General features: G+C 61.9%; 57 protein-coding genes and 1 pseudogene (1 of these 58 only partly in view). 34 read left to right on the forward strand and 24 right to left on the reverse strand.

Translation table 11 applies throughout. The annotated features are described in order from the left end of the window. Nucleotides 1–112 precede the first annotated feature (112 nt). The 4 genes from OS035_RS00635 to OS035_RS00650 form a co-directional block, all read right to left on the reverse strand. Nucleotides 113–1,033, reverse strand: coding sequence for an alpha/beta hydrolase family protein (locus tag OS035_RS00635; RefSeq protein ID WP_097627558.1), 921 nt, complete (start codon nt 1,031–1,033; stop codon nt 113–115). 118 nt (nt 1,034–1,151) lie between these two features. Next, nucleotides 1,152–2,777, reverse strand: a complete 1,626-nt coding sequence (locus OS035_RS00640) for a cisplatin damage response ATP-dependent DNA ligase (RefSeq protein WP_183851994.1) — start codon at nt 2,775–2,777, stop codon at nt 1,152–1,154. A gap of 267 nt (nt 2,778–3,044) precedes the next feature. Then, the gene (locus tag OS035_RS00645) at nt 3,045–4,055 is read right to left on the reverse strand and encodes a ligase-associated DNA damage response exonuclease (RefSeq protein WP_331813223.1); all 1,011 of its coding nucleotides are present in this window, start codon (nt 4,053–4,055) and stop codon (nt 3,045–3,047) included. 45 nt (nt 4,056–4,100) lie between these two features. Continuing rightward, nucleotides 4,101–4,904 carry an alpha/beta fold hydrolase gene (locus OS035_RS00650; RefSeq protein WP_310803862.1) on the reverse strand — a complete coding sequence of 268 codons (804 nt, stop codon included), beginning with the start codon at nt 4,902–4,904 and terminating at the stop codon, nt 4,101–4,103. Between the two features lie 120 nt (nt 4,905–5,024). On the opposite strand from OS035_RS00650, the gene OS035_RS00655 reads away from it, so the two are divergent. Further along, nucleotides 5,025–5,996, forward strand: a complete 972-nt coding sequence (locus OS035_RS00655; protein WP_310803863.1) for a glycerophosphodiester phosphodiesterase family protein — start codon at nt 5,025–5,027, stop codon at nt 5,994–5,996. Between the two features lie 132 nt (nt 5,997–6,128). Here OS035_RS00655 and OS035_RS00660 read toward each other — a convergent pair whose 3' ends face one another. Then, nucleotides 6,129–8,426: a sensor domain-containing protein gene (locus OS035_RS00660; RefSeq protein ID WP_331813224.1), complete on the reverse strand. Its 2,298-nt coding sequence runs from the start codon at nt 8,424–8,426 to the stop codon at nt 6,129–6,131. A 244-nt stretch (nt 8,427–8,670) separates the two neighbouring features. Between OS035_RS00660 and OS035_RS00665 the strand changes: the two genes are divergently transcribed. Both OS035_RS00665 and OS035_RS00670 read left to right on the forward strand, forming a co-directional pair. Beyond that, nucleotides 8,671–10,038, forward strand: coding sequence for a TIGR03808 family TAT-translocated repetitive protein (locus OS035_RS00665; protein WP_310803865.1), 1,368 nt, complete (start codon nt 8,671–8,673; stop codon nt 10,036–10,038). 100 nt (nt 10,039–10,138) lie between these two features. Then, nucleotides 10,139–10,804, forward strand: coding sequence for a glutathione S-transferase family protein (locus OS035_RS00670; RefSeq protein WP_097627543.1), 666 nt, complete (start codon nt 10,139–10,141; stop codon nt 10,802–10,804). 106 nt (nt 10,805–10,910) lie between these two features. On the opposite strand, the gene OS035_RS00675 is transcribed toward OS035_RS00670, so the two are convergent. Beyond that, on the reverse strand, nt 10,911–11,807 hold the full coding sequence (locus OS035_RS00675) for a LysR substrate-binding domain-containing protein (protein ID WP_097627541.1): 897 nt from the start codon (nt 11,805–11,807) through the stop codon (nt 10,911–10,913). 113 nt (nt 11,808–11,920) lie between these two features. Between OS035_RS00675 and OS035_RS00680 the strand changes: the two genes are divergently transcribed. Continuing rightward, on the forward strand, nt 11,921–12,115 hold the full coding sequence (locus OS035_RS00680; protein WP_097627539.1) for a hypothetical protein: 195 nt from the start codon (nt 11,921–11,923) through the stop codon (nt 12,113–12,115). A 75-nt stretch (nt 12,116–12,190) separates the two neighbouring features. Here the strand turns inward: OS035_RS00680 and OS035_RS00685 are convergent, their stop codons facing one another. Next, the gene (locus OS035_RS00685) at nt 12,191–12,661 is read right to left on the reverse strand and encodes a GNAT family N-acetyltransferase (protein WP_239619797.1); all 471 of its coding nucleotides are present in this window, start codon (nt 12,659–12,661) and stop codon (nt 12,191–12,193) included. A gap of 299 nt (nt 12,662–12,960) precedes the next feature. Here OS035_RS00685 and OS035_RS00690 point away from each other — a divergent pair, with 299 nt between their 5' ends. From OS035_RS00690 to OS035_RS00710, 5 genes are all read left to right on the forward strand, one after another. Further along, complete coding sequence (locus OS035_RS00690) at nt 12,961–13,419, forward strand: hypothetical protein (protein WP_331813227.1); 459 nt, start codon at nt 12,961–12,963, stop codon at nt 13,417–13,419. Between the two features lie 9 nt (nt 13,420–13,428). After that, entirely contained in the window at nt 13,429–13,803 is a 375-nt protein-coding gene (locus tag OS035_RS00695) for a phosphodiester glycosidase family protein (protein WP_331813228.1), read from the forward strand. 347 nt (nt 13,804–14,150) lie between these two features. Then, nucleotides 14,151–14,801 carry a glutathione S-transferase family protein gene (locus OS035_RS00700; protein ID WP_097627763.1) on the forward strand — a complete coding sequence of 217 codons (651 nt, stop codon included), beginning with the start codon at nt 14,151–14,153 and terminating at the stop codon, nt 14,799–14,801. A 103-nt stretch (nt 14,802–14,904) separates the two neighbouring features. Beyond that, nucleotides 14,905–15,159, forward strand: a complete 255-nt coding sequence (locus tag OS035_RS00705; protein WP_097627535.1) for a type II toxin-antitoxin system Phd/YefM family antitoxin — start codon at nt 14,905–14,907, stop codon at nt 15,157–15,159. Then, complete coding sequence (locus OS035_RS00710) at nt 15,159–15,566, forward strand: type II toxin-antitoxin system VapC family toxin (protein WP_097627533.1); 408 nt, start codon at nt 15,159–15,161, stop codon at nt 15,564–15,566. The genes OS035_RS00705 and OS035_RS00710 overlap by 1 nt, the downstream gene beginning before the upstream one ends. A gap of 45 nt (nt 15,567–15,611) precedes the next feature. Here the strand turns inward: OS035_RS00710 and OS035_RS00715 are convergent, their stop codons facing one another. Together OS035_RS00715 and OS035_RS00720 are read right to left on the reverse strand one after the other, a co-directional pair. Continuing rightward, the gene (locus OS035_RS00715; RefSeq protein WP_097627531.1) at nt 15,612–16,232 is read right to left on the reverse strand and encodes a glutathione S-transferase family protein; all 621 of its coding nucleotides are present in this window, start codon (nt 16,230–16,232) and stop codon (nt 15,612–15,614) included. A gap of 286 nt (nt 16,233–16,518) precedes the next feature. After that, entirely contained in the window at nt 16,519–16,875 is a 357-nt protein-coding gene (locus tag OS035_RS00720; RefSeq protein ID WP_183777452.1) for a DUF4406 domain-containing protein, read from the reverse strand. Nucleotides 16,876–17,003: 128 nt separating this feature from the next. On the opposite strand from OS035_RS00720, the gene OS035_RS00725 reads away from it, so the two are divergent. Together OS035_RS00725 and OS035_RS00730 are read left to right on the forward strand one after the other, a co-directional pair. Next, entirely contained in the window at nt 17,004–17,759 is a 756-nt protein-coding gene (locus tag OS035_RS00725; protein ID WP_097627529.1) for a DeoR/GlpR family DNA-binding transcription regulator, read from the forward strand. A gap of 110 nt (nt 17,760–17,869) precedes the next feature. Next, nucleotides 17,870–18,658, forward strand: a complete 789-nt coding sequence (locus tag OS035_RS00730; RefSeq protein ID WP_331813230.1) for a carbon-nitrogen hydrolase family protein — start codon at nt 17,870–17,872, stop codon at nt 18,656–18,658. 79 nt (nt 18,659–18,737) lie between these two features. Here OS035_RS00730 and OS035_RS00735 read toward each other — a convergent pair whose 3' ends face one another. Beyond that, nucleotides 18,738–19,742 (reverse strand): asparaginase, encoded by a 1,005-nt coding sequence (locus tag OS035_RS00735; RefSeq protein ID WP_331813231.1) that lies wholly within the window; start codon nt 19,740–19,742, stop codon nt 18,738–18,740. A gap of 684 nt (nt 19,743–20,426) precedes the next feature. On the opposite strand from OS035_RS00735, the gene OS035_RS00740 reads away from it, so the two are divergent. Continuing rightward, entirely contained in the window at nt 20,427–21,638 is a 1,212-nt protein-coding gene (locus OS035_RS00740) for an MFS transporter (protein ID WP_097627524.1), read from the forward strand. A gap of 28 nt (nt 21,639–21,666) precedes the next feature. On the opposite strand, the gene OS035_RS00745 is transcribed toward OS035_RS00740, so the two are convergent. After that, nucleotides 21,667–22,263, reverse strand: coding sequence for a helix-turn-helix transcriptional regulator (locus OS035_RS00745; RefSeq protein WP_097627522.1), 597 nt, complete (start codon nt 22,261–22,263; stop codon nt 21,667–21,669). 3 nt (nt 22,264–22,266) lie between these two features. Between OS035_RS00745 and OS035_RS00750 the strand changes: the two genes are divergently transcribed. Next, nucleotides 22,267–23,688 (forward strand): MFS transporter, encoded by a 1,422-nt coding sequence (locus OS035_RS00750; RefSeq protein WP_331813232.1) that lies wholly within the window; start codon nt 22,267–22,269, stop codon nt 23,686–23,688. 99 nt (nt 23,689–23,787) lie between these two features. On the opposite strand, the gene OS035_RS00755 is transcribed toward OS035_RS00750, so the two are convergent. The 4 genes and pseudogenes from OS035_RS00755 to OS035_RS00770 form a co-directional block, all read right to left on the reverse strand. Then, nucleotides 23,788–24,786, reverse strand: coding sequence for an NAD(P)H-quinone oxidoreductase (locus OS035_RS00755; protein ID WP_331813233.1), 999 nt, complete (start codon nt 24,784–24,786; stop codon nt 23,788–23,790). Nucleotides 24,787–24,862: 76 nt separating this feature from the next. Then, a pseudogene (locus tag OS035_RS00760) lies at nt 24,863–26,724 on the reverse strand (GGDEF domain-containing protein). A gap of 114 nt (nt 26,725–26,838) precedes the next feature. Continuing rightward, nucleotides 26,839–27,081: a ribbon-helix-helix domain-containing protein gene (locus OS035_RS00765; RefSeq protein WP_003587881.1), complete on the reverse strand. Its 243-nt coding sequence runs from the start codon at nt 27,079–27,081 to the stop codon at nt 26,839–26,841. 162 nt (nt 27,082–27,243) lie between these two features. Next, entirely contained in the window at nt 27,244–27,792 is a 549-nt protein-coding gene (locus OS035_RS00770; RefSeq protein WP_097627514.1) for an HdeD family acid-resistance protein, read from the reverse strand. 157 nt (nt 27,793–27,949) lie between these two features. Between OS035_RS00770 and betI the strand changes: the two genes are divergently transcribed. The 4 genes from betI (at nt 27,950) to OS035_RS00790 (ending at nt 33,357) form a co-directional block, all read left to right on the forward strand. Continuing rightward, nucleotides 27,950–28,570: a transcriptional regulator BetI gene (gene betI, locus OS035_RS00775; protein WP_239620427.1), complete on the forward strand. Its 621-nt coding sequence runs from the start codon at nt 27,950–27,952 to the stop codon at nt 28,568–28,570. Further along, complete coding sequence (gene betB, locus OS035_RS00780; RefSeq protein ID WP_097627509.1) at nt 28,567–30,030, forward strand: betaine-aldehyde dehydrogenase; 1,464 nt, start codon at nt 28,567–28,569, stop codon at nt 30,028–30,030. Before betI ends, betB begins: the two co-directional genes overlap by 4 nt. Before the next feature lie 215 nt (nt 30,031–30,245). Next, nucleotides 30,246–31,895, forward strand: coding sequence for a choline dehydrogenase (gene betA, locus OS035_RS00785; RefSeq protein ID WP_097627507.1), 1,650 nt, complete (start codon nt 30,246–30,248; stop codon nt 31,893–31,895). Nucleotides 31,896–32,013: 118 nt separating this feature from the next. Continuing rightward, entirely contained in the window at nt 32,014–33,357 is a 1,344-nt protein-coding gene (locus tag OS035_RS00790; RefSeq protein WP_097627505.1) for a chloride channel protein, read from the forward strand. 43 nt (nt 33,358–33,400) lie between these two features. On the opposite strand, the gene OS035_RS00795 is transcribed toward OS035_RS00790, so the two are convergent. Further along, nucleotides 33,401–34,315, reverse strand: coding sequence for a LysR family transcriptional regulator (locus OS035_RS00795; protein WP_183852007.1), 915 nt, complete (start codon nt 34,313–34,315; stop codon nt 33,401–33,403). Between the two features lie 100 nt (nt 34,316–34,415). Here OS035_RS00795 and OS035_RS00800 point away from each other — a divergent pair, with 100 nt between their 5' ends. Next, the gene (locus OS035_RS00800) at nt 34,416–35,177 is read left to right on the forward strand and encodes an SDR family NAD(P)-dependent oxidoreductase (protein WP_310803878.1); all 762 of its coding nucleotides are present in this window, start codon (nt 34,416–34,418) and stop codon (nt 35,175–35,177) included. Between the two features lie 71 nt (nt 35,178–35,248). Here the strand turns inward: OS035_RS00800 and OS035_RS00805 are convergent, their stop codons facing one another. Further along, the gene (locus tag OS035_RS00805) at nt 35,249–35,695 is read right to left on the reverse strand and encodes an RrF2 family transcriptional regulator (RefSeq protein ID WP_003569590.1); all 447 of its coding nucleotides are present in this window, start codon (nt 35,693–35,695) and stop codon (nt 35,249–35,251) included. 419 nt (nt 35,696–36,114) lie between these two features. Here OS035_RS00805 and OS035_RS00810 point away from each other — a divergent pair, with 419 nt between their 5' ends. From OS035_RS00810 to cysN, 3 genes are all read left to right on the forward strand, one after another. Continuing rightward, nucleotides 36,115–36,873, forward strand: coding sequence for a phosphoadenylyl-sulfate reductase (locus tag OS035_RS00810; protein ID WP_097627499.1), 759 nt, complete (start codon nt 36,115–36,117; stop codon nt 36,871–36,873). A 113-nt stretch (nt 36,874–36,986) separates the two neighbouring features. Continuing rightward, complete coding sequence (cysD, locus tag OS035_RS00815; RefSeq protein ID WP_064837453.1) at nt 36,987–37,940, forward strand: sulfate adenylyltransferase subunit CysD; 954 nt, start codon at nt 36,987–36,989, stop codon at nt 37,938–37,940. Between the two features lies 1 nt (nt 37,941). Continuing rightward, complete coding sequence (gene cysN / locus OS035_RS00820) at nt 37,942–39,438, forward strand: sulfate adenylyltransferase subunit CysN (RefSeq protein WP_097627497.1); 1,497 nt, start codon at nt 37,942–37,944, stop codon at nt 39,436–39,438. 304 nt (nt 39,439–39,742) lie between these two features. Here cysN and OS035_RS00825 read toward each other — a convergent pair whose 3' ends face one another. After that, on the reverse strand, nt 39,743–40,315 hold the full coding sequence (locus tag OS035_RS00825) for a TetR/AcrR family transcriptional regulator (RefSeq protein ID WP_097627495.1): 573 nt from the start codon (nt 40,313–40,315) through the stop codon (nt 39,743–39,745). A gap of 130 nt (nt 40,316–40,445) precedes the next feature. Here OS035_RS00825 and OS035_RS00830 point away from each other — a divergent pair, with 130 nt between their 5' ends. From OS035_RS00830 to OS035_RS00850, 4 genes are all read left to right on the forward strand, one after another. Beyond that, entirely contained in the window at nt 40,446–40,793 is a 348-nt protein-coding gene (locus OS035_RS00830) for a DoxX family protein (protein ID WP_183852013.1), read from the forward strand. A gap of 412 nt (nt 40,794–41,205) precedes the next feature. Beyond that, nucleotides 41,206–41,646: a hypothetical protein gene (locus tag OS035_RS00835; RefSeq protein WP_097627491.1), complete on the forward strand. Its 441-nt coding sequence runs from the start codon at nt 41,206–41,208 to the stop codon at nt 41,644–41,646. A 453-nt stretch (nt 41,647–42,099) separates the two neighbouring features. Then, nucleotides 42,100–42,741: a peroxiredoxin-like family protein gene (locus OS035_RS00840; protein ID WP_310806716.1), complete on the forward strand. Its 642-nt coding sequence runs from the start codon at nt 42,100–42,102 to the stop codon at nt 42,739–42,741. A gap of 106 nt (nt 42,742–42,847) precedes the next feature. Continuing rightward, nucleotides 42,848–45,142, forward strand: a complete 2,295-nt coding sequence (locus OS035_RS00850; RefSeq protein ID WP_442967631.1) for a PBP1A family penicillin-binding protein — start codon at nt 42,848–42,850, stop codon at nt 45,140–45,142. Nucleotides 45,143–45,278: 136 nt separating this feature from the next. On the opposite strand, the gene OS035_RS00855 is transcribed toward OS035_RS00850, so the two are convergent. Further along, entirely contained in the window at nt 45,279–46,316 is a 1,038-nt protein-coding gene (locus tag OS035_RS00855) for a LacI family DNA-binding transcriptional regulator (RefSeq protein ID WP_331813237.1), read from the reverse strand. A gap of 554 nt (nt 46,317–46,870) precedes the next feature. Here OS035_RS00855 and OS035_RS00860 point away from each other — a divergent pair. Then, complete coding sequence (locus OS035_RS00860) at nt 46,871–48,373, forward strand: DegQ family serine endoprotease (RefSeq protein ID WP_183852017.1); 1,503 nt, start codon at nt 46,871–46,873, stop codon at nt 48,371–48,373. A gap of 158 nt (nt 48,374–48,531) precedes the next feature. Here OS035_RS00860 and OS035_RS00865 read toward each other — a convergent pair whose 3' ends face one another. After that, nucleotides 48,532–48,921, reverse strand: a complete 390-nt coding sequence (locus OS035_RS00865; protein ID WP_331813238.1) for a hypothetical protein — start codon at nt 48,919–48,921, stop codon at nt 48,532–48,534. A 171-nt stretch (nt 48,922–49,092) separates the two neighbouring features. Here OS035_RS00865 and OS035_RS00870 point away from each other — a divergent pair, with 171 nt between their 5' ends. From OS035_RS00870 to OS035_RS00905, 8 genes are all read left to right on the forward strand, one after another. Then, a complete protein-coding gene (locus OS035_RS00870; RefSeq protein ID WP_183777446.1) occupies nt 49,093–49,395 on the forward strand; it encodes a hypothetical protein in 303 nt (100 codons plus the stop codon). A gap of 153 nt (nt 49,396–49,548) precedes the next feature. Next, on the forward strand, nt 49,549–49,812 hold the full coding sequence (locus OS035_RS00875) for a DUF1488 domain-containing protein (RefSeq protein WP_097627477.1): 264 nt from the start codon (nt 49,549–49,551) through the stop codon (nt 49,810–49,812). A 126-nt stretch (nt 49,813–49,938) separates the two neighbouring features. After that, nucleotides 49,939–50,301 carry a hypothetical protein gene (locus OS035_RS00880; protein ID WP_183852019.1) on the forward strand — a complete coding sequence of 121 codons (363 nt, stop codon included), beginning with the start codon at nt 49,939–49,941 and terminating at the stop codon, nt 50,299–50,301. A 65-nt stretch (nt 50,302–50,366) separates the two neighbouring features. Beyond that, complete coding sequence (locus tag OS035_RS00885; RefSeq protein ID WP_165503970.1) at nt 50,367–50,513, forward strand: hypothetical protein; 147 nt, start codon at nt 50,367–50,369, stop codon at nt 50,511–50,513. 89 nt (nt 50,514–50,602) lie between these two features. Then, nucleotides 50,603–51,046 carry a pyridoxamine 5'-phosphate oxidase family protein gene (locus OS035_RS00890; protein ID WP_183852021.1) on the forward strand — a complete coding sequence of 148 codons (444 nt, stop codon included), beginning with the start codon at nt 50,603–50,605 and terminating at the stop codon, nt 51,044–51,046. Between the two features lie 201 nt (nt 51,047–51,247). Next, nucleotides 51,248–51,484 (forward strand): hypothetical protein, encoded by a 237-nt coding sequence (locus tag OS035_RS00895; protein WP_183852023.1) that lies wholly within the window; start codon nt 51,248–51,250, stop codon nt 51,482–51,484. A gap of 126 nt (nt 51,485–51,610) precedes the next feature. Next, the gene (locus OS035_RS00900; protein ID WP_097627471.1) at nt 51,611–51,778 is read left to right on the forward strand and encodes a DUF3606 domain-containing protein; all 168 of its coding nucleotides are present in this window, start codon (nt 51,611–51,613) and stop codon (nt 51,776–51,778) included. A 265-nt stretch (nt 51,779–52,043) separates the two neighbouring features. After that, nucleotides 52,044–52,244 (forward strand): hypothetical protein, encoded by a 201-nt coding sequence (locus OS035_RS00905; RefSeq protein WP_331813239.1) that lies wholly within the window; start codon nt 52,044–52,046, stop codon nt 52,242–52,244. A gap of 495 nt (nt 52,245–52,739) precedes the next feature. Here the strand turns inward: OS035_RS00905 and OS035_RS00910 are convergent, their stop codons facing one another. The 4 genes from OS035_RS00910 to OS035_RS00925 form a co-directional block, all read right to left on the reverse strand. Then, nucleotides 52,740–52,925 (reverse strand): hypothetical protein, encoded by a 186-nt coding sequence (locus OS035_RS00910; RefSeq protein WP_183777441.1) that lies wholly within the window; start codon nt 52,923–52,925, stop codon nt 52,740–52,742. Between the two features lie 133 nt (nt 52,926–53,058). Beyond that, nucleotides 53,059–53,487, reverse strand: coding sequence for a DUF1515 domain-containing protein (locus tag OS035_RS00915; RefSeq protein ID WP_183777440.1), 429 nt, complete (start codon nt 53,485–53,487; stop codon nt 53,059–53,061). Beyond that, nucleotides 53,484–55,109 carry a hypothetical protein gene (locus OS035_RS00920; protein ID WP_331813240.1) on the reverse strand — a complete coding sequence of 542 codons (1,626 nt, stop codon included), beginning with the start codon at nt 55,107–55,109 and terminating at the stop codon, nt 53,484–53,486. Before OS035_RS00920 ends, OS035_RS00915 begins: the two co-directional genes overlap by 4 nt. Further along, nucleotides 55,106–55,157: the end of a hypothetical protein gene (locus OS035_RS00925; RefSeq protein ID WP_097627461.1), read on the reverse strand. The gene runs 161 nt beyond the window's last position; 52 of the gene's 213 nt are visible here — the last part of the coding sequence; its start codon lies off the right edge, out of view; its stop codon occupies nt 55,106–55,108. The genes OS035_RS00920 and OS035_RS00925 overlap by 4 nt, the downstream gene beginning before the upstream one ends.

Genomic DNA, 55,157 nt, shown 5'->3' on the forward strand with positions numbered 1-55,157 from the left:
TGGCGAAGGCAGCAGCTCGGGGAAGTCGTTCGGCACGATCATGGTCTCTGCGTCCGTTGTCACACCGGGAACACAGGCCCAATAGGCCTGCGTTTGAAGCGGCGGCGAAAAATCAGGCCGCCACCCCATGGAAGAAGCGGATGCTCTGTTCGATCTCGGCCGGCAGCGCCGAAGTGTGGTTGCCGGCGACGGTTTCGGTTTCGATATGGATGCCGGCGGCGCGGGCGCGGCGGGAGAGAAGATCGGCCCGGTCGTTGAAATGAGCCTCTTCCGTGCCGTGAACGACACGGATAGGACATTTGAAGCTCTGGGCGTAACACAGCGCCGACCGCACCTCGAACTCATGCGCATTGCTGTCGTCGAAGCGGATATCCTGGGGATAGCGCTTGAAGAAGCGGAAGGCGTCGGGATTGCCCGATATCGGCGCGGCGGCCCGGAATTTCTGGGTGCTCATCGCCGTCAGCATGGTCAGCGTACCGCCGATGCTGTGGCCGGCGATGAACAGCCGCCCTGGATCGACCCCCGGCAGATGCGCCAGCCGCTCGGCGGCGGCAAGAACGTCGTCGACCTCGTCATAGAAGCCGGAGAAATTGCCCATCTGGCCGTTTTCGCCGCGCAGCGACGGCATCATCACAACGTAGCCGGCATCCATGTAGGGCTTCATCAGTTGCCAATGGCCGATGCCCATGGCATTGCCGCCGTGGAGGAAGAGCACCGCGGGCTTGGCGGCGCGCTCGCGCTTATATTTCGAGACCCAGGCGACCAACTCGAGTTCGCCGTAGCCGGAGCGATAAAAGATCTTGTCGGCGTCGGCCGGCGCGCTCAGCGGCTCGTATTTGTCGGGCGCCGGACCCTTCTGCAAAAGCTTGGTGCGGAATTGGTGGCGGACCTTGGCATAGTCATGCTTGGCAAGCCGCGGTTCATCCGGAACATCGAAGGCCGCCGCCACTTGCGGCAGGACGAGTGCGCCGGCAAGACCCGCCAGCACGGCACGGCGTTGGCGGAAAAAGGCATTTTGTTCATGCGAGCTCATAACGCAGCACCCAAATCACGTCCCCGGCACACAAGATTTGCACCGGAAGATCGTTGCCGCCAATACACATCCTGTTGAAATTTTGGGACTGCGGCATTGTTGCACAGGAGATTGGCCCTCACCCCGGCTTGGCGTCGATCATGGCGATAAGGGTGCGCAGCCGATCGGCCTCATAAGTGGGCTTGTCGGGGCGAAGACGGGCGATGCGGGGAAAGCGCATGGCGACGCCCGATTTGTGCCGGGTCGAGCGGTTGATGCCTTCAAAGGCCACCTCGACGACGAAGCCGAAATCCTTATCGGCGCGCACGGCGCGCACCGGCCCGAAGCGCTCGGTGGTATTGTTGCGCACGAATTTGTCGAGCACTTCGAGTTCCGCATCGGTGAAACCGAAATAGGCCTTGCCGACGGGCACCAGTTGTTCCCCGTCCTCGTCGTCGGCCCAGACGCCGAAGGTGAAATCGGAATAGTAGCTCGAGCGCTTGCCGTGGCCGCGCTGGGCATACATCAGCACCGCATCGACATTATAGGGATTGCGCTTCCACTTGAACCAGGGGCCCTTCATCCGGCCGGCCTGATAGATGCTGTCGCGCCGCTTGATCATCACGCCCTCGATGACCGGATCGGGCGGGGCCGCACGAAGACGGTCGAGCTCGTCCCAGGACGAGAAAGGCACGAGCGGGGAGAGGTCGAAACGGTCGTGGGGGGCACGGTCGATGATCTCGGCCAGCCGATCGCGGCGATCGGTAAAGCCATCGCCCCGCACATCCTCGTCGCCGTCGAAGAGCAGGTCGTAGGTGCGGATGAAGGCGGGGTAGTCGGAAAGCATCTTTGCCGTCACCGTCTTGCGGTTCAGGCGCTGCTGCAGATCGGAGAAAGTGCGGGTCGGGCTGTTGGAGCGGGCGGTGCCGCCGACCAGCAGCTCGCCGTCGACAACGCCGGAAAAGCTGATGGCGTCGAGAATATCGGGAAAGGCGCCCGAAATGTCGTCGCCGGAGCGCGAATAGATTTTGCGCCGGTCGCCGGAGCGGGAGAGCTGGACACGGATGCCGTCCCATTTCCATTCGGCGGCGTAATTGGCCGGATCGAGCCCGCTAAGGTCCCCCTCCTCCACCGCATTGGCGAGCATGACCGAATGAAAGATCGCCGGTGTCGCCAGCACCGGTTTTTCGCCGCCCGCAGCCAGCCATTCGAACAAAGTCTCGTAAGGCGGCTGCAGGCCGTGCCAGAGCGTTTCGATTTCGGTGACGTCCTTGTCGCCGAGATCAGCCAGCGCCTGTTTGGCAAGACGGGCTGAGACACCGATGCGCATGGCGCCGGTCGCCAGCTTGATGAAAGCGAACCGGCCGGAGGAATCCAGCCGGTCGAGCAGGTCGCGGACGAAGCCGCGCACTTCCGTGCGGCCGAGCGCATTCATATCGGTGACAACAGCGCCGAGACGCGGCTGGGAAAGGGCCGAGCGGTCGATATCCCGCTCATTGTCCCAGACGAGCGAGATAGTTTCGGCGAGATCGCCGACATAATCGTAGGAATAACGGAACAACACCTCGTCCATGCGCTCCAGCACCAGTTCGCGCAGCATGGCGGGCTTGACGTTACGCACCTCCAGCGTGCCGGCGATGGCGGCAAGGCCGTAGCCGCGGTCAGGGTCCGGCGTGTCGCGGAAATAATCGGTCAGCAGCTTCAGCTTGCCGTTGCGGCTGGGGGTGAGAACGAGGCGGTCGAGGAGGTCGGCGAAGGCTTTCATGTCGGCCTCCGCGTTTGAGGGGAAGGCTCAAAGGGTACGCCCTCATTCCTGTGCTCGTCACAGGAATCCAGTGCGCCCAAGTCCTTGAACGCGAGAAACTCTTCGGTGTCACATAAGTCATTCACCGCGCCGACGCGCGGTGGCTGGATTCCTGTGACGAGCACAGGAATGAGGGAGCGAGGGGCGTGCATAGCCGCCATTTCCAGCGCGCCGGCGATAGCGGCAAGGTCCGCTGGGGAGGGGTTCTGATCCAGCACAGAGCGCATCTCAATCCGCCTCATCTTCATAGCCCACCAGATGCAACGGCTTCGCCTTGATGCTCTGGAGCTGGCACCAACGCACCAGGGCCTCCTCGCGGCCGTGGGTTACCCAGACTTCGGCCGGGTGCAGTTCCCGGATGGTTTCCGTCAGCTCCGGCCAGTCGCAATGATCGGAGATGACGAGCGGCAGTTCGACGCCGTGCTGTTTGGCGCGCTGGCGTACCATCATCCAGCCGGAGGCGAAGGCCGGCAGCGGTTCGTTGAAGCGCCGCGCCCAGCGGTCGGCGAAGGCCGAGGACGGACCGACGACGACGGCGCCCTTGAAGGCGGATTTGTCGCGGCTCTCGATCGTCGCCGGCAGCAGCTCACCGAGATCGATGCCCTCGCCGACATAGTAGTCGCAGAGCTTTTCCATGGCGCCGTGGATATAGATCGGCTCGGTGTAGCCGGCATCGCGCAGCAGCCTGATGACACGCTGGGCCTTGCCCAGCGCATAGGCGCCGACGAGATGGGTGCGCTCGGGAAATTGGCGGAGCGAGGCGAGCAGCTTGCCGATCTCATCCATCGGATCGGGATGATGGAAGACCGGCAGGCCGAAGGTCGCCTCGGTGATGAAGACATCGCAGGCGACCGGCACATAGGCGGCGCAGGTCGGATCCGGGCGGCGTTTGTAATCGCCGGAGACGACGATGCGGGTGCCGTTTTTCTCGATGGCGATCTGCGCCGAGCCGAGCACGTGGCCAGCCGGATGAAAGCTCACCTTGACGCCGTTGATGAGCAGTTCCTCGCCGAAGGCGGCAGCCTGCTCGCTGACGCAAAAGCCCTCGCCGTAACGCAGGCGCATGATGTCGAGCGTCTGGCGCGTGGCAAGCACGTTCACATGGCCCGGCCGGGCGTGATCGGAATGGCCGTGGGTGACGAGCGCCCGCTCCACCGGCCGCACAGGATCGACATAGAAGCCGCCTTCGGGGCAATAGAGCCCTTCCGGGGCGGGATAGAACAGCGCATCAGGTCTCATGAAGCAAGAGATAGCCGGAAATCGGCGCGAGGCCAGAGGTCGTCATCAGGCTATCCTGTCGAGAAAGGACAGTACCGCGGCATTGAACTCCGCCGGCCGTTGCAGCGGCGCGAAATGGCTGACGGCTTTGAGATAAATCATCTCAGCGTCCGGAATGCTGCGGACAAGATATTCGGCATGCTCCGGCTTGATGAACTCGTCGTGCCGACCGAGCACGATTGCGACCGGCACACCGATCCGTGCGAGGTCTTCGGCGCTGTAATTCGGCTCCGTGCGCATCATCTGGCTGACCGCCTCGACGAAGGCATTGAAGTCATCCGGCGTGGCGGACAAGGCCGCATAATCCTTGGCATGGCGGCTGAAGCATCGGTCGATGACCGGGGTCGCAACAAATTCCAGCGTACCGCTCGGATCCATGTTGCAGGCGAAGAAGAAGACGCCGTCGACACGTGACGGCACCGTCGCGGCGAGGATCAGCGCGATACAGGCGCCGTCGCTCCAGCCGATGAACGCTGCCTTGTCCAGACGCAGTTCGTCCATGACATCAAGCACGTCTGATGCCATCAGTTCATAGGTGTAGGGACGGGCATCGCGGGTGCTGCGGCCATGGCCGCGGCTGTCGATCAGCACGACGCGGCGGCCACTGTCGAGCAGCGCCGGGAGCTGATAGCCCCAGTTGCCGCTATGGCCGAGACCGCCATGCAGCAGGATGACGGCAGGACCGGTCCCATAGCTCGCATACCAGATGCGGGCACCGTCGCGTCCGACATGGCCTTCGACAGATGCCGGCGGCAAGGCGGCCGCGCCGTGTTCTGCGAAACGGATGAGCTCGTCGTCCTGTGGTTCCATGGCGATACCGATCCTCTCCGGGGAATAAACTGCCAGCATAGAAAAGCCGGAAAAGAGCCCAAGAACAACCAGAATCGCTTTCTAGCTGTTGCCTCTTTCGATGCAATCATGGGGAGCATAATGGGCAGGAAGCTTTTCTATTGCGTGGGCGCGGTCGCACTTGTCGCGGCGGGCATCTATCTCAACAACACCAGCCTACTCGCCGAGCATCAGCCGGGAAAGCCGGTGCTGCTCGCCCATCGCGGCATCGCCCAGCGGTTCGACGAGACCGATCTGAAGAACGACACCTGCACGGCGAGCCGCATGCTGGCGCCGAAACATGATTATCTCGAAAATACCATCCGCTCGATGCAGGCAGGCTTTGCGGCGGGCGCCGATATTGTGGAGATCGACGTGCATCCGACGACAGATGGCGCATTCGCCGTCTTTCACGACTGGACCCTCGACTGCCGCACCGACGGGCACGGCGTCACCCGCGATCATTCGATGGCGGAGCTGCGGAAGCTCGACATCGGCTATGGCTATACCGCTGACGGCGGCAAGAGCTTTCCCTTCCGCGGCCGCGGCATCGGCATGATGCCGACGCTGGCCGAGGTGCTCTCGACCCTTGCGGATCGGCGCTTCCTGATCAACGTCAAGAGCCGCGATCCGTCCGAGGGCGAAAAGCTCGCCGCCGTGCTCAACGGACTTTCACCCGCGCGACGGGCAGACATCATCGTCTATGGCGGCGACGAGCCAATCGACGTCATCCGGCAGCGCGCGCCCGATATCAAGACCGCCTCGCGCCAGAGCCTGAAGGGCTGCCTTTTCGGCTACATCGGCTATGGCTGGACCGGCGTGCTGCCGGATGCCTGCAAACAGCGGATGATGCTGGTGCCGATCAATATTGCGCCTTGGCTCTGGGGCTGGCCGGACCGTTTTCTCAACCGCATGCAGGATGCAGGAACCGAGGTCTTCGTGCTCGGCCCCTATCGCGGCAGCGATTTCTCCACCGGCATCGACGACGCCGCGCTGTTGGCGCGACTTCCGGAGAACTATGCGGCGGGCATATGGACGAACGAGATCGAGGCGATCGGCAAGCTGGAAAAATAAGGCGTTCAAGCGCGTCGCGATCTTTCAGATTCACTCCTTGCGCTTTAGTTCCTTATTTTACGCATGTCGTTGCCGCAAAAGCGCTTCGCGCCTTGCCTGGGAAAAACGCTGCGCAGTTTTGCGCGACGGGCTTTAGAGGCTGCGTGCCCGCAGCAATGCCGGGATGTCCTCCGGAGAAACGGGCTTGGAGAAGCGGTAGCCTTGCGCCTCCTCGCAGTGTGCGTGACGCAGGAAATCCATCTGGGCGTCGGTTTCCACGCCTTCGGCGAGCACCGAAAGCTTCAGCGTCTGCGCCAGCGAAATCACCGCCGAGGCGATGGCAACGGCGGTCTTGTCGCCCGGCAGGGCCTCGACCAGCGAGCGATCCATCTTCAGCCGGTCGAAGGGGAAGGTCTTCAGCGCCGCCAGGCTGGAATAGCCGGAGCCGAAATCGTCGATCGACAGGCGCACACCGAGCGCGCGCAGCGATTCCATCATGGCAAGCGCGCGTTCGGCATCCTGCATTACCACGCTTTCGGTGACCTCGAGTTCCAGCCAGCGCGCTTGCAGGCGGTGGCGCTCCAGCGCTTCGGCGACGTGGCACGCAAAATCCGGATCGGCGAACTGCTTGGCCGAGACGTTGACGGCGACGGTCAGCGACGGCAGGCCCATATCCTGCCATTGGCGCGCCTGGCGGCAGGCCTCGTTCAACACCCAGAGACCGAGGGGAACGATGAGGCCGGTTTCTTCGGCGAGCGGAATGAAATTGACCGGCGGCACCCTGCCCTTGGCCGGATGGTTCCAGCGCACCAGCGCCTCGATGCCGGTGATGCGGCCGGTGGCGACATCGACCTGCGGCTGGTATTGCAGGAACAGCTGGTGGCCGGTAATCGCCTGGTGCAGCTCCTCCTGCTCGCCGAGCGGCATTCCCACGGGCGCGCCACCGCCATCGTGATGCTGCAAGGTGTTGCGGCCAAGCTCCTTGGCACGGTACATGGCGCGGTCGGCATTGGCGAGAAGCTCTTCCGAGGTCGCGCCGTCGAAGGGGAAGGCGGCAACGCCGATGCTCGAGGTGACGGTGATCTCGCCGCCGTCGCTGGGGATCGGCCGGTTGATCGCCTTCTGCAGCTCGCGCAGGCGGCGCGTGATGCCGGCATCGTGGCTCGACTGGTGAACGAGCACGACGAGGAATTCGTCGCCGCCGAGACGCACCACCATATCCGAGGCCCGGATGCTGTTGGCCATGCGGGCGGCGGTTTCCTTCAGCACCTCGTCGCCGGCGGCGTGGCCGCGGCCGTCGTTGATGTCCTTGAAATTATCGAGATCGATATAGGCGACGGTGACCTTGCGGGTGTGGCGCCGGGCCTGGTCGAGGATATTGGCGAGCCGCTCCTTGAGGAAGGCGCGGTTCGGCAGGCCGGTGAGATCGTCGTGATGGGCCATGAAATGGATGCGATCATCGACACGCTTGCGCTCGATGGCGATGCCGGCAATGTGCGTGGCGAGCGCCACCAGCTTTATTTCGTGCTCCGTCGGACGGCGGACTTCCCTGGAATAGAGGGCAAAGGTGCCGAGCACATTGTTCTGCGAGGTGGCGATCGGTGTCGACCAGCAGGAGCGGAAGCCGAACGGCGCGACCAGCGCGCGGAAATCCTCCCACAGCGGATCGCTCATCACGTCCTCGACGATCACAGTCTGGCCACGCCAGGCGGCGGTGCCGCAGGAGCCGACCTTGGGACCGATGGTGACGCCGTCGATCAGCCGGCTGTAGCCGCCGGGCAGATTGGGGGCGGCGCCGTGATAGAGCCTGGTGCCCTCGCCGTTCAGCAGCAGCACCGATCCGTCGATGCCGGTCAGTTGCGCCTCGATCATCAGCACCAGCGCCTCGAGGATCATCGGCAGCGGCTCGTTGCGGGCGATCATTTCGAGCAGGTTCGCCTGCTCACGATGGAGATCCTCCTGACGCTTGCGTTCGGTGATATCGCGGGAAACGCCGATCAGGCCGATGATCTCGCCGCGATCGTTGCGCAGCGGGATCTTCGAGGTCAGCCGGCATATCGGCCTTTTGCCGCCGGGCAGGACGTAGCTTTCCTCCATATCGATGCAGGCTTGCCCCGTCGCCATGATCTGCTGCTCGATATCGAAATGGCGGCGAGCCGTCTCGAAATCGAACAGGTCGAAATCACGCTTGCCGGTAAGCAGATCAGCGCTCTCCAGACCGAGGCTGCTGGCGGTGACGGCGTTGGCGAAGACGAAGCGGCTGTCGCGATCCTTGACATAGAGGAAATCCGGAAGCTCGTGGACGATCGTCTTCAGGCGCAGGTTCTCGATGCCGTCGGAGAGGTGATGGGCGGTCGAGGCCATCATCGCCTCCGTCGCGGCGACGATGCGCCGCGTTTCGGCCGACAGGGCATCGGTCGATTCCCATCGCCTGGCACTCGGTTCGTGCATGCCGTCATTCTCCCCGGAGGCCGAAGGCCTCATCCCGCATAATCACCCCGTAATATTCCCTTCAAAGTAGTCCTCATTCCCTTCGGCTTGCTTAAATGAAAGAGTGAACAAGACGACAAGATCGGCGGCGATATCCTGCCCTTGGCCAAGGCGACAACCGCAATTCCGGCCACCTGTGCCAGAAAGAGACAGGCGGGTCTGGCATGTTTCGTGCTACGGGCGCGTTATGACGAGAGAATCCGGAATGCCTTCACGCCGCGACATGCTTTTCCTACTCGCCGCCGCAGCGGTTGCGGGAGGTTCAGCGCCGCGCGCGCTTGCCGCACCGCTGGCAGCTGCCGGGCAATCCGATCTGCGCGGCGCGATCGACGCGGTGGAATATCGCGCCATTCCCGAAAGCGGCGACCGCAAGACCCGCAACCTGCAACAGATGATCGAACAGGCGGCGCGCGAGAACATGCCGGTCTTCCTGCCGCCCGGCACCTATCGAGTCTCCAATCTCAACCTGCCTGACAATACCCGCATAACAGGCGTGCCTGGCGCCTCACGGCTCGTCTATACCGGCGAAGGCCACCTACTGACGGCGACAAATGTGCGGCGCATCGAGCTTTCCAACCTCGTCATCGACGGCGGCAATCGCTGGCTCGGTGATTATGCCGGCGGGCTCGTCCAATTCACCGGCGTCGACGAGGTGCTGATGGACAATTGCGAGATCGGCGGCAGTCGCAAACACGGGTTGCAGCTGGAGCGCTGCGGCGGACGGATCGAGCGCAGCCGCGTATCCGGCGCGACCGAGGCCGGGCTCTACGCGGTCGATTCCGCCAATCTTTCGGTCACCGGAAATACGATCACCGATTGCGGCAATGGCGGCATTCTGGTGCATCGCTGGAAGAAGGCCGAGGACGGCACGGTGGTTTCCGGTAACCGCATCTCTAACATCCGCGCCAATGACGGCGGCACCGGCCAGAACGGCAACGGCATCAACATCTTCCGCGCCGATGGTGTGATGGTGGTGAACAACCATATTTCCGACTGCGCCTTCACCGCGATCCGCGCCAATTCGGCATCGGACATCCAGATCAGCAACAATCAATGCCGGCGTTCCGGCGAAACGGCGATCTATGTCGAATTCGCCTTCGAGGGCGCCGTCGTTTCCGCCAACATGATCGACGGGGCGGCGAACGGCATTTCGATTGCCAATTTCGACGAAGGCGGCAGGCTGGCGAGCGTCACCGGCAATGTCGTGCGCAACCTCACCCTGAAAGGCCCCTACAAACACGAGGTCGGCTTCGGCATCGGCATTGCGGCGGAGGCCGACACGCTGATTTCGGGCAATGTGATCGAGGGCGCGCCGAGATGGGGCATGCAGATCGGCTGGGGTCCTTATCTCCGTAACGTCGTCGTCAGCGGCAATGTGGTGCGCAAGGCACCTGTCGGATGCGCCGTCTCGGTCGCCGACGGCGCCGGCACCGCCGTCATCACCGACAACGTCTTCCAGGAGACCGCTGAAGGCGCGGTCCTCGGCTTCCAATGGGAGAAGAAAGTGTCGGACGAGATGGCGGGCGGCGCGCCGTACAAACAGCTGACCGTCGAGCGAAACCGGGTCTCCTGAAGAGCATCAAAAGCTTTCATCATCCCATCAGCGGCAAGGACTTTTCCGCAGCCGCTGCGGCCTCTACCCTCTCGGACAATTACATCGAGGGGACAAGATCATGCTGACAATCTACGGAGTCTATCGATCGCGGGCGTCGCGCGTCTACTGGATGGCGGAGGAGCTGGGGCTCGAATTCCAGTCGGTGCCGGTGCTGCAAGCCAGGCGATTGGCGGAGCCCCTGTCCGAGAGCGCGCCGCTCAATACGCACTCGCCCGATTTCGCCGCCGTCAACCCGATGGCGCAGATCCCCAGCATCAAGGACGGCGATCTCCTCATGCATGAGTCGCTGGCGATCAATCTCTACCTCGCCCGCAAACATGGCGGACCGCTTGCGGGACAAACCGTCGAAGAAGACGGATTGCTGACGATGTGGACCGTCTGGGCTGCCTCGCAGGTCGAGCCGCATTCGGTCAGGATCGTGCTGACCTATGACAACGGCCTCGAAAACAGCCAGGAGGGCAAGGAGACGATCGCAGCCGCCTGTCATGCCTTGCGCAGGCCACTTGCCACGCTCGAAGGCCAGCTTGCCGGCCGGCAGTGGATTGCCGGCGACCGCTTCACCGTCGCCGATCTCAACATCGCCGAGGTGCTGCGATACGCCCAGAGCGAGGAGGCGCTTTTCCAGGCACATCCGAATATCGAGGCCTGGATCGAGCGCTGCCAGTCGCGCCCGGCCTACAAGAAGATGCAGGAGACGCGCGGCAGGGAGCCGATCGAGGTCTGAGCCAAAGCGCGTCGCGCTTTAGCTTGTTGTTTTGCGCATGTCGTTGCGGCAAAAGCGCTTCGCGCCTTGCCTGGAAAAACCGCCGCACAGCTTTGCGCGACATGCTTTAGCGGAACAAGGCAAGCGTGCCGGCCATTTCCTCGCGGATCCAGGCCTTGAAGTCCCTGACCTTCTTCGGCTCGCGCGTGCCCTCGGCGGTGACGAAATAATGACCGAAACCGGTGCGCGCCCGAATGCCGAAGGGCGCCGCCAGCCGGCCTTCGGCAAGCGCGAAGGCGGCAAGGGTCTGCCAGGCAAGCATGACGCCCTGCCCGGCGATCGCCGCATCGAGGCACAGCGAGGCATCGTTGAAAACGTGGCGCGTCGCCGGTGTGGCGCCTGACAGTCCCGCCTCGCGCATCCAGACCTCCCAGCTGAACATGGCGCGACCGTCGATGACGGCGGGCAGTTCCAGGATATCGGCGGGCGCCTTCAGTTTCGCCGCCATCTCCGGCGAGCAAACGGGAAAAACCTCCTGCTCCAGGAGCAGTTCGGCCTTCACGTCAGGCCATTTGCCGGTGCCGACGCGGATGCCGATATCGACGTCGGAGAGGGCGGGGCTGACGAGATTGGTGGTTGCATCGAGCCGCAGCTTGATATCGGGATGGCGCTCAGCGAAACGATCGAGCCGGCAGACGAGCCAGCGGGCGGCAAAAACCGGCGCCACCGAGATCGTCAGGATCGTGTCGTCCTTGCGTTGCGCAATCGACACGGCCGCCGAAAGACGGGCAAAGCCTTCATCGAGCGCGGCCAGTACCGGCCGGGCGGCTTCGGTCGTCATCATTCCCCGGGCGGTGCGCTCGAAGATCACCAGGCCAAGCTGCGCCTCCGCCTTGATGACCTGCTGGCTGACGGCGCCGACCGAGACGCCGAGCTCATCGGCGGCCGCCTGCAGCGAGCCGAGCCGACCGACGGCTTCCAGCGCCTTAAGGCCGTTGAGATGCACAGTGTTGAGGTTCTTCATATAGTTTTTCTATAGCAGAGCCGCATTAATCTCAATTGAAAATCCGCTTGAGGGAGCAGAGATTACAGCCTGCGGCGACCATCCCCCGCCGCTTGGAGAAAGCGAGGCATGCCATGTCATTGCTGAAGTTTTTCTTGAGGCCCGCCCTTGCCTTGGGCAGCGCAGACGCTCTCCCAGCCTGGAAGAACGATCCGCTGCGGCATCCCGAGGTCGAGCGCATGTCGATGCGGGAAATTGCCGATCTGCCGATTGGAACAGAGACCAACCTTGCCGCCGAGGCCAAACCGACGCTGGCGAAATGCGCGTGACGATGCGCGCCCGTGTCAGCCGCTCTGAAACGCGCCGCATCACTCGCGTGACGCGACGCGCTTTAGCGACCTGCCTCAGTCCACCGATGCCTGCCAGCAAATCACACGACCGTCCTCCGGATCAATGCGCTCGCCGATGCGGATGAAGCCGTTGCGTTCGAGGACACGTTGCGAGGCGATGTTTTCCACGCCCGTATCGGCCGAAACGTGCGTCACGCGCGGGTCTTTCCGCGCCCATTCGAGCAGTTCGCCGATCGCACGCGTGACATAGCCACGCCGCTCGCGGCTCGGCGCAATGCCATAGCCGACGTGGATTTCGCCCCTCTCAGGCGCACTGATGATGGAACACAGCCCGACGATCTCGCCATCCTCGACGATCATCCAGGCCGACGGGGTAAAATCGGCGCCGATCTCCGCGGCGATCCTCGCCAGCATCTCCAGCACCTCAGGCGGCGCGATGGCGCTATCGGAAACCAGGCGCGTATCTGCGGGCGCGGCGCCGTTCAGCAACCCGGCGAAATCATAAGCAGTCAATTCGATGATCATATTATTCTCGACATTGGACCTGCGCCAGCTTTGGCGCGTCATAGCCGAGCAGCAAGACTAGCCCTCGATTGAATTCGAGCCGCGTCTCGTCCTTCCGCCTCGGCCGGTGCGTTCTGAATATTTTGCGACGGCATACAAAGGCGTTCTCCTCTTCGGGCCTGACCCCGGAATGAGCGGATGCGGATCGATATTGAAGCTCGCCGGCCTCTTTGTCCAGCCGTTACGGAGAACTGGCCCTGGCAGGCTGAAGGGCTGATTCGACAGAGCGGGCAGCGCTTCCGCCGTAGAAAAAACCCTACTTGTCGCCTGCATTCGCGCGACCACGCCAACCCGGCGTCGGAGCCCTATCTGTTTCAGCAAAGAGAATTTCAGTGCCAGCAATTCGAAAAATCCTGTTGGGACTCCTCGCAATTTTAACGGTCGCCATTGTCGTCAGCGCCGGCTGGCTCTGGCAGGTCGCGGGTGCTTACGGTTTCAACACCGTCTTGCGGCGCGGTGGAACCTATTGGATCGACATAAAACCTGACGACGAGCGCCTTTCCGCCTCCGTGCAGTTGGCGTTGCGCCCGGTCATCCCGGCCGTTTTGCCCGGGCCGCTGGTCTGGCAAGAGCCGGAGACGGGCTTCGAGGTGGCGGAACTACCGGTTCTTGCCGATGGCCGCGAAGTCGACCGGATCTTGCTCAGCCGAATTGACCCGGCCCGCTTTCGATTCGTCACCCGTAACGCGGCTGCTGGCGATACCGGCATCGACGAATGAGAGAAGGTTTTGCCTAACGCCGCGCTGATCGTGAACGGCAGCTATTTCGACAAACATGGCAGGCCCGATACGCCTTTCATCAGCGAAGGCATTGCGATGGGTCCTCAGCAATATGACGCGAGGGCCGGCGCCTTCATTGCCGGCAAAGACACTGCCGAGATCCGCGACCTGACGCATCAAGATTGGCAGACAGCCTTTGCCGGCGCGTCGAACGCCATGGTCTCCTATCCGCTCCTGATCGGCGACGACGGGCAGACGCATGTGAATGTGAAAAGCCGCTGGCTCGCCAACCGTACGTTTGTCGCCAAAGACGACTTGGGGCGTGTCGTCATCGGGACGACAAAGGAAGCGTTCTTTTCCCTCGACCGGTTGGAGAGTTTCTGAAGACCTCGCCGCTCAATCTCAAGGTCGCGCTTAATCTTGATGGCGGTCCCGTCGCCTGCCGGAGCGTTCGGCTGGATGGCTATCGGCAAAAATTCTACGCAAGATGGGAGTCTCAGGCGGACGATAACAAAGTAAGCCTGCTCCGCTGGCCGATTTCCGAGGCCAATTGGGCCATGCCGATGGTGCTGACGGTCGAGCGGAAGTAGGTCGGGATCTGGCGATCGTCGCAAGGCCAGCGAGGATTATCGCGAGCATCGGTGTCGGAATCTCATTTCGCCGGCCGTCTTCAAGCCATTGCACAACGCCTTACATCGCATCGATCTAAGGATAATCATATGGAGGAAGCGATGACGATTACCATTACCGCCTTTGAACGCTCGCCCGATCGCGGCCGGGGTCTGGCGCGCGACATGCGCGTTCGCTGGGCACTCGAAGAAGCGGGCCAGCCTTACGAGGTTCGTCTCGTTTCGTTCAAGACGATGAAGGAGCCCGCGCATCTGGCACTTCATCCTTTCGGGCAGATTCCGACCTATGAAGAAGGCGATCTTACTCTGTTCGAGTCCGGTGCGATCGTGTTCCATATCGCCGAGCGCCATGCGGGCCTGCTGCCTGCGGATACGAATGCCCGGGCGCGCGCGGTCACGTGGATGTTTGCTGCGCTGAACACGGTGGAGCCGCCGATCTTCGAGCGCAGCCTCGCCACCATCCTCGAGCGCGACGAACCCTGGTACGAGCAGCGCCTGCATGCGCTTGAGGACAGCATCCGCAAACGGCTGGGGAGCCTTTCCGCTCGCCTTGGCGATGCCGACTGGCTCGATGGCGCGTTCAGCGCCGGCGACTTGCTGATGGTGACGGTGCTGCTCAGGGCGCAAGCATCAGGTCTCTTGGAGGAATATCCAAACCTTGCCGCCTATGTCGCCCGCGGCGAAGCCCGGCCGGCCTATCAGCGTGCTTTCGCGGCCCAGTTGGCGGTGTTCACCGCCGCATCGGCCGTGTGACAAGGGCCCCTTACCATCTTCATCCGATGGATGCTGCTGCTACCCATTGACCCTGCGTCTTTCCATGCTTAAATATCTAGACAGTCTAGCCAGGAGGCAAATAATGGAATGGCAGTTGCAGGAGGCCAAGAACAAGTTTTCGAAAGTGGTGCAGAAGGCGCGTGATGAAGGCCCGCAGGTGGTCACGCTCCGGGGCGAGCGAACGGCCGTCGTGCTGTCCGCCCGCGACTACGACGCCTTGCGCGCCGGCCGGCCGACACTGGTCGACGACCTGCTTGGCGGCCCGGCCTGGGACGATGAGCTTGCCAATACGGTGGAAGCACGCGCTGCGAGCCCAAGCCGCGACGTGACCTTCTGATGTATCTGGTCGATACCAATATCGTTTCGGAGGCGCGGCGCGGCACATCGCAGGCGATTTCCTGGCTGCGCTCCGTCGATCCGCTGAGCATACACCTGAGCGCGCTGACCCTTGGCGAGATCATGCGCGGCATTGCGCTCAAACAGAGGTCGGACCCGAAGGCTGCGGCGCACCTCACGGAGTGGCTGCGCAAGCTGCGTCATGATCACGGCGCCCGCATCCTGCCGGTAACCGATCAGATCGCCGTGGAATGGGGTCGCATCGCCGCGATCCGGCCACGCGGCGATATTGACGGGCTGATCGCCGCGACCGCGATCGTCCATGACCTGATCGTCGTCACCCGCAACGTCAGTGACTTCGCCGACACCGGGGCCTCGGTGATCAATCCTTGGGAGATGTCGGCATGAGCTCCGCTGCGCCTGCCCCGCAGGCCGCGGCGATCATGCAGCCTATCAGCCGCGATCGTAGGCCAGCGCCCGTTGGACGGCGGGGCGCTGCAGCATGCGGGCGTGATGGTCGCTCACGTCGACGAAGCGGGCGGGATCGACGCCGTCGGACGGCAGCCAATCTGTCATGACGAAAAGATAGGGATCGGCGATCGAATAGCTCTCGCCCATCACCCACGGGCCTTTGAACATCGTCTCTTCGATCAGGGTGAAACAACCGGCCATATTCTCAGGCACCTTGGCCTTCATCGCCTCGAGTGCCGCCTGATCGTCGGCCCAGCGGGAGCCGCGCGGGCGATGGGCATGGTTCACATGCACGGTCGAGCAGAGATAGCAGTTGAAGGATTGCAGCCGCGCCATGTCGAAAGCATCCCCGAGCGGCGCCAGCTTGGCGGCCGGCGCACTTTCCGCGACAAAGCCGAGGATCGCCGGCGTTTCCGTCAGCACGCCGCGATCGGTGACCAGCGCAGGCACCCGGCCCTTCGGGTTGATCTGCAGATAATCCGGCGAGCGTTGCTCGCCATTGGCGAAGCTGAGCTTCCTTGTTTCGAAGGCGAGGCCGGATTCCTCCAGGGCGATCAGGCTTGCGAGCGCGCAGGTTCCCGGCGCGTAGTACAATGTCAGCATAATGGGCCACTCCCTTTCGGCACGTGATATAGCGCAGGGATGGGTGCGCCGGAACTGGGGAGATTGGGTTTTGTCTCTGCGTCGGGCCGCCCCTCATCCGCCTGCCGGCACCTTCTCCCCGTTCTGACGGGGAGAGATATGCCGCACCCTCTCAATTCCTCGCAGACCTCTCGTAAGGCACGTCCCCTCGCCCCGTTTACGGGGGTTCGCAGGACGGGTCGAGACCAGCGGCTCGACCCCGGCAAGGGTTAGGGTGAGGGGCATCTTGCCAGGACAAACTCGCCGCTCAGCCGCAGCCCGGCACGTCCTCCAGCCGGTGCCAGACCGGAATGCCGCGCTCCCTGGCGATGCGCACGTCGTTATCCGCCCCCTTGGAGTCGCCCGGCAGCCGCAGCACGCCGTCGCAGAGCTGCAGCAGCCGGCCGGCGACAGGGTGGAAGATCTCTTCGTAGAGCGCATCGCCGACCGACTTGCCGCCGGCGGCGTGCCAGATCGGCAGAGCCACCCATTCGCCGATCATCGGCACATGGCCGGCGGCGAACAGTGCGGGCGAGGGTTCCTCCAGCCGCTCCAGGTTGGCGGCCATCTTTTCCGGGTCGTCGCCCGTTCCCGACCTATAAGGCCCGGCAATCAATATCAACATCATCCACTCTATCGCTGAGCATTCCCGGCGTCATGCACGGGATTTCGTGAAAATGCACGAGATTTCTTGAATGTCGAGTCTTTTCGTGCAATATCGGGCGAATGTGTTTAATTTCGTGCAGAGAGCCTATGCTGACGTCACAACGCAAAACCCTCATCCTCGACATATTGCGCCGTGACGGCCAGGTGGTCGCCAAGCGTGTCGCCGAGGATTTTTCCCTTTCGGAAGACACAATCCGGCGCGATCTCCGCGAAATGGCGGCGGAGGGGCTGTTGAAACGGGTGCATGGGGGCGCAATGCCGTTGGCGCCCGATCTGCCCGATTTTACCGCGCGGCGCAGCGTCTCGTCGGAGATCAAGGCGCGGCTCGGGGCTGCTGCGGCGGCGATGGTCAAGCCCGGTCAGTTGATCTTTCTCGATGGCGGCACAACCACGGCTGAGATCGCCCGACACTTGCCGCGCGACACGCCGCTGACGGTTGCGACCCACAGCCCGACGATCGCCGCCGAACTCGAGCACCACCCGACGGCGGAGGTGATCCTTGCCGGCGGGCGGCTCTACAAACATTCGATGGTGGCGACAGGCGCGGCGGCGGCGGCGGCGATCTCGCAACTGCGCCCCGACCTGTTCTTCCTCGGCGTGACGGCCGCCCATCCGGTGCACGGGCTTTCCACCGGCGACTTCGAGGAAGCGGCGATCAAACGCCATATCGCCCGCTGCTCGGCCGAAACGCATGTGCTGCTGACGGAGGAGAAGTTCGACCTCGTCTCGCCCTGCCCGGTGCTTGGAATTTCTGAGGTGGCGGGGCTGATCGTGCCGGCGGAAATGCCGGCCGAGCGGCTGAAACCCTATCGCGATCTCAACAGCACGATCGCCGCGGCTTGATCGGCCGGGGAAACCGGGGACGCATGCCAGTTTGACGTGTGGGATCAGACTGCCTAACCTTCGACCTCACGAGGACGATGGCACGGCCCATGCATGAGGAGGAACAGAATTTGACAAGCATTTCCCTTCGAATCGCGCTGGCGCAGATGATGAGCGACGTAAATATCGATGAGGTTTGCGCATCTGCTGCGGCTGAAGGTGCCGCCATCATCTTATTTCCGGAGATGTTCTCAAACGGGTACAGTCGCTTTGATTCCGAGAATGCGGCGTCCCGGCAGGCTTGGATCGACGCGGCAATACCGCTTGATGGTCCCTATCTGGATAGATTTCGACAAGCTGCGCGCAATAATGGTCTCGCGATCGTGGCAACGTTCCTTGAGTACGGAGAGGCAAAACCTTTCAACGCGGCCGTAGTGATCAATGACAGCGGCGAAATCATCCTCCATCAGCGCAAGCGACACATTTGCTTTTTCGACGTCCCGGAAGAGGCTTGCGCCCCAGGCGATGGCTCAAGAGTGGCAAAGCTGAAGACAAAAGCGGGCGAGGTTGCGATCGGCATAATGATTTGTATGGATCGGGAGTTTCCCGATGTAGCATCGGATCTCGTTCGGAACGGCGCGGAGATTATTCTCGTTCCAAACAGCTGCCCACTCGTGGACGATCCAAGCGTAGGTGACGTGCGCGTGGCGGGGGTGCGAGCACTGGCCTTCCAGTCCGTCGTGGGGATAGCCGTGGCCAATTATCCGGTACCGAAAGACGACGGTCGTTCTTTCGCCGTCGATCCGCTAGGCAAGGTTCTTATTATGGGCGGCAAGCAGCAGGAATTGGTCATAGTAGACTTCGATATCAATGAGATCAGGACTGTTCAGAAGCGAGAGTGGTTCCGACGAGCCCGATGACCTGTGTTGACGCCGTCCCATTGCTGGGTTCCGTTATCTCCGAACCGCTAAATACTTCCTGATAAAGGTATTGGCTCGTTTATTTTCCAGTCAGCACGGACGTGACTCTGATATCGCCGACATGGATGCCATTCCAATTGCGCATCGAGGTTGCGGCAAAGGCCGTCAGGGCGGCGTGCACTTCGCTTTCCGTCTCGAAGAAACGGGCAAGTGTCGCCGCCACCGTGGCTTCGGCGGCGCGGGTGGCGCCATCGTCGCATTTCAGGGCGATGGCGATGCCCTTTTCCGGGATCGCGGCGCAGAAGACGCCCTCGGCGCCTGTCTTGGCGAAAATGCGGCCGGGGGCGAGCTGCATCAATTCCGTGCAGGCGCGACCGGTACCGGCGACATAGAAGGGCTCGGCCATGCAAGCCTCGATCAGCCGGCGGGATGCCTTGGCGCGCAAAGGTTCCAAGCCGACGCCCGTCGCCATTTTTGCAAAGCCGTGGGCAAGGCTCTTGAGCGGCACGGCATAAGTCGGAATCGAGCAGCCGTCGGTGCCGCAGCTCTCGGCACCGAGCACGGCGCCGGTCAGGCTTTCTATCGCCGCGCGGATCTCGACCTGCAGCGGGTGCTCATAGCCGACATAACCCGTCGGTTCGATATCCTGATGGCAGCAGGCGAAGCCGGCATGTTTTCCCGAGCAATTGTTGTGCAGCGCAGTCGGCGCATCGAGCGCACGGGCCTGCTGGATCAGGACCTTCTGGCTCATCGACCAATGGGCGCCGCATTCCAGCGCCTCGGCATTGCGGCCGGCCCGCGACAGCATGGAGGCGGCAAGCGCCACATGCTCGTCCTCGCCATTATGCGAAGCACATGCGAGCGCCAATTCCTTATCGCCAAAACCATAGGCATCGGCCGCGCCGCTCTCGATCAGCGGCAGCGCCTGCATCGCCTTGCAGGCCGAACGCGGGAAAACGGCGGCTTCGATATCGCCGAGCGAGAAGACGAGCTTGCCGTCACCATCGACGACAGCCACCGAACCACGATGGCGGCTTTCGACGAGCAGGCCACGGGTAACTTCGACGGTGACGGGATTGGTCATGAGCTCTCATCCGGATGCTGGCGGGATGCCGCAGGCATAACGCGTCGCGGCGCGAAAGCCAACGGGGTTTGGCCCACCCTCCGTCATGCTCGGCCTTGAGCCGAGCATCCACACCCGCACCCGCACCCACCAGCGGTGGCAGCATGGATCCTCGGATCAAGCCCGAGGAGGACGGAGTGTGGGGTGGGCTTCTGCAGCAAGAACCGCAATGCGGGGCGGATCAGGGGGATAATTGCGCCCGCCGCCGGTCGTTGTTGATGAGGCTGCTCGGGGAGCGCCAGCTTTGTCCGCCTCCTGTGAAAAGCAGACCTTGAGGTTAGGCGTATCGGCACACTATCTTGCAACCCAGTTCGCATCGAAGGAATTGTTTTGCAATCCGGCCTGGGTATTTTTCACGGTCGTCTCTCTCTGCCTGGCGTGCTGGCTGGCGCGCCGGCCCACGAGGACGAGCGTTGGAGTCATCCTTGGAGCGCTTCTGGGGTTGGTCTTGATATCGATTGCGTCAGTTCTGGTCGGTTTCCTCGGTAACGTTCTGCCCTTGGGCCAAATCGATTTCTAACTTTCCAGTTTGACAGCGCAGACCTGACGCAGACAAACATCACAAAAATTGACCGCGACGATCGAAAACTATCGTTTTCCTGATGTGTCCCTTCCCGCTAAAGGTGATGCATCAGGAACCGTCCCATGTCATCCACCCTCTCCTTGATCCTGCGCGACAAACGGATCCGTATCCCGGCCGTGACGCTTGTGGCGCTCGCCTTCACCTATGCTTCGACCGCGCCCTATCAGTCGATCATCGGGATCAACGAACTGAACTTGAGCAACGGCACCTATTCGGCGCTGATCTTCTTCTCGGCGATCGTCAACGTCACAACCAGCCTGACGCTCGGCATCTGGTCGGACAGGCTGAAAGAGCGGCGGCCGCTGGTGCTGGGGCTTTCGGTGGCCGGCATGCTCGGCTTCGGGTCGATCGCGATCTTTCACAGCCCTGCCGTCTTCATCGTCTCGACACTGTTGCTGGTGCCGATGAGCAACTCCACCTATTCGCTGCTCTTTGCCAGCCTGCGTGCCAGGACCAACCAGATGGATCGCGGCCAGGCGGCGGGGATCACCGCAACGGTGCGGGCGCTGTTTTCCGGCTCGTGGGCGGTGGCGCCGGGGATGATCGGCCTTTATCTCGTCAATTCGCCGTCGATGACGCCGGCTTACGGGATCGCCGCCCTGGCAAGCTGCACCTGTTTCTGCCTATATTTCTTCTTCGCGCCTGGAAACGGCACGGCCGGTCCCTCCCCCGATCAGCCCGGCTTCCTCGCATCGCTGAAGCGGATTTTCATGCCCTATGTGCTTGTGCGCGTCATCGTCATGGCGCTGCTCTTCGGGCTGCAGCGATTAAACAGCATGCTGCTGCCGCTGATCATCACCCATGCGGCTGATGGAAGCGTGGTCGATGTCGGCTTCATCGCCGGGCTGACGGCCTTTCTCGAAATGCCGTTCATGATGATGTGGGGCATGGCGCAGCGGCGGTTCCGCACCGTGCATGTCCTGGCCTTCGGCGCGCTGATCTACTGTGCCTATCTGCTGCTGCTCGGATTTGCCTCAGCGCCCTGGCACATCTATGCGCTGCTCCTCCTCAACGCCTGCGGGGCGGCGGCAATCCTCAGCGTGCCGATCACTTATCTGCAGGACCTGATCGCAGACCGGCCGGGGCTCGGAACCTCGCTGATCTCGCTCAACACCTTCATCGGCACCGGCATCGCCGCCGGGCTCTTCGCCTTCGGCACATCGGTCAGCGACTATTCCGGCACCGCCTTTGTCGGCGCGGCCGCAGGCTTCGCGTCGATCGGTGTCCTGCTTTATCTCGAAAGCGCCAGGCGGCAGGCGCGGCAGCCGGCCTGAAGCGCGAGCTGCCTGCGCGTGCTCCGCCTCAACGCGGCGTGATGCGATAGGCGCAGCGGCGGGCGCCCAAGAGGATGTGTTCGCTGCGCTCGACCTCGGCGCCGAGTGCAGCACGGAAGGTTTCGAGTTCGGAGCGGCAGAAGCCGGCGCAGGCGGTGGCCGCCGCGCAGATCGGGCAGTGGTTTTCGACCAGCATGAAGGAGCCATCCGCCTCCTGCCAGTGATCGGCCATATAGCCCTCGCGGGTGCGGATGGCGGCAAGACCTTCGACACGCGCGGCAAGGTCGCCGGCATTTTGCAATTCCAGCCGATAGCGCTGCAGCGCCTCGGCCTCGCGGGCCGAGATGACAGTGTCGAGGGCCGCGGGTCCGAGCTGTTCGACCAGCGTGCCGAGCAGGTTTGCCGTCAGTTCGGCATGACCGTCCGGGAATTGGCGGTTGCCCGCGGCAGTCAGGTGCCAGAGCTGACGCGGCCGGCCCCTGCCCGTGGCGCCGACGGTGACCGGCTCCACCAGCCCCTGTTCCGCCAGCTTGGCGAGCTGCTGACGGGCGGCCTCGCCCGATATGCCAAGCACATCACCGATCGCGGCGCCAAGCTGCGGGCCGTCGGTCTTTATCAGGGTCATTCCATGTCCAATATCGACCAGACTGCGGCCATCCCCGCCACCAGCTCCCTCCTGCGCCTCTTCCTGCCCGAGCACCTGCCGGCAACGTTGATGCTTGCCGGCGGCGTTATGCTTTACGCGGTCGAGAGCTACATCACGGCGACCATCGCGCCTTCGATCGTGCGTGATATCGGCGGGCTGGCGCTGTTTTCCTGGGTCACCAGCCTGTTCGTCGCCGCCGCCGTGCTCGGCTCGATTTTCGTCGCCATGCGCCCGCGGGGGATCGGGCTTCGCGCCATCTATGTGATCGCCGCGCTGGTCTTCGGCGTCGGCAGCCTGATCGCCGCAGCCGCGCCGTCCATGCCGGTGGTGCTGGTCGGACGCGCGGTGCAGGGTCTCGGTACCGGAGCGCTTGCCGCGCTTGGCTATGCCTTCATCCGCTTCGTCTATCCCGAGCCGTTATGGACAAAGGCGTCGACGCTCTATGCGGCGATCTGGGGTGTGGCGACCGTTATCGGGCCGACGCTTGGCGGCTTTTTCTCCGCCGGCAGCAACTGGCGCTACGCCTTCATCGTGCTGATGCCGCTCGGCCTGGTGATGGCGGTTCTGGCGCCGCGGCTGTTGCCCGAGGTCGAAGACGACCGCGAGCAGGCGAAAACGCCGATTGCCCAGATCGGGCTGCTGCTCGGCGCCGTGCTGATGGTCGGCACCGCCGGGACGATCGAGGTGACGGCCGCGAAAATTGGCCTGATCGCGGCATCGATCGCTGCGGTCGGCGGCATGCTCCTCATCGAAAGTCGAAGCCCGAACCGGCTGCTGCCCTCCGGCGCGGTCAGCCTTTCCAGGCCGATTGCGCGTGTCTACCTGACGATGCTGGCCATGACCGTCGTGCTCGTCAGCGACGTATTCATTCCCTATTTCCTGCAGGTGCTGCACGGGGTGACGCCGCTTGTTTCAGGTTATCTGGTGGCACTTGTCGCCCTCGGCTGGACGTTTTCGGCTTTCCTCAGCGGCTCGCTGACCGGCGGTCGCGCGCAGGCGGCGATCGTTGCCGGCGCGCTCATCGAGGCGGCGGCGACCATTTCGCTGGCGGTCTTTCTCGTGCGCGACAATCCGCAGGCGCATATGCTCTTCATCGTGCCGGCGGCAGTCGGCATGTTCATGATGGGCTTCGGCGTCGGGCTCGGCTGGACGCATCTCGTCGCCATGGTTCTGACGCTCGTCGCCGACAGCGAACTGGACAAGGCTTCGGCGGCGATCCCGACGATGAGTTCGCTCGGCGGCGCTTTCGGTGCTGCCTTTGCCGGCGTCATCGCCAATGGCGCCGGCCTCGTCGATCCGGGCGGCGTTGCCGGGGCGCTGTCGGCAGCCTACTGGCTCTATCTGCTGATTGCGCTGCCCGGCGTTCTCGCCATCGGCGTGTCACTGTCACTTAGAACAGGATGATTTTAGGCCCGGTTGGCCCAAAATCTGAATCCTGTTCTAAATTAAAGAGTTAGAGCATGATATCATGAGAAAACCGCTCACACTTTTCGGCATCATGCTCTAGCCGACGCTGAGCATGATCTTACCAACATGGCTGCCGTCTTCCATCAGCCGATGGGCTGCGACGACCTCTTCGAAGGCGAAGACCTTGTGGATGACGGGGGCGATGGTGCCGGCGTCCAAAAGCGGCCAGACCTCGGAGAGCAGATCGTCGCGAATGGCGCGTTTTTCCTCCGCCGTGCGCGGGCGCATGGTGGAACCGGTGACCGTCAGGCGCTTGACCATGATCGGCGACAGATTGACCTTTTCGGCAACAGCCCCGCCGAGGAAGGCGATGATCGACAGGCAGCCGTCTTTTCCGAGCGAGGCGAGGTTGCGCTCGAAATAGGCGGCGCCGATCATATCGAGAATGAAATCGACGCCCTGGCCGGTCTCGGTCTTGATCACCTCGGCGAAATCCTCGCGTCTGTAGTTGATCGCACGTTTGGCGCCGAGCCTTTCGCAGGCCGCGCATTTCTCGCTTGAACCGGCCGTCGCATAGACCTCGGCGCCGAAAGCGCGGGCGAGCTGGATCGCCGTCGTGCCGATGCCGCTGGAGCCGCCATGGATCAGCACGGTCTCGCCTTCGGTCAGCCCGGCCATCTGGAAGAGATTGGCCCAGACGGTGAAGAAGGTTTCGGGAAGGGCCGCGGCCTTCACCGCGTCATAACCCTTGGGAAAGGGCAGGATCTGGCCGGCCGGCAGCAGGCAATATTCGGCATAGGCGCCGCCATTAGCGAGGCCGCAGATCTTGTCGCCGACGCCGTAGCCGCTAACGCCAGGGCCAATCTCAACGATTTCGCCTGACAGTTCCAGGCCAAGGATCGGGCTTGCATCCCTGGGCGCGGGATAGCTGCCCTGGCGCTGGGCGACATCGGGGCGGTTGACGCCGATCGCCTCGGCGCGCACGAGAACCTGCCCCTCACCGGGCACCGGCAGCGGGCGTCTGCCGATCGTCATCACCTCCGGGGCGCCGAAGGACTTGAGATCGATGAAACGCATTTCCTGGGGCAGTGACATGGCGCGACCCTCCCTGATCGGAACCAGGAAATAAGTCAGCCCCGCGGGCTTGGGAAGGCTTGATGTGGCAAGGGCGTCAATTCGCCTCGCCCAGCAAGTGAAAGACGAGACCTTCGTCGCTCTCCTTGGCGGCCGACTTGATGACGGCGATCTCAGCGCTGACGCGGTTGATATCGTCGATGACCAGGCCTTTCGGCAGTTCGATGACGCCGATCGAGCAGCGCATCAGCGGAAACAGCGCCTCGACGCCGGCGCGATCGTGTCCGAGGATTCGGCCGGCGGCGCGGTGCTCTTCGGAATAGAGATCGAGCACGTCGTCGTGAAAATCGCTGATCAGCCGGTCGAGGATCTCGGTCAGCTCCTCCTGCGTCCAGCCGACGACGCCGATGAAGAAATCGTCGCCGCCGACATGGCCGAGAAAATGGCGCTCGGCGAAGAAATAGCGGCGCATCAGCGCGGCAAACAGCGAGATCGCATGATCGCCGAGATGGAAGCCGTAAGCATCGTTGAATGGCTTGAAATTATCAAAGTCGCAGTAGCAGAAATGGCGGACCTCATCGCCGTCGCGGCCGGACTGGCGCATGAAATCGCGGATGGCGCGATTGCCCGGCAGGCCGGTCAGCGGGTTCTGATCCTGGGCGGTCTTCAGCTGCTTCTCGTTGATGACCTTGATCAGCGAGGCGGCGGAGACGACGCCGGCATAACGCATATTGTCGGTGAGGATCAGGCAGTTGCTGCCTTCCATATTGGCGAAGATCGCCATCAGTTGCTCGGCATCGCTGTCGAGGCCGACGATCGGGGCCATTTCGACGAAATGCGAGATGCTGCGCTCATACATCTTGTTCTTCAAGAGATCGCGGCCGAAGGGCTGGTAGATATATTCCTTAAGGTGCTGCTCGTGAATGATGCCACGCGGCTCGCTATTGGCGTTGAGCACGGGAAAGAAAGCCTGGCGCGGATTGCGGCGGAAGAGTTCGAAGACGCTGTCGATGCTGTCGTTCTCGTAAACCGTCGGCAGGAGTTCGATCTGCTTGCGGATGAGGATTTCGTCGAGCGATTGGCTGCCTCGCTTGGTTTTTCCGAGCTCCTGCAGATGCGGGAAGGACGGCGCCAGCTCCGACATATGCGTCGTCGGGCGGGAGATGAACCAGCCCTGGACGAGGTCGACGCCATATTCGCGGCAGGCGATGAATTCGGCCTCGGTCTCGATGCCTTCGGCGATGACGCGGGTGCCGAGCACATGGGCGATGTTGACGATGCTCTTCAAAAGATGGCGCTTGCGGGAGCTGCGGTCGAGCTCGGCGACGAAATGGCGGTCGATCTTCAGGTAATCGACGGCATAGTCGCAAAGCAGCTTCATCTCGCCGTGACCGACGCCGAAATCGTCGATCGCCAGCTTGAAACCTGCCTTGCGCAGCTTGGAAACGAGCGCGGCAAATTCCGGCACGCTGGTGTTGTCGAAACGTTCGGAGAATTCGAAGCAGACGGAGGACGGCGGAATATTGGCCTTCCGCAGGTGCTGCAGCAGGCTCTCGACCAAGCGTTCGCCATGCGGGATGAGCCGGACATCGAGATTGAGGAACAGCGTCGAGGTGGAGAAATTCGACAGGGTGGCGAATTTGGCGAGCGCGCGGCTCGCCAGCATCTGTTCGAGCTGCAGCAGTTGGCCGGCCTGATGGGCCTCGTCGAGAATGTCGACCGGGGTGTCGAAGCCGATACGCTCCTGGCCGCGCATCAGGGATTCGTAACCGAACACCGTGCCGGTGCCGGCCTCGACGATCGACTGAAAGGCGTTCTCGACCACGAGCTTGGCAAGCGTGACGATCTGGTCGCTGGCATAGCGGCGCAGGACGCCGGGCTCGACGGTGGCAGCCAGGGAAGTCCCGCTCTTCATTTGGCTGATCTCCACTGTGACTTGTTCTTCTTGGTCAGAAAGATGCCCCGGAAGGATCAATGAACCCTTTCGCCAATATGAAAGTTTTGTGAAAGATGCAGGGCACGACCACGCGTTCCGCGTTCATCTTGAATTTCATAATACAATCAGGCGCTTAATCAGGCGGAGCGGCGGCGCTCTGCCTCGTGATCAGCGAACATGTCGGCGACGCATCTGCCGCCGGACGGAGCGCCCTCGTCGTCGAGGACATCGTCGCGGAATTCGTTGAGCTTGCGGGCGGTGTCCCAGAGGCGGAGCGCCTCGCGGACGACCTCGCTGCTCGAGGCATAGCCGCCTGTGTCGACGGCGGCGCGGATGCCCGCTGCCTGTTGCGGAGAGATGGAAACGGTGACCATCGGCATGAACTTCCTCCCTTTTTTATTGAGGCAGAACCCTGCCTTTGGGGGACGCATGACCATTTGCGGCTATCGCACACAGGACCACCCGCTTTTGGCGATCGGTCCATACCCCTTTAGTCTAATCCCCTGTCATGCCCTTGTCAAAATAGGCGTATCAAAAAGGCTTCAGCCGCGCATGCCGAGGCCGAAGGCAATCATGGTCGAGCCCTGGATGATGAGATCGACGGCCAGGAACAGACCGAGGATCCAGAGGCTGTTCACCGGCCAGCCCAGCGCGATGACGAAGCCGGCCAGGGCCGTCATGACGCCGCTGGTCGCGATCCAGCGCCAGCCCTTCAGCGGCCGCATCCGCATCCCGACCCAGAGACGGAAAATGCCGGCCACCAGCAGCGCAATGGCCAGAAACAAAGTCAAGGCCGCCGAGGTGAAGATAGGATTGATGAAGGCGCAGATGCCGGCAAGCACGTAAAGCACACCGCTCAGAGCCCAGAAGAGCACTTGATCCCAACGGCGCACCTGAAAAGCGTGGATGAGATAGATGACGCCACCCGCCAGCATGAGCATGCCGACATAAAAGACCGAAGCGACGGTCGCCATTAGCAGGTTGCTAAGAGCGATGAGGCCACAGATTAGAAGCAGCACGCCGAGGCCGAGGAACCAGACCCATTTCGACCGTAGCGGGGATCCGGGCATTTCGTTGAAGACGCTGGTCATGGCACACCTCCTGATCAACTTTGAATATGTTGCGCCCGTTTCTCCGGAAAAGATCTGCGCGAAATCAATTCGGTCAATATTTTTGTTGATTGATCAGTCAATCAAAAATATCCTTATCGAAAATGCGTGAGGAGTTGGCGCTTTGCCGAAAGTCGGAATGGAGCCGGTGCGTCGCAAGGCGCTCGTTGATGCGGCGCTGCGGGTGATCGGCGATCACGGCTCGCTTGCCGTCACCATGTCCGACATCGCCCGCCAGGCTGGCGTGTCGCCGGCCCTTGCCCATCATTATTTCGGCAGCAAGGAACAATTGCTGATCGAGACGATCCGCTCGCTTCTTAGGCAATTGCGCAGCGATACGGTGGCGGCGCTGATAGCAGCGCAGACGCCGCGCGCCCGGCTTTCGGCCGTCATCCGTGTCAACTTCCACGCCGACCAGTTCGCGCCAGACACGATCGCCGCCTGGCTTGCCTTTTACGCCGAAGCGCAGCGCTCGGAGGAGACGCGGCGTTTCCTGGTGATCTATGCCCGCCGGCTGCGCTCCAACCTGCTTGCCGATCTCAAGGCGCTGCTGCCGGCCGACGCCGCAGAACGCATCGCCGAGGGCGCTGCGGCGATGATCGACGGGCTCTACATCAGGCAAAGTCTGAAATCGGCACCGATCGGCATCGAAGCCTCGATCGCACTGACAGAGGATTATCTGAATGCGCTTCTGGCCGCCACCTTCCCTTCCAGCCGAGATGGGACAACCACATCGAACATCCAAGGACAAATGACATGAAAGCCCAGCCGAGAGCCTCGCACTTCATCGACGGCGAATATGTCGAGGACACCGACGGGACCGTCATCGAGAGCCTCTATCCGGCGACCGGCGAGGTGATCGCCCGGCTACATGCCGCAACGCCCGCGATTGTCGAGAAGGCGATTGCCGCGGCCAGACGCGCCCAGCCGGAATGGGCGGCGATGAGCCCGATGGCGCGCGGACGCATTCTCAAACGCGCCGCCGACATCATGCGCGAGCGAAACCGGGCGTTGTCGGAACTGGAAACGCTCGATACCGGCAAGCCGATCCAGGAGACGATCGTCGCCGATCCGACCTCGGGCGCCGATGCCTTCGAATTCTTCGGCGGTGTCGCACCGGCCGGCCTCAATGGTTCGCATATCCCGCTCGGCCAGGATTTTGCCTACACCAAGCGGGTGCCGCTCGGCGTCTGCGTCGGCATCGGCGCCTGGAACTATCCGCAGCAGATCGCCTGCTGGAAGGCTGCGCCGGCGCTCATCTGCGGCAATGCCATGGTTTTCAAGCCCTCGGAAAACACGCCGCTCGGCGCCTTGAAGATTGCCGAGATCCTGCACGAGGCGGGGCTGCCGAAGGGGCTTTTCAACGTCATCCAGGGCGACCGCGATACCGGGCCGCTGCTCGTCAACCATCCCGATGTCGCCAAGGTGTCGCTGACCGGATCGGTGCCGACCGGGCGCCGGGTGGCGGCGGCGGCGGCCGGCAATCTCAAGCATGTGACGATGGAACTCGGCGGCAAGTCGCCGCTCATCGTCTTCGACGACGCCGATCTCGATTCGGCGGTCGGCGGCGCCATGCTCGGCAATTTCTATTCCACCGGCCAGGTCTGCTCGAACGGCACCCGCGTCTTCGTGCAGAAGGGGGTCAAGACCGAGTTCCTGAAGCGGCTGAAGGCGCGCACCGAGGCGATGCTGATCGGCGATCCGCTTGATGAGGCGACGCAGATCGGCCCGATGGTTTCCTGGGCACAGCGCGAGAAGGTGGTCGCCTATATCGAAAAGGGCAAGGCCGAGGGCGCAACGCTTGTCGCCGGCGGCGGTATTCCCAACAACGTTTCCGGCGAAGGCTATTATGTGCAGCCGACGGTGTTTGCCGACGTAACCGACGACATGACCATCGCCCGCGAGGAGATCTTCGGGCCGGTGATGTCGGTGCTCGATTTCGACGATGAGGACGAGGTCATCACACGCGCCAATGCCAGCGAATTCGGCCTGTCAGGCGGCGTCTTCACCGCCGACCTCACCCGCGCCCACCGCGTCGTCGACCGGCTGGAGGCCGGCACGCTGTGGATCAACACCTATAATCTCTGCCCGGTGGAAATCCCCTTCGGCGGCTCGAAACAATCCGGCTTCGGCCGCGAGAATTCGCTGGCGGCGCTGGAGCATTATTCCGAGCTGAAGACGGTTTACGTCGGCATGGGGCCGGTGGCGGCGCCTTATTGAGAGTGAGAAGACCCCTCCCCAACCCCTCCCCACGAGGGGGAGGGGCTAGAATGCCGCACCGGTTTTGCCTCCCCTCGATCGCACCATTTGCGGCGCTGATTTCGGAGTGAGGCAGTGCCGCAGGTTAAGCCCCTCCCCTTGTGGGAGGGGTTTGGGGCGGGGTCTTGATGTCCCGAAGTCTTCGGGGACCGTGCAAAGGAATTTAAGGGAACGCCATGCAAGCAGATTTCGTCATCATCGGCTCGGGCTCGGCGGGGTCCGCCCTCGCCTATCGCCTGTCGGAAGACGGCAAGAATTCCGTTCTCGTCATCGAGGCGGGCGGCAGCGATTTCGGGCCGTTCATCCAGATGCCAGCGGCGCTTGCCTGGCCGATGAGCATGAAGCGCTATAATTGGGGTTATCTGTCCGAGCCGGAACCCAACCTCAACAACCGGCGCATCACTGCGCCGCGCGGCAAGGTGATCGGCGGCTCCTCCTCGATCAACGGCATGGTCTATGTGCGCGGCCACGCCGAGGACTTCAACCGGTGGGAGGAGCTTGGCGCCGGCGGCTGGGCCTATGCCGACGTTCTCCCCTATTTCAAGCGGATGGAGCATTCGCATGGCGGCGAGGAGGGCTGGCGCGGTACAAACGGGCCGCTGCATGTCCAGCGCGGCGGTTTCACCAATCCGCTGTTTCGCGCCTTTGTCGAGGCCGGCAAGCAGGCGGGCTTCGAGACGACCGAGGATTATAACGGCAGCAAGCAGGAAGGCTTCGGGCTGATGGAGCAGACCATCTTTTCCGGCCGCCGCTGGTCTGCCGCCAATGCCTATCTGAAACCGGCGCTGAAGCGGGACAATGTCAATATCGTCTACGGCTTTGCGCAGAGGATCTTGATCGAGGACGGACGGGCGACCGGCGTCGAGATCGAACGCAACGGCAAAATAGAGGTGGTGAAGGCGAACCGCGAGGTGATCGTCTCAGCCTCCTCGTTCAATTCGCCGAAGCTCTTGATGCTGTCGGGCATCGGTCCCGGCCAACATCTGCAGGACATGGGCATTACGGTGAAGGTCGACCGGCCGGGCGTCGGCGCCAATCTGCAGGACCATATGGAGTTCTATTTCCAGCAGGTCAGCACCAAGCCGGTGTCGCTCTATTCCTGGCTGCCGTGGTTCTGGCAGGGCGTGGCCGGCGCACAATGGCTGCTCTCGCGCGGCGGGCTCGGCGCCTCCAACCAGTTCGAGGCCTGCGCCTTCCTGCGCTCCGCCCCTGGGCTGAAGCAGCCCGACATCCAGTATCACTTCCTGCCGGTGGCGATCAGCTATGACGGCAAGGCGGCGGCCAAGAGCCACGGCTTCCAGGTGCATGTCGGCTACAACCTGTCGAAGTCGCGCGGCAGCGTGACGCTGCGTTCGGCCGACCCCAAGGCCGATCCGGTGCTGCGCTTCAACTATATGAGCCATGCCGAGGATTGGGAGAAGTTCCGCCACTGTGTGCGCCTCACCCGCGAGATCTTCGGCCAGAGCGCCTTCAACGACTATCGCGGGCCGGAGATCCAGCCGGGCGAAGGTGTGCAGAGCGACGCGCAGATCGACGCCTTCCTGCGCGAACATCTGGAAAGCGCCTATCACCCCTGCGGCACATGCAAGATGGGCGCCAAGGACGATCCGATGGCGGTGGTCGATCCGCAGACCCGGGTGATCGGCGTCGATGGCCTACGCGTCGCCGACAGCTCGATCTTCCCGCACGTCACCTACGGCAATCTGAACGGCCCCTCGATCATGACCGGCGAGAAGGCCGCCGACCACATCCTCGGCAAACAGCCGCTGGCGCGCTCCAACCAGGAGCCATGGGTCAATCCCAGGGCGGCGGTCAGCGATCGGTGATGGCTGGAGATATGGTGCGGATCGAAGACTGGTAGGGGCGGCGATTTCCGACGAAAGAGGTGGTTCTTTCCCCGCAAACCGGTTTAGGAAGAAGCTCTGTTCAACTTCCGCTCCCGGCATGTCAGTGTTGTATCGCAAGTCCCGACTTCTTCGCCGCTCCCGTGTTCTCTGGGGTTCCCTCGCACTCTGGCGCCCACGGCTGATCTTCTGGTTCGGCGCTTGCGCGATCGGCATCATCAGCGTCGGCTTTGCCAGGCTGGCCGATCTCGCCCAACGCGCCTTTGCCGACATAACAGCCTCCGGCGAATGGGGCTTTCTGCTGCCGCTCGTCGTCACGCCGCTCGGTTTCATGCTGTCGGCCTATCTCGCCGCACGGTATTTCCCGAACGCGCAGGGCAGCGGCATTCCGCAGGCGATCGCCGCCCGGCATCTGCGCGATCCGGAAGACCGAACCCGCCTGCTGTCGCTGCGGCTGGTCTTCGGCAAGATCGTGCTGACGGTGCTCGGGCTGCTCAGCGGCGCATCGATCGGCCGCGAGGGACCGACCGTGCAGGTGGGCGCATCGATCATGCTGGCGGTCGCTCGCTTCGGCGGCATGGCGCAAGCCCGCGGGCTGATCCTTGCCGGTTCTGCGGCCGGCATCGCCGCCGCCTTCAACACGCCGCTCGCCGGCATCGTCTTCGCGATTGAGGAGATGAGCCGCACCTATGAATCGCGCGCCAACGGACTGGTTCTGACCGCCGTCATCCTGTCCGGCCTTGCCGCGCTCGGGCTCGCCGGCAGCTATAATTATTTCGGCTCGACATCCGTTGCGCCGGCATCGCTGCGCGACTGGGAACTGGTGCTCGTCTGCGGCATCGGCGGCGGCGCCCTTGGCGCTGCATTCAGCGGGCTGGCGCTCTATGCCGGCCAGCATGTGCGCCGCTTTGCGCAGCCGCAACCGCTGCGGCGGATGGTAATGCTGGCGGCCGTCTGCGGCCTCGCCGTCGCCGCCGTCGGCATTCTGTCGGGTGGTACGACCTTCGGCACCGGCTACGACCAGGCGAAGGGTGCCGTCGAGGGCAATCCCCTGCCCCTGCTTTTCTTCCTCGAAAAGCTTGTTGCCGGCTTCCTGTCGATGATTTCGGGAATCCCGGGCGGCATCTTCGCGCCCTCACTCGCCATCGGCGCCGGCTTCGGCAGCACGGTCGGCCAATTGATGGGCAGTGGCATCGCCCTTGCGGCGATCCTCGGCATGGCCGGATATTTCTCCGGCGTCGTACAGGCGCCGATGACGGCCTTCGTCATCATCCTCGAGATGACCGGGGATCACGAGGCGGTCATCCCGATCATGGCAGTGTCGATGATCGGCTACATCACCTCGCGCCTGCTATCGCGCGAGCCGCTCTATCACGGCTTGTCGCGCGTCTTCATTGCCGCGGCGATCCGGGCACGGCGCGCCAGGGAACTGGCGGAAAGCTAATCACGCCACCAGGCGTGACGTCGGCCCAAGGCATCGATTGCGGTCACTCGGCAGGGCGATTTGCCGGACTCTCCGGCTCTGCTCCAAACTCCGCAACGACGAATGAGATGATGCTTCGCACGCGTGGCGTCATGCGCCGATCCCGGTGGTAGACGAGTGACATAGGCCGCTCACGCAGATGCCAATCGGGGAAGAGCTGGACGAGAAGGCCGGCCCGGATATCCGAAGCCAGCAGGATGGCAGGCTGCATAACGACACCCAATCCGGCACGAGCGGCCATGCGCACGGCCTGACCGCTATTGACGGTGATCGACAATCTGGGCGCGACCTCGACCTCATCCTTGCCTTTCGACAGCCTCCAGGGCGAGCGCGCCGCCGGGGTGAAACCAATGGTTTCGTGGCCGGAAAGCGCGCTTGGATGGGCAGGATTTCCATGTCGAGCGAGGTAATCCGGTGACGCGCAAATCATCATTCGATAGGGAGCGAGCTGACGCGCGATGAGGCGGCTGTCGGGCAGGTCCCCGATGCGGATCGCGATGTCGAAACCTTCCTCGACGATATCGACGTTACGATCGGTCAAGGTAATATCCAGCATCACCTCGGGAGCGATCTCTCGGTAGCGTTGCAAAGCCGGCATCAGCACCTCCGCCCCGAACGTCGCCGGCGCCGTGACCTTCAAGAGGCCGCGCGGTTTCGTCTGCGATGCCTCGGCGTCCTGATCCGCAATAGCCACCCGCTCCAGAATATCCCGGCACTGCTCGACATAGCTCTTGCCGAAATCCGTCAGGCTCTGCCGACGCGTGGTTCGGTTGAGGAGGCGCGTACCCAGCCGTTCCTCCAGTGCGGCGACGTGTTGCCCGACCATTGCCGGCGAGATGCCAAGCTTGCCCGATGCTGCGCTCATCGAGCCTTCCTGGACGGTTGTGACAAATACCTGCATGGAACGAAAGAGACCCATTCAATACTTCTGCTTTTAAATGATCGCGTATTTTCCCCAATTATCATGAGTAAGTGCTCGAATTACAACCGCCTCGACGCAATCATTCAAGGAGCACGACATGACGCGAACGCGGTTCATCGGCAAAACGGTTCTCATTACAGGTGCTGGAACGGGGATGGGCCGGGCTGCCGCCCTTCGCCTAGTGGCGGAAGGAGCCGAGCTCGTCCTCGTCGGACGCCGCCCCGAGCCGATCAATCGACTGCTTGGAGAGATCGAGGCATCAGGCGGTGCGGCCATCGCAATTGCCGGCGATATCGCCGACAATGAAGCCGTCGCCGCGATTGTCGAGAAGACGATCGCACGCTTCGGACGGCTGGATGCGGTCTTTGCCAATGCCGGAGTTCTCGGCGAATTCAAACCGTTGGCAGTGACGGATGGAGACGATTTCGACGCGCTGATCGACACCAATCTCAAGGGCACCTTCTTCACGATCAAACACTGCCTGCCCTTCCTGGAAGGCGGCAGCATTCTCATCAACGCCTCGTGGACAGCAGCCGGCGTGATGCCGGGTGCTGGAGCCTATGCCAGCACGAAGGGGGCGTTGCTTGCGATGATGCGGACCCTGGCGGCGGAGCAAGGACCTCGCAACGTCAGGATCAATGCCATCAATCCAGGGATTATTCTCACACCCATGGCGGATGATGTTATCGATCCGGCTTTTGCTGCAAGGCTAGCCGCCCACACACCGCTTCGGCGAAATGGAACGTCAGAAGATATCGCAGGTACTGTCGCCTGGTTGCTTTCCCATGATGCCGCCTTCGTCACCGGGCAAGAAATCACCGTCGATGGCGGCTATACGCTAGGAGGTCTACGCCCGTAGGGTGGAGATACCGGTCTCGCTGCCCCAGCAAAAGACGCGCGACCGCACCGGGGATAGCCGGCCAAAGCCGCTTAGGCCAGCAGCCGGGTGACTTCGGCGCCGTGTCTTGGGCCGACGGCGTCGGCGATGGTTGTCGAGAACAGCACCTTGCGGGTGGCGTCGGCGACCTTGGCGAAGACGTGACGGATCTGGCAGTTCTGTTCGCCGTCGCAATCGTCGCACCGGCGGTAGGCGGTGATCGACAGGCACGGCAGCGGCGCGATCGGGCCGTCGATGATGCGCAGGATCTCGCCGAAGGTGATGGTGTGGGCGGGCTTCAGCAAGAGATAACCGCCCTGCTTGCCGCGACGGCTGACGACGATGCCGTGATGCTTCAGGTCGAGCAGGATCTGTTCGAGGAACTTTTTCGGGATCTTCTGCTGGGCGGCGATATCGGAAATCATCACCGGTTCGTCGGCATCGGCATCCGCCAGAACCGTCAGCGCCCGCAGCGCATATTTCGCCTTTTGCGTAATCATCTCAGACCATCGACACACAGGCGGCGCGAATCTCCGCGCCGCTACGGAATTACTTTCGCCTCTATGGCACAACCAGCATGAACGGAATTTGAACGCGCCGGAGAAAGCCTTGAGGACTAAGCGTTTTCGGCCTTGTTTTTCCCTCTCGGCCGAACTGTCACAATCTACGCTTAAACCGCCCTTTCTGCACCTTTTTCGGCATCACTTCAGATTTCGGATTGACAGGCCGCGTGTAACTCTACTATTTTTATAGACATACTAGCTATTCGCGGGGATTTTTGTCCTCGGGCGGCTGTTTTTTTGCATTGCGGCAGCTTCGGAGAGATATTTGCTCCTCTGGCCGCAGCTTTCGAAATCCCTTTTTCTGTCCGATCCAGGATTGAACTGCGATACTCCCGTCAACAAAGGACAGGATTCTCATGACTGTTATCAATACGATTGCGGAAGAAGGGCCCATTGCCGAAGCCGAGGCGCTGAACGACAAGCTGGCAGGTCTCGACCTGGCCGGACGTCTGTCGCTGGTCTCCGGCCTCGGGGGCCGCGTGGTGTTCACCACCTCGCTCGGCATCGAGGACCAGGTGATCACCGCCGAGATCGGCACGCACCGCCTGCCGATCGATATTGCGACGCTGCAGACCGGCCGGCTGTTTGCCGAGACGCTGTCGCTGATTACCGAGACGGAAAGCCAGTACGACGTAAAGATCCAGCGCTACGAGCCCGAGAAGGCCGATATCGACGCCTATGCGGCGCAGTATGGCCTCAACGGTTTCTACGAGAGCGTCGAAGCCAGGCATGCCTGTTGTGGCGTGCGCAAGCTGAAGCCGCTTGCGCGCGCACTCGAAGGGGCAACGATCTGGATCACCGGCCTGCGCCGCGGCCAATCGGCCAACCGCGCCGAGACGCCCTTTGCCGAATACGACGCCGAACGGCACCTCTTGAAGGTCAATCCGCTCGCCGATTGGGACTTGGAGGCGATCAAGGCCTTCGTGTCCGACAACGGCGTTCCGGTCAATCCGCTGCATGCCCGCGGCTATCCCTCGATCGGCTGCGAGCCCTGCACCCGGGCGATCAAGCCCGGCGAGCCGGAACGCGCCGGTCGCTGGTGGTGGGAGCAGGACGAGACGCGCGAATGCGGCCTGCATGTCGCCGAAGAGGCCGCCGTCATCGCCGCACAATAATCAACTTCACGGCTTACCGAACCCGGGCGCGGCCACCGCCGCAGCCTTGGGAAAGCCAGCATCAGGAACTGCTTTGCGGCGAACCGCAAAGGATCGACAGTCTGGAGTAAAACATGCCCGATAGCCGTCCGGATACGGAACTCAGCAATCCCCAGAGCGCCAAGGCGCCACTCGACCCGCATCTGAAGGCGCTGGAAAACGAATCCATCCATATCTTTCGCGAGGTCGCGGCCGAATTCGAGCGTCCCGTCATGCTCTATTCGATCGGCAAGGACTCCTCGGTGCTGCTGCATCTGGCGCGCAAGGCCTTCTATCCCGGCCGCGTGCCCTTCCCGCTCCTGCATGTGAACACCGGCTGGAAATTCCGGGAGATGATCGCTTTCCGCGACGAGACCGCTAGGAAGTACGATCTCGACCTGATCGAGCACATCAATCCGCGCGGTGCGGCCGAAAACATCACGCCCTTCACCCATGGATCGGCTGCCTTCACCGACATCATGAAGACCGAGGGCCTCCGCCAGGCGCTCGATGCCGGCCAGTTCGACGCCGCCTTCGGCGGCGCGCGGCGCGACGAGGAAGCCAGCCGCGCCAAGGAGCGCATCTATTCCTTCCGCACGCCCGACCATCGCTGGGACCCGCGCAACCAGCGGCCGGAACTCTGGAACGTCTATAACGGCATGATCCGCAAGGGCGAGAGCGTCCGCGCCTTCCCGCTGTCGAACTGGACGGAGGTCGATATCTGGCGCTACATCCAGGCCGAGGACATTCCGCTGGTGCCGCTCTATTACGCCAAGAAGCGGCCCTTCGTTGAGCGCGACGGCATGATGATCCTGGCCGAGGATCCGCGTCTCGAACTGCTGCCCGGCGAAGTGCGCCAGGAGGGCATGATCCGCTTCCGCACGCTCGGCGACTTCCCGCTGACCGGCGCCATCCGCTCACAGGCCACCACCCTCGAAGAGGTGATTGCCGAACTCGAAATCGCAACGGTGTCCGAACGCCAGGGCCGCGCCATCGACCGCGACCAGTCCGGCTCCATGGAAAAGAAGAAGCGTGAAGGATATTTCTGAGATGACCGCAGCCCAAACCGCCGTCTCGGCCGCCACCGTCGTCAGCCTGCCCGCCGCCGAGCCGCAGAAGGCCCAGCGCGACACGCGCCCGCTGCGCCTGATTACCTGCGGCAGCGTCGATGACGGCAAGTCGACCCTGATCGGCCGCCTGCTCTGGGACACCAAGGCGGTCAAGGAAGACCAGGCCGCCACGCTGCAGCGCGATTCCACCGGCAAGCAGAACGATCTCGGCCTGCCCGACTTCGCGCTGTTGCTCGACGGCCTGCAGGCCGAGCGCGAGCAGGGCATCACCATCGATGTCGCCTATCGCTATTTCTCGACCGACAAGCGCTCCTTCATCGTCGCCGACACGCCCGGCCACGAGCAATATACCCGCAACATGGCGACCGGCGCCTCGACCGCCGATCTCGCCATCCTGCTGGTCGACGCGCGCTTCGGCATTCTCGAGCAGACACGCCGTCACGCGACGATCGCTTCGCTGCTCGGGATCAAGCAATTCGTGCTTGCCGTCAACAAGATCGACCTGACGGGCTACGACCGCGCCGGCTTCGACAAGATCAGCCATGAATTCCGGGAATTTGCGCTGTCGCTCGGCGTCAAGCAGATCACCGCCATTCCGATGTCGGCGCTGAAGGGCGAAAACGTCGTCTATTCCGGCCAGGCCGCCATGCCTTGGTACAGCGGCCCGACACTGGTGGAGACGCTGGAGCTTGCGACCGTGCGCTCGTCGCAGACGGTCGGCTTCCGCCTGTCGGTGCAGCGCGTCTCGCGCCCGGGCGAAAGCTTCCGCGGCTATCAGGGCACGGTTGCCGGCGGCTCGGTCAAGCCGGGCGACAGCGTCATGATCCTGCCATCCGGCATGGTCGCCAATGTCTCCAAGATCGTTACCTTCGATCTGGTGCGCAACGCTGCCGTCGCCGGTGATGCGATCACCCTGGTGCTCGATCGCCAGGTCGATGTGGCGCGCGGCGACATGATCGTCTCGATCGACGCTCAGCCGCAGGTCGGCCTTGCTTTCGACGCGCAGATCGTCGCGCTGCAGCCCGAGGGCATTGAGCCCGGCAAACGCTACTGGCTGAAGAGCGGTTCGCGGCGCCAGCGCGTCCAGGTGCAGCCGCTCAGCCAGCTCGAGCTGAAGACCGGCACCTGGACTGCCGCCCAGCGGCTCTACATGAACGCTATCGGCAAAGTCCGGCTTGTCTTCGACGAAGCGGCGATCTTCGACCCCTATGAGCAGAACCGGCTGTCCGGCTCCTTCATCCTGATCGACCCGGAGACCAACAACACGGTCGCCGGCGGCATGGTGACAGGCAAGCGCACGGAACTCGGCGGCCTGCACAATGGCGAAGGCCGCGTCATCCTCTCGCTCCCGGCCGATCTTGCCGAGCAGATCATGGCCAGCGAACTCTTCGCCAGCCGCAGCCATGAAGCCGAGGTGCGCCGCATGACGGCGGCCGAAGCAGCCGACCTCTGGTCGAGCGCTGCAAGCGATATCTGATGAGAGATAAGGGGCCAGCAAAACTGGCCCCTTCTGTGAGGCCGAACCCGCAGGCTGCGGACTGGCGGATTCCTCGCGAACGGCGCTGTCGCATTTCAGCGTTGAAATCGAGCAGATCCTCGGACGTTGCACGCCGGCTTTCGGCCCGAAGCGGCCAAACTCCTAAAGCTCTTTTTTCATGCATGCCGTTACCCCGGAACCGCTGCACACTTCCGGGCGACATGCATTAGCCTTAAGGCCTTTGCCTTGTCCGGCATTTTTCAAGCCACTTAGGCGGGATCAGATTAATCGCAAGACCCTGCTCTCAGAGTTGACCCGACACCATCTTCATGATGAGCGTAATACGTTGAGCCCGGAAAGTGGGTCTTATCCTGCCGTGACGTTCAAGCTCCGCCAAACCGTGAAGTGCCGCCCAGAAAGTTTCGGTAGCGGTATCTACATCCTGAGAGAACGGCGCGATCACCGTCGCCATGGCTCCGAAGCCATCGCGAAGTTGGGCTGGCGTGTCGGATCTGGCGAAGTGGAGCCCAGTCGGCAGGACGAACATCGCCTCGTACATCGCAGGGCAAGCGAAAGCGAAATCGAGATAGGCGGCTGCGACGTCTTCCACTCGCGCCTTTGACGTGGACGATGGGTGGATCGCAGCGCGGAGCGTCGCAGCCAATTCGCCGAAGCCTTCAAGCGCGACTGCTCCGACGATCTGATCGCGATTTTCGAAATGCGAATAGAGAACTGGCTGGCTGTATTCTATCTCCTCGGCGAGACGCCGGATGGTGACGGCAGCCCAGCCGTCGCGTTCTGCGATCGTCCGTGCAGCTACGACGATCCTGCGTTCACGGTCGACCCGCTCTCGAGCCTTGCGTTCGCTGATACCCACCCCAGTGCCCCAATCTTCATGCGCGCGATTTTTCCTGGCGCGAAATTATCAAAAGGAACATTGATTGACAAACTAGCATTGCTAGATTAAATAACGTTGATATATCGAAAAGACCTAGACGGGACTTCCAATGAATATTTTCACAAGCACATCATTCGGTACCATCTTCATCTGGCTGGCCGCCGGCGCGTTTCTCGTCGGCGCCATCGTCAATGCAAGTGGACATCCGAAAATCCGCATGGGTTTCGTGCGACTTGGATTTCCTTTCTGGTGGTGCTGGGTCACGGCCGCCTTCGAGCTCGTAACTGCGGTGCTTTTGGTGATAGCCGGCACCCGATATATCGGGGTCGCGTTGGGCGTCTCGATTATGCTCGCCGCGATCGTAGCCATTGTTCGTATCAGGAACTATCGGGAGCTCCCGCCACCTCTCGCGTTCCTGTTGCTCCTGGCACTGGCGAGTGTCACCGGCCATGCCTGAATATCGCGCGGTACAGTGCCATCCAGATGAAACCTGGGCGTACGGCCCCAAAAGTCTCCATCGCCAGACGTCGGTTGTCGCCCAATCCCCTGTCATCGCCCCCCTAGAAGACGGTGTCGGTCGGAGCGAACTCCTGCGGCAGCGCAAATCGTATCCGGATGAATACGACAATTTCGGCGCTCGACATCACCTTCCATCATCGACAAATGCTCGAGATTTCGGCAATGCTGAGTGAGCCGAGCGTTGGCTGCCATCGGCTGGCCACCGAGACTATTATCAACCTCGTTTCGTGGCGGCCGTCTCCCAGCTGGAGTCTGGAACTATTGACGATCGATACTGTTTCAGCTGTGACTTTGGCATACTGCTGACGTGCCCTCCTCGCTGGGTTAGCCTCGATTTTAGGAGACGCATCATGAAGATTTCGTCCGGATTTCGTTCAGTCGCGGCTGCGGTTATCGCAGCAGCAGGAATCAGCGCTGCTGGCGCCGCGTATGCCGACGACGGTAAGATCAGTTTCTCAGTCTACAAGGCGGCCTTCTTTGTGGGTGGTTCTGGAGGCGAGGGCATGCTGACCTTTCATGGTCGCCGCTATCCCATCTCTGTCGGCGGCATCTCGGGCGGCCTCGCCTTCGGAGCTTCTAAGACCTATTTCCGTGGTACCGTTCACCATATTCGCCGCGCCCAAGATGTGACGGGGGTATACGGTGCGGCGGGCGGTGGCGGCGCCGTCGGCAAAGGGGCCCAGGTGATCGTCATGACCAACGACAAGGGCGCCCAACTCGAACTCTCAGGCAAGCAGGTAGGCCTGCAGGTCAACGCCGATCTTAGCGGTATTGCCATCACGGTAAAGTAAGAGCCGTCGCTCCGTTCGTCGTCCCTGCAATCGGCCGCCCCGACGATCAGAAGCGCGCCTTCGTTTGAGAAGCGACCAAGGCCGCCGTCGAACGCTGGCGTGCCGCCGGAATCGCTGGAGATCTGGCAAATCGGAGATCGCCTAAGGATTCCTGGGCGGTCGGTGGCAAGCTGAAATCTGCTGCTTGAGCCATGACCCACAGCATTGAAGGCTTGAGCTGCGGGAGCGGCCAGAGACCAACAAAGAAAATTGAGCTGGGGGGACTGAAAACGAACTTTCTCAATTCACGATTCGCCGTTTACCGCTTGCCCGCGGGCTCAAGTGGGGCCATTCTTAGATCGGATCCTGGCGGTGCGGTAAAACGAGAGGTCAGGTCTGCAACGCTCAATCTCGACCTCGAAACACTCGACGTGGCGCCTTTTCTCGACTGATCCCCGAGCGAGGAGGTTGTCCATGTCCACGCCCTATGTCGACCATCCGCTACAACCGGGCGACCGGGTCCCGAACGTTGAGTTCGATGCGATCTCGCGCGAGGGGAAGATCGCACTTGATGATTTTCGTGGCCGCAGCCCATTGTTGATCGGTTTGTTTCGAGGCCTGCATTGCCCGTTCTGCCGGCGCCATGTCGCGGCCATGGCATACCTCAACCCGATGCTGCGTGAGAAAGGCGTCCAATCCCTGGCCGTGGTAAACACCCCGGTCGAACGCGCGCGGCTCTATTTCCGTTACCACCCGATATCCGATCTTCTTGCTGCTTCCGACCCGGCACGGGCTTCGCACCAAGCCTTCGGCTTACGCGAGATCGGGATCGACGCGGCCATGGCGATACGGATCGATCTTCCGGGCGAGTTGCCCGAGCCGATGAGCGTGATGGCAATGGACGAATTTCTCAACGAGAAGGAAGGATATCAAGTTACGGCAGCCGATGAGCAGATGATGACTGCCGACCACGGGCAGCTTGTCGGTCAGTTCTTGATAGACCGGGAGGGCATCGTGCGCTGGAGCTTCACTGAAGTTCTGGAGGCCGGGCTGCAGACATTCAAGGCACCGAATTCCCAGGAATTGATGTCGGCAGCTTCCCAAGTCGCACTTTAACATCAAAAAACGCGCTCGACGCCCACCGCGCGGTTGCGCAGTGGGTTGCTGGCCATTTACGACTGGGCGGAAGATCATCAAAACGACCTGTCCGAGGCGGTAACCGATGCCCAATTCTCCCGAATCCTCTGGTGAAAGCGTCAACAACTCAAGCTCGGATCGCGAGAAGACACTGAATTCGGCAGCGCAAGCGGACGCCTTGGATTCGCCTGGAACTCAAGGCGAAGACCCGCAGCCGCCCCACGGATCCTTCGACCAAACCAGACGGGCCGCCAGAACGCTATTGGGTGCGATACGCCAGGATTTGCAGGCAAGTTCTGCTTTGGCAAGGATCAAGGCAGCCGCCTTGTTATTGAAGACGAAGCTAACAAGGTCGAGCCGGTCTGCAGTCACCTCAGCTCCCCACAAATGGCTGACGACTGCTTCGGTCAAAGCCTGGCGCGGTATTCGCGGTCGGCGTTCAAAGCCGCGTGAAAGTCGTCGGAGCGCATCGTTCATTGCAAGCTGGCGGAAACTCGCTCTCGGGTCGATCCTTCTTGTCTGCCTCCTCGTCGGGAGTGTGCTGGTCTGGGCCCTGAAAGACGTGCCCTGGAGCGAAATCCGGGATGGAACGTTAAAGCCGATCGTGGTGCTGGAAACTGCCGACGGCGCGCCGTTGGTCAGACAGGGACCTTATCAAGGGCCATATGCTCGATACGACCAATTTCCACCGCATCTGATCGATGCCGTCCTGTCCATCGAGGATCGCCGGTTCATGGATCATTTCGGCATCGATCCCAGGGGCATCGCAAGGGCGTTTTGGCGAAATTTGGAGGCCGGCTCGGTGGTGGAGGGTGGCAGCACCATCACCCAGCAACTCATCAAGCTGCAATATCTCGACAGCGACCGAACGATCAAACGAAAGATTCAGGAGGTCGTGATCGCCTTCTGGCTGGAGTGGAAGCTCGGCAAAGCGGAAATCCTGACGCGTTATCTCAACGGCGTCTATCTCGGCGCGGGGGCGACGGGCATGCCTGCCGCCGCGCGCATCTATTTCAACAAGGATATCGGCGCCCTCAACCTGCCGGAGTCGGCGATGCTGGCGGGACTACTGCGGGCGCCGAGCCAATGGAATCCAATCGACAATTTCGAAGGCGCCCGGCAGCGCACCATGGTCGTCCTCGACGCGATGGCGGCCAATGGCAAGATCACCGCGCCGGAGGCGGCCGAGGCCAAGACGAGCTTTGCGAGCCTCCATCCAACGACACCAACGCCGCGTTCCGGAAGCTGGTTTGCCGACTGGATTTCGCCGCAAGCGAGCGAAATCGCCGGCGCCTCGCCGGGTTCGACCACGGTGCGCACCACGCTGGTGCCGACATTGCAGCAGATCGCCGAAAGGGTGGTGAAACGAGCCCTCGACGGTGAGGGAAAGACGGTCGGCGCATCGCAGGCGGCGTTGGTTGCGATGACGCCCGACGGCGCGGTCGTTGCGATGGTTGGCGGCCGTGACTACAAGGCGAGCCAGTTCAACCGCGCCGTCACCGCGATGCGCCAGCCGGGTTCCACCTTCAAGCTGTTCGTCTATTACGCAGCATTGAAGGCTGGTCTCACTCTGTCCGACCAGGTTCTGGACGCGCCGATAGACATAAACGGCTGGTCGCCGGAGAATTCCGGTGGCGACTATCGCGGTTGGGTCACGCTTGCCGAGGCGTTCGCGCGATCGCTGAATGCTGCATCGGTGACGCTTGCGCAGGAGGTGGGGCTGGACAATGTGATTGCCGCCGCGCGCGAACTCGGCATCGATGCGCCACTGGCCAACACGCCGTCATTGGCGCTTGGCACATCCGAAGTCAATCTGCTTAATCTCACAAGCGCCTATGCGTCGGTCCAGCTCGGCAGGGCCCCCGTCAAACCCTGGGGCATTATCGACTTTCAAGCGGCGGGGCAGTCCAAGACGTTTCGCGTTGGCTCACAATCAAAGCCGAATGTCGATCTTGCGCCCTACCAGTCCGATCTGCTCGGCCTGCTGCAGCTGGTGGTCGAGCGTGGTACGGGACGCGGAGCAGATCCGGGTACCTTTGCCGCCGGTAAGACCGGCACGAGCCAGAACAATCGCGATGCCTGGTTCGTCGGCTTCACGGAAGCCCTCGTCGTCGGCGTCTGGGTTGGCAACGATGACGACGCGCCGATGAAGGGAGTGACCGGCGGCGCCCTGCCAGCGCATATCTGGCGGGACTTCATGCGCGAGGCGACGAGCGAACCAACGTTGGACGGTGTGCGATCGACAGAAGCAGCCGTCGATGGCCAAGGCGCGCCGCAGTCCTGCAACATCACTGCCTGCTCGCGCAGCTACCGCTCCTTCCGGCCGTCCGATTGTACCTATCAGCCATATTCCGGCAGCCGACGGCTTTGCGAAAAGTGATGTGGGTGGGCAGAGATCGAACCGGTCGCCCAGCCTGACGCCGCTGTTTTCGATCGGGCGCAACGCCTCGAAGGGCGAGGTCGGCCATCGGCATCTCTCCCGGCAATGGATATGGGGACGGGTGCTGCTCGCGCAATTACCGCGTCGAACCGCGCGGAATAATGGTAAATCCCAGGTCGGCCTTGTCTTCATCCGGCGGCTGGTCGCGGACGGCGCGCAGCAGCATGTCGGCGACGCGGTAGCCGATATCGTAGCGCGGTATATGCACCGTCGTCAGCGACGGCTCGATGAAGGCCGAGAATTCCAGATCGTTGAAGCCGCAGATGCCGAGCTCTTCAGGCACGCGGATGCCGCGCGCCTTGCATTCGATGAGGACGCCGAGCGCCAGTTCGTCGCTCTGGGCAAAAACGGCATCGACATCGGGTACGCGCTGCAACAGGCGGGAGAACAGCTCCCTGCCGAGGCCGGTGCGGCTTGCCGACTCCCCGCCGATGATGAGATCGGGGTCGAAACGCCCGGCGTCCCGCATCACGGCCTCATAGCCTTCGATACGGCGGCGCGAGCGGACATCGGCGCCCCGGCCGAAGAAGGCGATCCTCTTATAGCCCCTCGACAGAAGGAAGCGGGTGGGTTCGGCGCCTGCCGTATAATGATCGAGGCCGACGACCAGCTTCTGCGGTTCCTGGCTGAGATCGGTGATATGGGCGATGGGACAGGCAGCGCGCTCGATCAGCGGCAGAAGATCGCGATAGGATTCGGCGCCGGCGATGATGACGCCGGCCGGCTTCTGCGTCAGGAAGGATTTCAGCAGACCGGCCTCCCCCTCGCCATGGTTCAAAGTATTGGCATATTGCACGGTGAATTCGGTGTCGCGGAAGCGATCCTCGATGCCGACCATCAGGCCGGTGAAGCCGTATTGGTGCAAGGCGGGCGTGATGACGCCGACGATGCCGTTGTGGCGGCCGGCAAGCGCCCGGGCGGCAAGATTGGGGATATAACCCATCTCCTCGACCGTGCGCAGGATCACCTCGCGCAGATCTTCCGAGACGATCTGAGGATTGCGAAGCGCACGCGAGATGGTGATCGGGCTGACGCCCACCTTCTTCGCCACATCGCTCAACGTCACATGCGCGCCGCGCTTGCCGTTGCGCCCCCGCTCAACTGCCTTGTTCATCGCCCCTCTTATGCCACCGCGAGACTCAGCAGCCCCGATTCGCAGTCTTCACTTCTGAAGAATAAATAATTTAGAGTCTACTAACATTTTATATTCGCAACAGATTCCGGGAATAGAATCTCGGGAAACGGCGGCGCGATCGTCTGTCCGCAAGTTACGGGCGGATGTGGAGGTCGGATCACCGCGCCCTGGAATAAGTCCGTTTATTTGCGAAGGAAATCGCTGCGAAGAGTGCGCTGCGAGACAACGTCCCGGCCGGAATTTCCGGCGCGCGGCATCCCGGCCAAACACCTTCGGCACAAAGATTAAATTCCGGTCATTTCTTACAAATCGGCAATATAAAGATGATCAATATTTAATTTGTAAATCCACCAACCGCGATCATATGAATCCCGAGCGCGAATTCTTGCATTCGCCCGGTCGCGACCTAAACGACTGCGCTGCGATGAGATGAATTGGCGCCAACGCCATCCGACGCCAGGTCCCAAGACATGAACCACGACGCCATGGAACCCCGACGCCACAATCCAACACTCTCGCAAGGGACCATCACCATGTCTCACATCCTCCGCAAACATCGCGCCGCAGCCCTGGTCGGGGCTGCCATCATCGCCGGCGCGGCATGCCTGCCCCTCACCCTCAACGCGGCGAATGCCGTCGCCTCGCCTGCGGATGCCGGCGGCGTCCTCGCCGCCGGCGGCTCCTTCGCCTCCATCGTCGACACCGACAAGCCTGCCGTCGTCACCATCACCACGACTGTGAAGGCGACCGATGTCAGCGCCGATCAACAGTCGCCGATGGATGAGCAGTTCCGCCAGTTCTTCGAGGATCAGGGCATCCCACTGCCGCGGCAGGCGCCGAAAAACCGGCCCTCGCAGCAGGCAATGGCGCTCGGCTCCGGCTTCATCATCAGCCCGGACGGCGTTGTGGTCACCAACAACCATGTCATCGACAACGCCGTCGACATCAAGGTGACGCTTGATGACGGCACCGAACTGCCGGCCAAGCTGATCGGCACCGACCCGAAATCCGATGTCGCCGTCTTGAAGATAGAGGCGGGCAAGCCGCTGCAGACCATTGCCTGGGGCGATTCCGACCGGCTGAAGCTCGGCGACCAGATTCTCGCGATCGGCAACCCCTTCGGCATCGGCACCACGGTGACGGCTGGCATCGTCTCGGCGCGCGGCCGCGACCTGCACAGCGGCCCCTATGACGATTTCATCCAGATCGACGCGCCGATCAACCATGGCAATTCCGGCGGCCCACTCGTCGACCGCAGCGGCAATGTCGTCGGCATCAACACTGCCATCTATTCGCCGAACGGCGGCAGTGTCGGCGTCGGCTTCGCCATTCCATCCGACGAGGCCAAGGCGATCGTCGCCAAGCTGCAGAAGGACGGCACGATCGATCACGGTTATCTCGGCGTGCAGATCCAGCCCGTGACGAAAGACGTCGCGGATGCCGTCGGCCTCGACAAAACAGGCGGCGCACTGGTTGCCGCCGTCACCGCCGATACGCCGGCGGCCCATGCCGGTGTGAAGCCGGGCGATATCATCACCTCGGTTGGCAGCGAGAGCGTCAAGACGCCGAAGGACCTGTCGCGGCTGGTGGCCGATCTTTCGCCAGGCGCCAAAAAATCTCTCGGCATCTGGCGCGACGGCAAGACGATCGATCTTAACGTCACCGTCGGCGGCAATGAGGATGGCCAGAAACAGGCCGCCGCCGAAAGCTCGGACAACAAGGGTGAGAGCAGCGGCCAGCCGAGCCTCGGCATCGGCCTTGCCGACCTGACGCCGGACGTGCGCCAGCAGCTCAACCTGCCGCGCGCCGTCAGCGGTGCGGTGGTCGCCAGCGTCGATCCCGACAAGTCGGCCGCGGCCGCCGGCATTCAGTCGGGCGATGTCATCGTCTCGGTCAACGACAGGCCGGTCCACAACAGTCGCGACGTCAAGACTGCGATTGCCGAGGCCGGCAAGGCCGGCCGCAAATCGGTGCTACTGCTCGTCGAACGCGATGGCGGCAAGACTTTCGTCGCCGTGCCGTTCGGTGCGGCCTGACGGCTCGAAGTCAAAGGAAAGCCCGTGAGAACGGGCTTTCGACCAACCGCCCCCCTCGCGTTCGGCTCTCGCCAATCTATTGCGTCGAATTGCTGCTGCGTCGGGAGATCACCCTCTTGGGTGCGTATGCCGCCGCAGTGAGCGGCGGTGACTGACGATCATCGTTCAGGCAACCTGGTTCTTGGGAAGCGATAGCCGACCGGTCGCCGCGATGGGTTGGCACCCGTGGGTGCCGTATACCGGCAAATCCGATAGGCTTTGGGCGGAGCGCCGCCGTCATCCTGCCATCTTACAAAGGACGCGTCTTCGATTGCTTGGGTGAGCGGCCCTGAACTCAATTGGGTTGCAAGATACATTCTCAGAGCCGATCTCAGCGCCGCCTCATCGACGATTCCAATCTGGAAACAATGAATGAGGAAACTAGTCGCGCTGATCTCGCTGATATCAATCGCATAGGTTTCGCCGCCGCGGAAACCGGCCTTTCGAAGAATGCGCTCCAGCATTCGCAAATTGGTGACATCGAAAAACCGTTCAGATGTGGAAGACATGAAGTCCTCCTTTATTGGGGCTAGGGTTCACGCGCCCCAAGCGGCGGTGCCCTTATCGTGCCCGCCGATCGCTCAGCTTGCGCTCTTTGCCACATGGCCGCAACCTCATTCGCCGGCAGCCATTGATAATGTCGTCGCAAAACCCATTTTAGAGAGAGGAGGATACGCATCATGCAGTTCAACGGTGAAGCGACCCTCACAAGGCCGTCGGCATTGGCGGTTTCCGAACGACGTGCCCTTATAGATCATCTGAGTGAGGCCATCGGCCGCCTGGCTTACGGGCTGGCGGCTGATGGATTGCTCAATCTTGTGCCGTCTCTGCTTGAGATAAACAGCGTTCTCCGCGATATGACGGATGAAATTTCCCGTGCGGACCCTGTTTATTCCGACCAGATTATTGCCAGCACTGTGCGCTTGATCAAGACATCGGAGGCCTTGCTGGAGAACAGGGTCATCGTGCAGACTATCCATTAAGATCGGTTGGCCACTAAGATGGGCCATTAAGATCGGTTGGCGGTCGCTACATGCCGACAGGCTTCAAGCTCGTGCTTCTCTGAGTGCATCCAGCTCATCGTCGGCTCCCGGGCCCGCACAACGGCCCGCGCCCATCTCTAAGGATCGACCGCCATGGCACTTATCTTTCCAAACCGAAGCCGGAGCTTCGACGAAGTGCGAAAAGGCGTGCGCTTCACCGGCTATGACGGCATGTTCGAGGTCCGGTTCCTGGTCGAGGAAGGCGCACTCGGTGGTGCTATCACACAGAGTTCGTCCGAGGCCGCATACCTCAATGCCTTCGACGCCGCGCGTTCTTCCATTCAGGAGGCAGCATCGAGAGCCTATCAGCATCGACGCGGAAACAACTTCACGCTCAAGGCCGAAGATTTTCGTTAGAATATTTCCGTTCTCTCAGAACCACGGAAATGCTCACCTTTTTTGTTCTGCACAATTCCGGACGCAGAACCGCGGCGACTGAAACGACGGTGGACCTGCGGCTGCCGGATGAGAGAGGGGCAAAGCATGGTTTCGACACGATACCGAACGAAAGACCTGAGGCTTGCACGTTGCCACATCGTGAAGGCGGCGCAACGCATTGCCCAGCAGGAAATGGTGATCGGGAGACTACGGCTTAAGGGCAGCCCCTCGGGATTGGCCTACGAGCTGTTGGGCAGGCTCTACGATGATCAACGGCGAAAGCTCGATCGCCTGAAGCTGATCGAAGCGATGGTCGAGGTAAAAGCACAGTCCTGTATGAGCGCGCCCCGTCCTCGCGGCACGCTCGCGCCGCCCTTGGCGATTGTGCGCAGCGGCGCGAGCTCCCTGCCTGACCGGCAATCGCGCACGCCTTGTAGCGCAGACGTTTGGCACCCATATCTGGTGTAGTGGCAGTTTGTGAACGGGCACCGCTTCGGGGTAGTTAGAGTTCACCGGCCCCAAAGGAGTGCATCATGTCAGCCATGATAAAAATCCATTCGTGGAAAAGTCTGGCTCAGCATGCCGGGAGGCTCCGCTACATCGACTTTCTGGTGAAATTGACGCCGGCGATCAGCGTGGCTTTTATCATCTATGTCGTCTTCAAGGATGTGCTCTGGTAAGCGCTGCAACACCGTGGCGGGCCAAGACGCGCCTCGCTGCGCTTGTCGGACGAGGTCACTAACCCTGATGACGGAACTGGACAACGCAAATGCAGTTGCGAGAAATGGATGAACAAGATTGCCTCGCCTTTCTGGCCGGCCACACCCGTGGCCACCTAGCATGCCAGGGCGACCAATATCCCTATATCGTTCCCATCCACTATGCGTATGAAAAAGACCGGATTTTTATATTTTCGATGCCGGGCCTGAAAGTTGATCTATTGCGGGCCAATGCACCAGCCTGTGTTCAGGTCGAAGAATTCGGCGAAAACCGAACGTGGAAGAGTGTGCTTGTTCAGGGCACCTCTGATGAGCTGACCGATACGCCGGCCCGCCGTGACGAGCGCATCCACGCCTGGTCTCTTCTGCAAAAGCAACCGTTTTGGTGGGAACCCGGAGCGCTTGCGTTAAACTCGGAAAGCGAAGACAGTCCTGCTCCCTCCATATTCTTCGGCATTTCGATTGATATGGTATCTGGGAGGCAAGTGGTTTAAGGTGCAGCCTTCAGACCTGCCGTGCCCCCTCGATTTCGCAGGGCGGCGTTGCTGCACGATATATGGAACTCCACACAGACACGGCTAAGCGCTGTCCGATACCAGCCTTCCCATAGGGGCGCGGATTGCTTGATGCTTTTTACCAACGCGTGCTGAGCCAGCATCGCGTTTAGTGGCACGCGACCATCACGAAGGAAAACCATGAACCACGCACCCGAAAACGAGACGCTTTTCAACATCACCGGACATTTCGTACAGGAACTGAAGGACGTTCTTCAAAGCGAGAGCATCATCGAAGGCTCCGACTACGAAAACAGCGCTTTCGACGAAAAACGACGGGCGGAAGGGCGTCACCTGCTCACCTTCTACAAAATCGGCACCGCAGCTCAGGCAACCCAGATCTGGGAAAAACACACGACAGCTCGGTCGCATCGATAACCGGAACGAAGCCAGTCCGGCCGACGTTGACGGAATGCTGGCTCTCAAATCCTGATGAGACCATGCAGCTGGCGTGTCCTGCCATGACGCGCCACTCAGCTCGACAATTCCATGAAAGGAAATAGCATGACCGATGACAAAACCAAAAACGCGGCGACGACCGACGGACCCTACGACGTGATCTACTTCGCAAAGAAACATCGTATTTCCAATGAGGATGCCAAAGATATCATCGAAAAATATGGCGCCAATCGCAAAGAGGCCGATAAGGCCGGCCGCCGCACCAGCGCCTGAAAAAGGGAACAAGGATAGGGGGTTGCCAGGTGGGCAACTCTCACGGCTCCCGGCACTGGCTTGCGATGACACGATTCAGTGGACGAATTAACCCTACTGGCTTACCTTAATATCAGCATACGCTTGAATACATCAGGCCCTATGCCATCGTATCTTCAGGGTAACATCTGTGGTTCCTGAAGCAGCTCGCCGGAACCGTGGCCCGCCTCTCCTGAAGAGGCCGGCTTCCATATAGGCCGGAGCTCGATCATATGGAGGGTAAGCCATGAACAACGTCTTGGAATTTCGTCCCAAATGCCCGCATGTCGAAACTCTCGCCGACTGCCGGGAAGCGCTTGAACCTCTCGTCATGAAGATCCTCGGCGAGGCCGTCAGCAGGAGCTATCCGCCGGCGGAAGCCGCGATGGTGATCGCCGATATCGCCGACGATTATATCCTCATGCTGTCGCGCCAACTTCGGTATTGATTGGATTTGTGCGCTGCTGGGCGGAAGAGCACTTCCGCCATGAGAGATGTGGCAGTGGACCGCGCAGCGACTGCAGGGGCAGCAGTTGGTACAGGAGACAAGACCTGCTACGCGGTCCGTCGGCCACAACGTCAATATTTGTCGGAAGTTCCGCCCATATCGGCGCCGCAAATGAGCCTTTGCTCTCGCAAGTCGGCCGGAGGAACAAGCGGAAATTGCTTCGCTTCGCTTCAATCGCTAGACTGGTATGTGTCGGCGCTGACGAAAAACGAACGCGTATCATCAGCCCAGCAAAAAACCCCGGCAGAGCGGGGCTTTCAGCGGGTTTCGCGGGATAATCACCATAAACGGCCCTGCATGAGCAACAGAATCGGCCGTAGAGACCGGAAAACGGGATCATTTCCCCTCCCCTTTCCGCGGTTCGCTCAATCTTTGAATCATCACCGTAACGCAGCGTGAAACAAGTCAGATCCTCTGCCTGAACCGCGACCGTTGCTAACGCCACCGCGGCTGTCTCGGCGGCGCATTGGCCTGGATTTCATGCAGCGGCGCCCGAACCCCGAGAAGTTTCTTCAGCTTCTTTTCCTCGGCCGGACCGATCCCGAACTTGCGGCAATGTTCTGCAACATCATGCTCCCGCGGACCGGGGATGCGAACTTGGCGATTGTTCATGTTTTTCATGACCGTTTCCTCCTGAGAGGGAAACCTGCACGATGCGAATTGGTTCGTTAGCAAAGTCTAAATTTTGGTATTACTTACTCCCTGTTCAGCAAAAAGGTATCGATCGCCAAGCAGCGCAGTAACTTAGGCGGTCTCAACTGATCTTCAACCAATGCCTCAAGGCCGCCACCGCACCGTCGCTCGCATAGGCAATCATCCCGCCGACCGTCAGCCCGGCAAAGGCAATCAGCCCCGAAATGCCGTAACCGATCGATTTCATCCGTTTCCATTCTTCCAGCGCCGGCGCCACCGTCTCCTGGTTCTTCTCGACGGTCTCCTTGAGGCTCTTGATCTCCTCGCGGATCTGGGCGTCGACACCGCCGCTGAGCGCTGCCCTGGTATCGAGATGTGCGATCTGCCTTGCCTGTTCGTCGAGCCGGGTGTGGATCACGGCGCGGCTGTCATGAGCATTGGCCTTTTCGTCGCTGACCTCGTTGCGCAGCAGCGCGACGTTTTCCTCGATGCCGGTCAGCCTTCCCTCGACGCGCCCGAGAGCGCGGAGAATATCGTCATTGGAGGTCATGGATAGAACTTCGCCTTGTGCGATTGAGGCAGACGGCTGACGAAACGCAGGGCGCCATAGAGAGCCGGGTGAACGAAATCGGCGGCCGTATAGGCGTGACCGAGCAGGGCGGCGTTATCCTGCACGTTGGTCGCCAGCACTTCGGCGACGCGGTAGTTCGCCGTGCCGTCTCCCAAATCCGTTCGGTCTACCAGCGTCCGGCTGGTCCAGAGCCCAGGCTGATATTCGAACATGATGCGCGCGCCGAGCTTTGTCGTGTTTGGCAGGCGCATCGTGTCCCATGTCGTCACGCCATCTTGGTTGCCGGGATGGCCGATGACGTTGCCGAGCGGCGTCAATTCGGCCGCCGATCCCTTCGTCGGATCACTGTCCGACATGAAGGCCGGCACGATATCAATCGTCTTGGCGAACCGCGTTGACGCGATGAGTGACGCGTTCATGCTGGCAAGCGTCCCCGTGACCGGGTTCCACAGCGCCGACGTCGCGCTGTAGCCGGCGACCGTGCGGCCGCTATCCGACGATCCCGCCATGGTCGGCAGAATGGTCATGCCCACCATATGCGCGCCGGGATACCGGGCGATGATCCGATCATCGAGCCCGAACTTGCGCGACTGCCAGAGCGAAAGCGTCGTGTTGTTGTCGTTGCGGCCGCCCTGGTCGAGGCAGAAAGTCCAAATGTCTTTGCCGCCGTTGAACGTCGTCTTGATGGCGTCGATCATTGCCCATCGCTTGGTAGCGTTGGTGGCAAGCTCGAATTCGTTATGCTCGCCAGGCACGCCCATGACGAGCGGGACAGTGCTCCCCCATACCTGGTCGCGCTGGTCGAGCCATCGCCGTATCATGCCCATGTTGCCGCGCTCGTCGGCCGACGCGGCGATCTCCTGCCGCTCGATCAGGCTGTCACCGACGACGAGTGGAACCGGCCGGCCGTCCCATCCTTTCGCCAGGACAAGCGCGGGCCCGTAAGCCTGGATCTGCGAATTCGTCGCGTTGCCGATCGTGTTGTAAAGGCTGTCAGGATCGAGCGCCGCCGTCGACGCCCCGTCAGCGGCCGCCAGCGCCTGTACAGACGCCAAGTCGGCGGCACCCCAATACTTTTCGCCGCGATGGCGCTGGATGCGATAGGAGCCGCAGCGCTGCGCACCCTCTGCGCCGTGATAGACCGTCCGGATGCCAAAGATCGACCATGCCGGCAGAGCAACTGGCAGTATGACCTGCCCGTAAACAATGCCGGTTGCGGCGGTGACCGTCGCCGGCACCAGACCGCCAAACAAGATCGGGTATTCCGTGCCGTTCGGCATCACGAAGAACGCCTCGTCGATCACGGTATCGGCGTTCGGAGACTGCGTTTCTTGTGGCGCATTGCCGCCTTCGGTCAGCGCGAAGCCGACGAACGGGATAAGGAAGTCGTTCGTCGGATAGTCGGGCGAGCCGAAGAACAGCTTGGTGCATTGGTAATTCAGCCCGGCCGGGAACGTCCATGGCGTGGCGGTCGCGCCGGTCGGCCAGCGCGTGCGCGTCGCCGCCGGCATGTAGCGATCAGGATCCGGCACCCAAGGCGGTGGCGCCAGGACAGCTCCACCCCTCGGATACGTCAGGGCAAGCGAGATGCCGTTCATCATGGGCGGGCTCCATATCTGGTGGTGAGGTCGGCGTAGAAGCGAACGGTG

The organism is Rhizobium sp. 268 (assembly GCF_036571585.1).
Classification (GTDB): Bacteria; Pseudomonadota; Alphaproteobacteria; order Rhizobiales; family Rhizobiaceae; genus Rhizobium; species Rhizobium redzepovicii.

Coding starts and splice junctions, on each gene's coding strand:
- OS035_RS00635 (WP_097627558.1), bottom strand. CDS start 1,033: ATGAGCTCGCATGAACAAAATGCCTTTTTCCGCCAACGCCGTGCCGTG.
- OS035_RS00640 (WP_183851994.1), bottom strand. CDS start 2,777: ATGAAAGCCTTCGCCGACCTCCTCGACCGCCTCGTTCTCACCCCCAGC.
- OS035_RS00645 (WP_331813223.1), bottom strand. CDS start 4,055: ATGAGACCTGATGCGCTGTTCTATCCCGCCCCGGAAGGGCTCTATTGC.
- OS035_RS00650 (WP_310803862.1), bottom strand. CDS start 4,904: ATGGAACCACAGGACGACGAGCTCATCCGTTTCGCAGAACACGGCGCG.
- OS035_RS00655 (WP_310803863.1), top strand. CDS start 5,025: ATGGGCAGGAAGCTTTTCTATTGCGTGGGCGCGGTCGCACTTGTCGCG.
- OS035_RS00660 (WP_331813224.1), bottom strand. CDS start 8,426: ATGCACGAACCGAGTGCCAGGCGATGGGAATCGACCGATGCCCTGTCG.
- OS035_RS00665 (WP_310803865.1), top strand. CDS start 8,671: ATGCCTTCACGCCGCGACATGCTTTTCCTACTCGCCGCCGCAGCGGTT.
- OS035_RS00670 (WP_097627543.1), top strand. CDS start 10,139: ATGCTGACAATCTACGGAGTCTATCGATCGCGGGCGTCGCGCGTCTAC.
- OS035_RS00675 (WP_097627541.1), bottom strand. CDS start 11,807: ATGAAGAACCTCAACACTGTGCATCTCAACGGCCTTAAGGCGCTGGAA.
- OS035_RS00680 (WP_097627539.1), top strand. CDS start 11,921: ATGTCATTGCTGAAGTTTTTCTTGAGGCCCGCCCTTGCCTTGGGCAGC.
- OS035_RS00685 (WP_239619797.1), bottom strand. CDS start 12,661: ATGATCATCGAATTGACTGCTTATGATTTCGCCGGGTTGCTGAACGGC.
- OS035_RS00700 (WP_097627763.1), top strand. CDS start 14,151: ATGACGATTACCATTACCGCCTTTGAACGCTCGCCCGATCGCGGCCGG.
- OS035_RS00705 (WP_097627535.1), top strand. CDS start 14,905: ATGGAATGGCAGTTGCAGGAGGCCAAGAACAAGTTTTCGAAAGTGGTG.
- OS035_RS00710 (WP_097627533.1), top strand. CDS start 15,159: ATGTATCTGGTCGATACCAATATCGTTTCGGAGGCGCGGCGCGGCACA.
- OS035_RS00715 (WP_097627531.1), bottom strand. CDS start 16,232: ATGCTGACATTGTACTACGCGCCGGGAACCTGCGCGCTCGCAAGCCTG.
- OS035_RS00720 (WP_183777452.1), bottom strand. CDS start 16,875: ATGTTGATATTGATTGCCGGGCCTTATAGGTCGGGAACGGGCGACGAC.
- OS035_RS00725 (WP_097627529.1), top strand. CDS start 17,004: ATGCTGACGTCACAACGCAAAACCCTCATCCTCGACATATTGCGCCGT.
- OS035_RS00735 (WP_331813231.1), bottom strand. CDS start 19,742: ATGACCAATCCCGTCACCGTCGAAGTTACCCGTGGCCTGCTCGTCGAA.
- OS035_RS00740 (WP_097627524.1), top strand. CDS start 20,427: ATGTCATCCACCCTCTCCTTGATCCTGCGCGACAAACGGATCCGTATC.
- OS035_RS00745 (WP_097627522.1), bottom strand. CDS start 22,263: ATGACCCTGATAAAGACCGACGGCCCGCAGCTTGGCGCCGCGATCGGT.
- OS035_RS00750 (WP_331813232.1), top strand. CDS start 22,267: ATGTCCAATATCGACCAGACTGCGGCCATCCCCGCCACCAGCTCCCTC.
- OS035_RS00755 (WP_331813233.1), bottom strand. CDS start 24,786: ATGTCACTGCCCCAGGAAATGCGTTTCATCGATCTCAAGTCCTTCGGC.
- OS035_RS00765 (WP_003587881.1), bottom strand. CDS start 27,081: ATGCCGATGGTCACCGTTTCCATCTCTCCGCAACAGGCAGCGGGCATC.
- OS035_RS00770 (WP_097627514.1), bottom strand. CDS start 27,792: ATGACCAGCGTCTTCAACGAAATGCCCGGATCCCCGCTACGGTCGAAA.
- betI (WP_239620427.1), top strand. CDS start 27,950: ATGGAGCCGGTGCGTCGCAAGGCGCTCGTTGATGCGGCGCTGCGGGTG.
- betB (WP_097627509.1), top strand. CDS start 28,567: ATGAAAGCCCAGCCGAGAGCCTCGCACTTCATCGACGGCGAATATGTC.
- betA (WP_097627507.1), top strand. CDS start 30,246: ATGCAAGCAGATTTCGTCATCATCGGCTCGGGCTCGGCGGGGTCCGCC.
- OS035_RS00790 (WP_097627505.1), top strand. CDS start 32,014: ATGTCAGTGTTGTATCGCAAGTCCCGACTTCTTCGCCGCTCCCGTGTT.
- OS035_RS00795 (WP_183852007.1), bottom strand. CDS start 34,315: ATGGGTCTCTTTCGTTCCATGCAGGTATTTGTCACAACCGTCCAGGAA.
- OS035_RS00800 (WP_310803878.1), top strand. CDS start 34,416: ATGACGCGAACGCGGTTCATCGGCAAAACGGTTCTCATTACAGGTGCT.
- OS035_RS00805 (WP_003569590.1), bottom strand. CDS start 35,695: ATGATTACGCAAAAGGCGAAATATGCGCTGCGGGCGCTGACGGTTCTG.
- OS035_RS00810 (WP_097627499.1), top strand. CDS start 36,115: ATGACTGTTATCAATACGATTGCGGAAGAAGGGCCCATTGCCGAAGCC.
- cysD (WP_064837453.1), top strand. CDS start 36,987: ATGCCCGATAGCCGTCCGGATACGGAACTCAGCAATCCCCAGAGCGCC.
- cysN (WP_097627497.1), top strand. CDS start 37,942: ATGACCGCAGCCCAAACCGCCGTCTCGGCCGCCACCGTCGTCAGCCTG.
- OS035_RS00830 (WP_183852013.1), top strand. CDS start 40,446: ATGAATATTTTCACAAGCACATCATTCGGTACCATCTTCATCTGGCTG.
- OS035_RS00835 (WP_097627491.1), top strand. CDS start 41,206: ATGAAGATTTCGTCCGGATTTCGTTCAGTCGCGGCTGCGGTTATCGCA.
- OS035_RS00840 (WP_310806716.1), top strand. CDS start 42,100: ATGTCCACGCCCTATGTCGACCATCCGCTACAACCGGGCGACCGGGTC.
- OS035_RS00850 (WP_442967631.1), top strand. CDS start 42,848: ATGCCCAATTCTCCCGAATCCTCTGGTGAAAGCGTCAACAACTCAAGC.
- OS035_RS00855 (WP_331813237.1), bottom strand. CDS start 46,316: ATGAACAAGGCAGTTGAGCGGGGGCGCAACGGCAAGCGCGGCGCGCAT.
- OS035_RS00860 (WP_183852017.1), top strand. CDS start 46,871: ATGTCTCACATCCTCCGCAAACATCGCGCCGCAGCCCTGGTCGGGGCT.
- OS035_RS00865 (WP_331813238.1), bottom strand. CDS start 48,921: ATGTCTTCCACATCTGAACGGTTTTTCGATGTCACCAATTTGCGAATG.
- OS035_RS00870 (WP_183777446.1), top strand. CDS start 49,093: ATGCAGTTCAACGGTGAAGCGACCCTCACAAGGCCGTCGGCATTGGCG.
- OS035_RS00875 (WP_097627477.1), top strand. CDS start 49,549: ATGGCACTTATCTTTCCAAACCGAAGCCGGAGCTTCGACGAAGTGCGA.
- OS035_RS00880 (WP_183852019.1), top strand. CDS start 49,939: ATGGTTTCGACACGATACCGAACGAAAGACCTGAGGCTTGCACGTTGC.
- OS035_RS00885 (WP_165503970.1), top strand. CDS start 50,367: ATGTCAGCCATGATAAAAATCCATTCGTGGAAAAGTCTGGCTCAGCAT.
- OS035_RS00890 (WP_183852021.1), top strand. CDS start 50,603: ATGCAGTTGCGAGAAATGGATGAACAAGATTGCCTCGCCTTTCTGGCC.
- OS035_RS00895 (WP_183852023.1), top strand. CDS start 51,248: ATGAACCACGCACCCGAAAACGAGACGCTTTTCAACATCACCGGACAT.
- OS035_RS00900 (WP_097627471.1), top strand. CDS start 51,611: ATGACCGATGACAAAACCAAAAACGCGGCGACGACCGACGGACCCTAC.
- OS035_RS00905 (WP_331813239.1), top strand. CDS start 52,044: ATGAACAACGTCTTGGAATTTCGTCCCAAATGCCCGCATGTCGAAACT.
- OS035_RS00910 (WP_183777441.1), bottom strand. CDS start 52,925: ATGAAAAACATGAACAATCGCCAAGTTCGCATCCCCGGTCCGCGGGAG.
- OS035_RS00915 (WP_183777440.1), bottom strand. CDS start 53,487: ATGACCTCCAATGACGATATTCTCCGCGCTCTCGGGCGCGTCGAGGGA.
- OS035_RS00920 (WP_331813240.1), bottom strand. CDS start 55,109: ATGATGAACGGCATCTCGCTTGCCCTGACGTATCCGAGGGGTGGAGCT.